This is a genomic window from Clostridium pascui (assembly GCF_016908015.1).
In the GTDB taxonomy this organism is placed as follows: domain Bacteria; phylum Bacillota; class Clostridia; order Clostridiales; family Clostridiaceae; genus Clostridium_AK; species Clostridium_AK pascui.
The window spans coordinates 461373-519043 of sequence record NZ_JAFBDB010000002.1; the positions used below are offsets into that span (position 1 = coordinate 461373).

The 57671-nt window shown below is 31.4% G+C and carries 45 protein-coding genes, 1 riboswitch and 1 other annotated feature (1 of these 47 only partly in view); of the genes, 33 read left to right on the plus strand and 12 right to left on the minus strand.

The window, feature by feature from the left end:
- Positions 1 to 488: 488 nt before the first annotated feature.
- From gltS (JOC70_RS07330) to JOC70_RS07345, 4 genes are all read right to left on the minus strand, one after another.
- Complete coding sequence (gltS, locus tag JOC70_RS07330) at positions 489 to 1679, minus strand: sodium/glutamate symporter (protein ID WP_204598235.1); 1191 nt, start codon at positions 1677 to 1679, stop codon at positions 489 to 491.
- Between the two features lie 793 nt (positions 1680 to 2472).
- Complete coding sequence (gene gltS, locus JOC70_RS07335) at positions 2473 to 3663, minus strand: sodium/glutamate symporter (RefSeq protein ID WP_204598236.1); 1191 nt, start codon at positions 3661 to 3663, stop codon at positions 2473 to 2475.
- Positions 3664 to 3898: 235 nt separating this feature from the next.
- Complete coding sequence (gene gltS, locus JOC70_RS07340) at positions 3899 to 5089, minus strand: sodium/glutamate symporter (protein ID WP_204598237.1); 1191 nt, start codon at positions 5087 to 5089, stop codon at positions 3899 to 3901.
- A 698-nt stretch (positions 5090 to 5787) separates the two neighbouring features.
- Entirely contained in the window at positions 5788 to 6819 is a 1032-nt protein-coding gene (locus JOC70_RS07345; RefSeq protein WP_204598238.1) for an ABC transporter substrate-binding protein, read from the minus strand.
- Between the two features lie 162 nt (positions 6820 to 6981).
- Here JOC70_RS07345 and JOC70_RS07350 point away from each other — a divergent pair, with 162 nt between their 5' ends.
- The 11 genes from JOC70_RS07350 to hutH all read left to right on the plus strand — a co-directional run bounded on the left by JOC70_RS07350 (position 6982) and on the right by hutH (position 24300).
- Positions 6982 to 8604 carry a transporter substrate-binding domain-containing protein gene (locus JOC70_RS07350; RefSeq protein WP_204598239.1) on the plus strand — a complete coding sequence of 541 codons (1623 nt, stop codon included), beginning with the start codon at positions 6982 to 6984 and terminating at the stop codon, positions 8602 to 8604.
- Complete coding sequence (locus tag JOC70_RS07355) at positions 8597 to 9940, plus strand: sigma 54-interacting transcriptional regulator (RefSeq protein WP_204598240.1); 1344 nt, start codon at positions 8597 to 8599, stop codon at positions 9938 to 9940. The genes JOC70_RS07350 and JOC70_RS07355 overlap by 8 nt, the downstream gene beginning before the upstream one ends.
- Before the next feature lie 233 nt (positions 9941 to 10173).
- A complete protein-coding gene (locus tag JOC70_RS07360) occupies positions 10174 to 12201 on the plus strand; it encodes a urocanate hydratase (RefSeq protein ID WP_204598241.1) in 2028 nt (675 codons plus the stop codon).
- A gap of 227 nt (positions 12202 to 12428) precedes the next feature.
- A complete protein-coding gene (gene ftcD, locus JOC70_RS07365; protein WP_204598242.1) occupies positions 12429 to 13334 on the plus strand; it encodes a glutamate formimidoyltransferase in 906 nt (301 codons plus the stop codon).
- An 8-nt stretch (positions 13335 to 13342) separates the two neighbouring features.
- A complete protein-coding gene (hutI, locus tag JOC70_RS07370) occupies positions 13343 to 14599 on the plus strand; it encodes an imidazolonepropionase (protein WP_204598243.1) in 1257 nt (418 codons plus the stop codon).
- Positions 14600 to 14776: 177 nt separating this feature from the next.
- Positions 14777 to 15376, plus strand: coding sequence for a trimeric intracellular cation channel family protein (locus JOC70_RS07375; protein ID WP_243429083.1), 600 nt, complete (start codon positions 14777 to 14779; stop codon positions 15374 to 15376).
- 97 nt (positions 15377 to 15473) lie between these two features.
- Entirely contained in the window at positions 15474 to 18536 is a 3063-nt protein-coding gene (locus JOC70_RS07380; RefSeq protein ID WP_204598245.1) for an ATP-binding protein, read from the plus strand.
- Positions 18537 to 18630: 94 nt separating this feature from the next.
- Entirely contained in the window at positions 18631 to 19947 is a 1317-nt protein-coding gene (locus JOC70_RS07385) for a YjiH family protein (RefSeq protein ID WP_204598246.1), read from the plus strand.
- A gap of 529 nt (positions 19948 to 20476) precedes the next feature.
- Entirely contained in the window at positions 20477 to 21304 is an 828-nt protein-coding gene (locus tag JOC70_RS07390) for a histidine racemase CntK family protein (RefSeq protein WP_481128507.1), read from the plus strand.
- Between the two features lie 22 nt (positions 21305 to 21326).
- Complete coding sequence (locus JOC70_RS07395; RefSeq protein ID WP_204598248.1) at positions 21327 to 22637, plus strand: Na+/H+ antiporter family protein; 1311 nt, start codon at positions 21327 to 21329, stop codon at positions 22635 to 22637.
- A 118-nt stretch (positions 22638 to 22755) separates the two neighbouring features.
- The gene (gene hutH / locus JOC70_RS07400; protein WP_204598249.1) at positions 22756 to 24300 is read left to right on the plus strand and encodes a histidine ammonia-lyase; all 1545 of its coding nucleotides are present in this window, start codon (positions 22756 to 22758) and stop codon (positions 24298 to 24300) included.
- A 156-nt stretch (positions 24301 to 24456) separates the two neighbouring features.
- On the opposite strand, the gene JOC70_RS07405 is transcribed toward hutH, so the two are convergent.
- Positions 24457 to 25746 (minus strand): amidohydrolase family protein, encoded by a 1290-nt coding sequence (locus tag JOC70_RS07405; RefSeq protein WP_204598250.1) that lies wholly within the window; start codon positions 25744 to 25746, stop codon positions 24457 to 24459.
- 287 nt (positions 25747 to 26033) lie between these two features.
- Between JOC70_RS07405 and gltS (JOC70_RS07410) the strand changes: the two genes are divergently transcribed.
- The 7 genes from gltS (JOC70_RS07410) (at position 26034) to JOC70_RS07440 (ending at position 36526) form a co-directional block, all read left to right on the plus strand.
- Positions 26034 to 27263, plus strand: coding sequence for a sodium/glutamate symporter (gene gltS, locus JOC70_RS07410; protein WP_204598251.1), 1230 nt, complete (start codon positions 26034 to 26036; stop codon positions 27261 to 27263).
- Between the two features lie 797 nt (positions 27264 to 28060).
- Positions 28061 to 28954, plus strand: a complete 894-nt coding sequence (ftcD, locus tag JOC70_RS07415) for a glutamate formimidoyltransferase (RefSeq protein ID WP_035307133.1) — start codon at positions 28061 to 28063, stop codon at positions 28952 to 28954.
- A 164-nt stretch (positions 28955 to 29118) separates the two neighbouring features.
- Entirely contained in the window at positions 29119 to 29634 is a 516-nt protein-coding gene (locus JOC70_RS07420) for a folate family ECF transporter S component (protein WP_204598252.1), read from the plus strand.
- A 55-nt stretch (positions 29635 to 29689) separates the two neighbouring features.
- A complete protein-coding gene (locus JOC70_RS07425) occupies positions 29690 to 31372 on the plus strand; it encodes a formate--tetrahydrofolate ligase (protein ID WP_204598253.1) in 1683 nt (560 codons plus the stop codon).
- A 17-nt stretch (positions 31373 to 31389) separates the two neighbouring features.
- Positions 31390 to 32007 (plus strand): cyclodeaminase/cyclohydrolase family protein, encoded by a 618-nt coding sequence (locus tag JOC70_RS07430; protein WP_204598254.1) that lies wholly within the window; start codon positions 31390 to 31392, stop codon positions 32005 to 32007.
- Positions 32008 to 32176: 169 nt separating this feature from the next.
- Positions 32177 to 32392, plus strand: a binding site (T-box leader).
- Positions 32393 to 32440: 48 nt separating this feature from the next.
- Positions 32441 to 35089 carry a valine--tRNA ligase gene (locus tag JOC70_RS07435; protein ID WP_204598255.1) on the plus strand — a complete coding sequence of 883 codons (2649 nt, stop codon included), beginning with the start codon at positions 32441 to 32443 and terminating at the stop codon, positions 35087 to 35089.
- Positions 35090 to 35227: 138 nt separating this feature from the next.
- On the plus strand, positions 35228 to 36526 hold the full coding sequence (locus JOC70_RS07440) for a bifunctional folylpolyglutamate synthase/dihydrofolate synthase (RefSeq protein ID WP_204598256.1): 1299 nt from the start codon (positions 35228 to 35230) through the stop codon (positions 36524 to 36526).
- Positions 36527 to 36629: 103 nt separating this feature from the next.
- Here the strand turns inward: JOC70_RS07440 and JOC70_RS07445 are convergent, their stop codons facing one another.
- Positions 36630 to 36884 (minus strand): TIGR03905 family TSCPD domain-containing protein, encoded by a 255-nt coding sequence (locus JOC70_RS07445; RefSeq protein WP_204598257.1) that lies wholly within the window; start codon positions 36882 to 36884, stop codon positions 36630 to 36632.
- A 161-nt stretch (positions 36885 to 37045) separates the two neighbouring features.
- Between JOC70_RS07445 and JOC70_RS07450 the strand changes: the two genes are divergently transcribed.
- Positions 37046 to 37927 carry a YncE family protein gene (locus tag JOC70_RS07450; RefSeq protein ID WP_204598258.1) on the plus strand — a complete coding sequence of 294 codons (882 nt, stop codon included), beginning with the start codon at positions 37046 to 37048 and terminating at the stop codon, positions 37925 to 37927.
- On the opposite strand, the gene JOC70_RS07455 is transcribed toward JOC70_RS07450, so the two are convergent.
- On the minus strand, positions 37924 to 38451 hold the full coding sequence (locus JOC70_RS07455) for a DUF4364 family protein (RefSeq protein WP_035307148.1): 528 nt from the start codon (positions 38449 to 38451) through the stop codon (positions 37924 to 37926). The two genes, JOC70_RS07450 and JOC70_RS07455, sit on opposite strands and share 4 nt — an antisense overlap.
- 131 nt (positions 38452 to 38582) lie before the next feature.
- On the minus strand, positions 38583 to 38813 hold the full coding sequence (locus tag JOC70_RS07460) for an alpha/beta-type small acid-soluble spore protein (RefSeq protein ID WP_204598259.1): 231 nt from the start codon (positions 38811 to 38813) through the stop codon (positions 38583 to 38585).
- A 191-nt stretch (positions 38814 to 39004) separates the two neighbouring features.
- Between JOC70_RS07460 and pdaB the strand changes: the two genes are divergently transcribed.
- The 3 genes from pdaB to JOC70_RS07475 all read left to right on the plus strand — a co-directional run bounded on the left by pdaB (position 39005) and on the right by JOC70_RS07475 (position 41122).
- Positions 39005 to 39760 carry a polysaccharide deacetylase family sporulation protein PdaB gene (gene pdaB, locus JOC70_RS07465; RefSeq protein WP_204598260.1) on the plus strand — a complete coding sequence of 252 codons (756 nt, stop codon included), beginning with the start codon at positions 39005 to 39007 and terminating at the stop codon, positions 39758 to 39760.
- Positions 39761 to 39851: 91 nt separating this feature from the next.
- Positions 39852 to 40352 (plus strand): hypothetical protein, encoded by a 501-nt coding sequence (locus JOC70_RS07470; RefSeq protein WP_204598261.1) that lies wholly within the window; start codon positions 39852 to 39854, stop codon positions 40350 to 40352.
- 80 nt (positions 40353 to 40432) lie between these two features.
- Complete coding sequence (locus JOC70_RS07475) at positions 40433 to 41122, plus strand: single-stranded DNA-binding protein (RefSeq protein WP_204598262.1); 690 nt, start codon at positions 40433 to 40435, stop codon at positions 41120 to 41122.
- Between the two features lie 491 nt (positions 41123 to 41613).
- Here the strand turns inward: JOC70_RS07475 and dapD are convergent, their stop codons facing one another.
- Positions 41614 to 42321, minus strand: a complete 708-nt coding sequence (dapD, locus tag JOC70_RS07480) for a 2,3,4,5-tetrahydropyridine-2,6-dicarboxylate N-acetyltransferase (RefSeq protein ID WP_204598263.1) — start codon at positions 42319 to 42321, stop codon at positions 41614 to 41616.
- A gap of 199 nt (positions 42322 to 42520) precedes the next feature.
- Between dapD and JOC70_RS07485 the strand changes: the two genes are divergently transcribed.
- Both JOC70_RS07485 and JOC70_RS07490 read left to right on the plus strand, forming a co-directional pair.
- The gene (locus JOC70_RS07485; RefSeq protein WP_204598264.1) at positions 42521 to 43612 is read left to right on the plus strand and encodes an amidase domain-containing protein; all 1092 of its coding nucleotides are present in this window, start codon (positions 42521 to 42523) and stop codon (positions 43610 to 43612) included.
- A 17-nt stretch (positions 43613 to 43629) separates the two neighbouring features.
- A complete protein-coding gene (locus JOC70_RS07490) occupies positions 43630 to 44799 on the plus strand; it encodes a pyridoxal phosphate-dependent aminotransferase (RefSeq protein ID WP_204598265.1) in 1170 nt (389 codons plus the stop codon).
- A gap of 412 nt (positions 44800 to 45211) precedes the next feature.
- On the opposite strand, the gene dapB is transcribed toward JOC70_RS07490, so the two are convergent.
- The 3 genes from dapB to JOC70_RS07505 are packed head-to-tail and all read right to left on the minus strand — an operon-like array spanning position 45212 to position 47886.
- Positions 45212 to 45961: a 4-hydroxy-tetrahydrodipicolinate reductase gene (gene dapB / locus JOC70_RS07495; protein WP_204598266.1), complete on the minus strand. Its 750-nt coding sequence runs from the start codon at positions 45959 to 45961 to the stop codon at positions 45212 to 45214.
- A 15-nt stretch (positions 45962 to 45976) separates the two neighbouring features.
- Entirely contained in the window at positions 45977 to 46861 is an 885-nt protein-coding gene (gene dapA, locus JOC70_RS07500) for a 4-hydroxy-tetrahydrodipicolinate synthase (RefSeq protein ID WP_204598267.1), read from the minus strand.
- Positions 46862 to 46896: 35 nt separating this feature from the next.
- Positions 46897 to 47886: an aspartate-semialdehyde dehydrogenase gene (locus JOC70_RS07505; protein WP_204598268.1), complete on the minus strand. Its 990-nt coding sequence runs from the start codon at positions 47884 to 47886 to the stop codon at positions 46897 to 46899.
- 581 nt (positions 47887 to 48467) lie between these two features.
- On the opposite strand from JOC70_RS07505, the gene JOC70_RS07510 reads away from it, so the two are divergent.
- The 9 genes from JOC70_RS07510 to cobT all read left to right on the plus strand — a co-directional run.
- Positions 48468 to 50126: an ABC transporter substrate-binding protein gene (locus JOC70_RS07510; RefSeq protein ID WP_204598269.1), complete on the plus strand. Its 1659-nt coding sequence runs from the start codon at positions 48468 to 48470 to the stop codon at positions 50124 to 50126.
- Positions 50127 to 50291: 165 nt separating this feature from the next.
- Positions 50292 to 51242 carry an ABC transporter permease gene (locus JOC70_RS07515; protein ID WP_204598270.1) on the plus strand — a complete coding sequence of 317 codons (951 nt, stop codon included), beginning with the start codon at positions 50292 to 50294 and terminating at the stop codon, positions 51240 to 51242.
- Positions 51243 to 51257: 15 nt separating this feature from the next.
- Entirely contained in the window at positions 51258 to 52175 is a 918-nt protein-coding gene (locus JOC70_RS07520; protein ID WP_204598271.1) for an ABC transporter permease, read from the plus strand.
- A 14-nt stretch (positions 52176 to 52189) separates the two neighbouring features.
- On the plus strand, positions 52190 to 53209 hold the full coding sequence (locus JOC70_RS07525) for an ABC transporter ATP-binding protein (RefSeq protein ID WP_035307177.1): 1020 nt from the start codon (positions 52190 to 52192) through the stop codon (positions 53207 to 53209).
- The gene (locus JOC70_RS07530; RefSeq protein ID WP_204598272.1) at positions 53210 to 54175 is read left to right on the plus strand and encodes an oligopeptide/dipeptide ABC transporter ATP-binding protein; all 966 of its coding nucleotides are present in this window, start codon (positions 53210 to 53212) and stop codon (positions 54173 to 54175) included.
- Between the two features lie 178 nt (positions 54176 to 54353).
- Positions 54354 to 54608, plus strand: coding sequence for an alpha/beta-type small acid-soluble spore protein (locus JOC70_RS07535; protein WP_035307183.1), 255 nt, complete (start codon positions 54354 to 54356; stop codon positions 54606 to 54608).
- Positions 54609 to 54678: 70 nt separating this feature from the next.
- A complete protein-coding gene (locus JOC70_RS07540; protein ID WP_204598273.1) occupies positions 54679 to 55416 on the plus strand; it encodes a class I SAM-dependent DNA methyltransferase in 738 nt (245 codons plus the stop codon).
- A gap of 19 nt (positions 55417 to 55435) precedes the next feature.
- Positions 55436 to 56326, plus strand: a complete 891-nt coding sequence (gene hslO, locus JOC70_RS07545; RefSeq protein WP_204598274.1) for an Hsp33 family molecular chaperone HslO — start codon at positions 55436 to 55438, stop codon at positions 56324 to 56326.
- 143 nt (positions 56327 to 56469) lie between these two features.
- Positions 56470 to 56644, plus strand: a riboswitch (cobalamin riboswitch).
- A gap of 273 nt (positions 56645 to 56917) precedes the next feature.
- Positions 56918 to 57671: the 5' portion of a nicotinate-nucleotide--dimethylbenzimidazole phosphoribosyltransferase gene (gene cobT, locus JOC70_RS07550; protein WP_204598275.1), read on the plus strand. It continues 323 nt past the right edge of the window; the window shows 754 of its 1077 coding nt (coding positions 1–754); its start codon is at positions 56918 to 56920; its stop codon lies off the right edge, out of view.

A 57671-nucleotide genomic window follows, 5' to 3' on the forward strand; every position in this document is an offset into this window, starting at 1 on the left:
AAATCATATATTTGATATCCTTAAGGAACATTTAATATACTAGCATAAATATTTTCATAATTCAACATTTTTTTATAAATAATTTTAATAATGCAATATTTTTCAGAAAATATTGAATGAAGATGGGACAAAATGTCGATAAAAATAAAATGTATATGATTACACAAACAATAATTTTTGGTGAAAATTATATTAAAATTAAATAATTGTTAATTTTGTAACCGACTTAAACTAGGAGGATGCGAGGGAATTGAATCGAGCAATCATAATAGAATAATACCAAGTGATAATTTATTAAATACATAAAATGTCATAATTCGTTAAAAATGAAGGGATGATTTTATAAACGGTCATATTTTAAAATATATACTAAGTACTAGAGGAGTGCGAAGAGTAAATAAATTATAAGCTTAGTGTGAAAAGTTTATAAAATAAAAAAAGCACTGAGGAACTTGTCCATCAGTGCTTTAATTTTAATGTTGATAATGTTATTTTAAGAAGTTTACGAATGCAGTGATTACGATTGCATTTGTAAAGTCGATTAAGAATGCTCCAACTATAGGTAATACGAAGAATGCTCTTGGAGCTGGTCCGAATCTGTCAACAACAGATTTCATGTTAGCCATTGCATTTGGAGTGGCTCCCATACCAAATCCACAGTGTCCAGCAGCCATAACAGCAGCATCGAAGTCTTTTCCCATCATATTAAATGTTAGATAGTAAGCAACTAACCACATCATAACAACTTGTGCTGTAAGTATTATAAGCATTGGTCCTGCAACTGCTGCAAGTTCCCAAAGTTTTAATCCAACTAATGCCATTGATAAGAATACGTTAAGTCCAATATTTCCAATCATATCAGTACATTTTGCATTTACACGGAATTTTCCAGTGCTTTCGCCTACGTTTAAGATGATAGCAGCTATAATCATTGAGTTAACATAGGATGGAAGAGTAATTCCAGCTTTCTTGAAGAATCCTTCAAGAACAGCACCGATTCCAATAGATACTAAAATAACTGCAAAAGCTTTGAATAATGAATCATAAGTTACTTCATCTTCAGCTTCAATAGTTCCAGCAGCTTCGTTTGAAGCATGAGCTGAAGCTGGCTTTAAACCTTTCTTTTCAATAAGCTTTTTACCAAGAGGTCCTCCGATTATAGAACCAGAAACAAGTCCGAATGTAGCAGATGCCATAGCAAATGTCATAGCGCCTTTGAGTCCCATGCTTTCAAATATTGGAGCGAAAGCACCACCAGTACCATGTCCACCTGTCATAGTAACAGAACCAGTTATAAGTCCAAGTAAAGGATTTTGTCCTAGTGCTGTAGCTAAAGCTACACCAAGGCCATCTTGAAGTATACATAATAGAGAAGCTAGTAACCAGAATATAACAACCTGAATACCACCTTTTTTAACAAGCTCTAAGCTTGCTGTAAAACCTATTGATGTAAAGAATACCATCATAAATGGTTTTTGTAATGTTGTATCTAAGCTTAAAGTTACAATACCGCTTTGCTTTAAAGCAAGATTTAAAAATGCGAATATAAGTCCTCCTACAACTGGGTCTGGAATACAGAACTTATAAAGTAACTGCCATTTTGATTTTACCCAGCCACCAAAGTAGTAAACTACTACTGCTAATGCAGTGGTCTGCATCATGTCTAATTTTAATTCCATAATAAGTCCACCTTTCTTATAAAAATTTAATTAAATTAGTGAAATATGAAAACGTTATGCTTGGTACACTTATTATTATACACAAAGTGATAAAAAAAGCAATCTAAAAAATTAAAAAAATGAATAAAAAATAAAAAAAAAATCATTTATCAAAAAAAAGTGAATAATATTTATCTTCTTGAATAAATATACCTTGATTTTTAACAAAAAATTTATAAAATTATAAGATTGTTATAAAAAATGTTAAAAAAATACAAATAATAATGCAAACAAAGATACAAAAATGTTGAAAAAAGCATTTTGGTGCTTTTGTATATTATATAATTATATATAAGTGATATCAATGGGTTGGTTATGAATTATTAAACAATATAATGCATTAAAATACTATATTTTAATGTTTTAAAGTGGATTTAAATATAAAATCAATATTAATGTATAATATGTTATAAATATTACCAAAATGATTAAATAATTATGAATAAGTCGTTTGTTGTTCTATTAGAATTAAGAAGAATAAGAAATGTATTCGATAAAGAATTTATTTTAAATGTGAAATAATACATACATGATATTTCATTTATCGACAAAAATATGGAAAATCAGAGATGGTATTTATATTAGTGATATATGATTGAATGATGCGTGTCTTTATGGTTTGCGAGAAAGGGTAGAAGAACAATATGATAAGTAAATACTAACCACCAATAATGAATAATATAAACATAATTTTCACTATTGATGATTAGTGTTCAACAACTTGAGCTAACTATACAAAAGTAATTGCAAGGTTCTATTTTGCAAAAAAGTTTGTGAAGGTTGTTATTATAAGAGCATTTGCAAAGTCTATTAAAAATGCTCCAACTATAGGTAGCACGAAAAATGCTCTAGGAGCTGGGCCAAATCTGTCTACAACAGATTTCATGTTTGCCATAGCTACAGGAGTTGCACCCATACCGAATCCACAGTGTCCTGCAGACATAACAGCGGCATCAAAGTCTCTACCAGTTAAATTAAATGTTACAAACATTGCAAATATAAATACTAGTATTGTTTGACATATAAGTATTACGACCATAGGACCCGCTACGGCTGCCAGTTCCCAAAGCTTTAAACCTATGAGAGCCATGGATAAAAAGACATTCAATCCTATGTTACCTAAAATATCCATACACCTACTGTTTACATTCCACTTGCCAGAAAGTTCACCGGTATTTAGTATTATTGCAGCAATTATCATAGAGTTAACATAAGACGGAAGTGTTAATCCTAAATTCTTGAAGAATTTTTCAAGTACTGCTCCTATGGCTATAGCTATAAGAAGAAGGGCAAAAGATCTAAACAATTCCTCGTAGGTAACTCTTTCTTCTATTTCATTTACTATGCTGCCTTTAGGTTTTTCTTCTTTTCTTGGTTCAAGTTTTTTTCTTTCTATTAATGATTTTGCTACAGGTCCACCTATTAGTGAACCAAATACAAGGCCCCAAGTAGCTGCAGCCATGGCAGCAGTCATTGCACCTTTGAGTCCCATGCTTTCATATAATGGGGCAAAGGCTGCCCCGGTCCCGTGTCCTCCTGTCATTGTAACAGAACCGCATATGAGTCCAAGTAGAGGGCTAGCGTTTAAAATTCCTGCAAGGGCTACGCCTAGAGCGTCTTGTAATACGGCAAGACCGGCGGCGCATCCCCAAAATATCAGAACTTGAACTCCGCCTTTTTTGATGAGTTCTAAGCTGGCTGTGAATCCTATAGAAGTAAAAAACACCATCATAAAAGGACTTTGGAGAGTGGTATCTAAATCAATTTTTAGTATATTGCTAAGTCTTAAAATTAAATTTAAAATGGAAAAGATAAGTCCTCCTACAACTGGAGCAGGAATACAAAATCTATAAAGTATAGTAAATTTTGTTCTTAACCATTCACCGAAGTAGTATATAACTACAGCTAATGCAGTGGTTTGCATCATATCAAGTTTTATGTTCATTAAACTCCATCCTTTCTTAATAATATTTAATCTTATAAAAGTTTTCCCTTAGAAAGGAATATTATACACAAGATATATGGAGTAAACCAAGTTGCAAGATAGAAATAAGAAACGTAAAAAAGAGAAAAGTAATAATTTTAAATTTTAAATGAAAAAACAAAAATGCCTGTTCGAAATGAACAGACATTTTTGTTTTTTCATAAATTCACTTTTAATATTTTATTAGAAAGGTATACTATTTGAAGATATTAGCAAATGTAGTTATAATTATTGCATTAGTGAAATCTATTAAGAAAGCACCAACTATAGGTAATGCAAAGAATGCTCTTGGAGCAGGTCCGAATCTTTCTACAACTGATTTCATATTTGCCATTGCGTTTGGAGTAGCACCCATACCAAATCCACAATGTCCAGCGCTCATTACTGCAGCGTCAAAGTCTTTTCCCATTACATTGAATGTTATATAATAAGCAAATAACCACATTACAATAACTTGAGCTATAAGTATTATAAGCATTGGTCCAGCAACTGCTGCAAGTTCCCAAAGTTTTAATGATATTAAGGCCATGGACAAGAAGATATTAAGTCCGATTGAACCGATTATTTCTGTACATTTTTGGTTAACGTGCCATTTACCATTTGATTCACCAACATTTAATATAATAGCAGCTATAATCATTGCGCTAACGTAAGCTGGAAGAGTTATCCCTAATTTCTTAAAGAAGTTTCCAAGTACTGCTCCGATTCCAAGAGCTACTAAAAGTAAAGCAAAGCTTTTAAATAATTCGTCATAAGATACAACTTCTTCAGCTGCAGCATTAACTTCTGCGTCAGAAACATATAGTTCTGGATGAGGTTTAAGATTTTTCTTTTCTATTAATTTTCTACCAAGTGGTCCTCCTATTAATGAACCGGATACAAGACCGAAAGTTGCAGCTGCCATAGCAAATGTTGTAGCACCTGCAAGTCCCATTTTTTCGAACTCTGGACCAAAGGCTCCACCTGTGCCGTGTCCGCCTGTCATTGTAACAGAACCAGTGATAAGTCCGAGTAAAGGATTTTGTCCTAATGCCTTAGCGATTGTTACACCAACTGCATCTTGAACGATACAAAGAACGGATGCTAATGCCCAAAATATAACAACTTGTATTCCGCCTTTTTTAACAAGTTGTAAACTTGCTGTAAATCCTATAGAAGTAAAGAAAACCATCATAAATGGACTTTGTAATGTGGTGTCTAAAGTTAATTTTAACGCACCACTTTGTCTTAAGAAAAGGTTTAATATTGAGAAGATAAGTCCGCCAACAACTGGATCTGGAATACAAAATTTGTAGAGTAATTTCCACTTAGATTTTACCCATCCGCCGAAGTAGTAAATTACTACCGCTAATGCAGTGGTTTGCATCATGTCCAATTTCATTTCCATAATAAGTCCACCATCCTTTTAAATAAATTTAAATAAAATAATAATGATAAAAATTAAACAACTTGTACTGAAAACGTTAACCTACAGTACAATTATTATTATACATCAAATTATAAAAAAATCAATCTAAAAAGTTAAAAAAATGAATGTTATTTTAAAAATTATTCATTTTTCAGTAAAAAATGAATAATATAAAATTGAAGTTATAATAATACAAAAAGTTATAAAAAAATTAATAATTTAATTATATTATGAAAAGAAATAACTATTTAAAATGATTGTTTTATACAAAATTTTACAAGATATAGTCGAAAAATAAATAATAAATCTATTGGTTTTATTGTTAAATATATTAATGATTATTGATTTGAAAGGTTGATAATAAATGGTTCTCAAAATAAAACTTATTTTGCATACTAATAAATTCTTTTAATTTATTTCAAAAAAATATATAAATATATGTATATGTGTTTATAAAACAATTATAATAAAATAAAAATATTAATAAAATGTTAAAAAATGATGGGTTAAGATGCGAAATTTGAAGTTTTTTACAAAAATTTAATAATATAAAAGATATTATTAAAAAGAAAAATGAAATATTATTTTTAATATATTTCATATATGTTCCATTATATTGAATTTAAGGGATATATATAAAAGCTGCTTTGTAATACAACAAAGCAGCTTTGAAAATACTATTTTACTTCGTTTAAAACTTTAGCTCCTATAGTGTTATTAACAATATCTTTGAATGGTGGTCTTTTAGGAATTAGATCTGATTTATAAGACTGTATTACATCCATTAATTTTGTCATAGATTCTTCCTTTAATATAGGATCTTCTGCAAAAGCATTTATACCTCTATAATTCTTTACAACAGATATGATTACATCCTTATCTGTTCCAGGGAAGAAAGATATTATAGATTCAGCTACTTTTTCGTCACTATTATTTTTAACCCATAGCTGTCCTTTATATAAAGCTTTTGTGAAGCTTTCCAGAAGAGCTTCATTTTTCTGTATATATGACTTGGTTGCAAAAAATGCAGTATATCCCATGTCTCCAACAGATTCTCCAATTGAAGCTACTATTTTACCTGAGTTATCTTTTTCAAGCATTGTGGCTGTAGGCTCAAATAAAGCTACATAATCTCCGGTACCTGCTTTAAAAGCTCCAGAAGTTGCAGTGAAAGCTAAGTTTGTAATGAGTTTAACATCCTTAGCAGGATCTAATCCATGATCTTTAAGGGCATATTCTAATGCCATTTCAGGTACGCCACCAGGTCTTCCGCCAATAATAGTTTTCCCTTTTAAGGATTCCCACTTGAAGTTATCTTCTTTAGTTCTTCCTACAAGGAAGGAACCATCTTTACGAGTTAAGTTAGCAAATATAACTGGAAAATCTTCTCTGTTTTGATTGTAAATGTAGATAACTTGCTCAGGACCGCAAAAACCTATATCAGCACTTCCGCTCAATACTTGCTGCATGGTTTTATCTGCACCTTGGCCTGTTGTAAGATTGATTTCTATGCCTTCTTCTTTAAAGAAGCCATTATTTACTGCAGCGTAAAATGGAGCATAGAAAACAGAACGAACAACTTCATTGACATTTACTTTTACTATTTTCTTTTCCTCGGTCTTAGTATTACCGCTGCAGGATACAAGTGCTGCTAGTAAAGTTACTATGACAATAATATAAGAAATAAGTTTAAGTTTTTTATGTTTCATAAAAACCTCCGATTAAACTTTTTTATATTCTTATAATATGTAAGATATGGTTAAGTGTGATAATATATAAAATAGCAAATAATAGTAATGATTTTGAAAGTTAAGCTTTTATAAGCTTGTTTTAATTAATACTAACTGTCTATATAAGAAAGGGGGATAACTGTGAGTGGAATTAGTAAAAAAAGATTAATACTTATTTTGATTATACCAATAATAGTCTCAGCGATATTCTATATCTATAAAAATAAACCCGATATAAAACAGCCACAAAATGTTGTGCTAGAAGTTGCAGGTGATATAAACTTTCCGCCATTTGAGTATTTAGATGAAAGTCATACATATGTAGGATTTAATGTGGATTTAATAAGAGCTGTGGCACTGAGAAGCGGAATGGAAGTTAAATTTACTCCTATGAAATGGGAAGATGCCTGTGAAAAGCTTAAGCAGGGAGAAGTAGATATAATAGAAGGAATGAAGCGAACTACTGAAAGGGATAAGCTATATGATTTTTCTGAAGAAATACTTACAAATTCCCAAAGTATTTTTGTGTTAAATGAAAATAATTACTTAAATAAATATGAGGATTTGGTTCAGCATACAGTAGCTATACAAAAGGGGGATGTAGCTGTTAATAATTTACAAAACATGGAAGGGGTAAAGATAATATTTACAAAGGATCAAGAAGATGCTTTTAAGAAGCTTTTAAGTAAAGAAGTAGATGCTTTTATAGGTAATACATTAACCGGCGTGTATTATGCAAATAAGCTAAGTATCAATAACAAGCTGAAAATTGTGGGTGGTCCTTTGAATTCTACAGCATATAGCATTGCAGTAAGAAAAGGAGACAAGGCAACTTTAGAACTCTTGAACAAGGGCATAAAAGAAATAAAAGAAAATGGCACTTATGATATGATTTATACAAAATGGTTTGGACAATCTTTTAAGTACTCTAATTGGTATGTAAGGAATACACTTAAATATTCATTAATAGCCATGTGCATTTTTCTTATAGTGCTTTTTTTAATGTATATGTGGAATGATAAGCTTAAAGAAGAAGTAGAAAAGAAAACTAAAAGTTTAGAAATGGCTAATGAATCTTTAAGAAAAAAAGATAGGATGGAATCTCTAGGAATCTTAATGGCAGGTATAGCACATGAAATAAGAAATCCTTTAACTTCTATTAAAACTTATGCAGAATTGCTTCCTAAAAAATATGATAATCCTAAATTTAGAGAAATGATAAGTAAAGATATACCTTATGAAATAGAAAGACTTAATAATTTAATAAATGAGCTTTTAGAGTATTCTAAACCTAAAAAGGCATTTAAAGAAAATACAAATTTATATGAAGTCGTAGAAAAAATACTAGCTCTCACAGCTAATAAAATACAAAAAGAAAATGTAAAAATAAATATAGAGATACCTAACAATATATTTATATATGCAGACAAGAATCATCTTAAGCAAATAATTATAAACTTAATACTAAACGGCATAGAATCACTTAATAAAGACAAAAAAATAATAAATATAAGTACTATGGAGAGCTTGGGGAAGATTTATTTAATGATAGAGGATAATGGTTGCGGTATGGATAAGGATGAGTTAAATAAAATATATGATCCATTTTATACTACAAAGGCATCAGGAACAGGATTAGGGCTTTTTGTATGCTATCAGCTTATGGAAGAAAACAGTGGAAGGATACATGTATCGAGTGCAAAGGGTGAGGGAACTTCATTTATATTAGAATTTAAAAGTTTAGGAGATGGTGAAAGTGTTTAAGGTATTGGTTATTGATGATGAAAGCTCTATATGTACAGCGTTAAGCTTTGCCCTAGAAGATGATTACGAGGTTTTCACAGCAAATAATGAAGAAACTGCGTTAGCTATTATAAATGAAGTTGATATAAATATTATACTTTTAGATTTAAGATTAGGGGATGAAAATGGAATAGAGATTTTGAAAAAAATAAAGATTGTAAACAAAGAAATAATGGTAATTATGATGACTGCATTCGGAACTATAGAGTCTTCTGTGGAAGCTATTAAAAATGGAGCGTTTTACTATATTACAAAACCTATTAATATGGAAGAGCTTGATATTCTTATGAAAAAGGCTGAGGAATACATAGGATTAAATAGTAAAATAAAATACTTAAGTGATAAGGTAGATAAAAATTATAATATAATAGGAAGCTCCTCTAAAATGAAGGAAGTTTTCAATCTAATAGATAGAGTTAAAGATGTAAACATAAATGTATTTATAACAGGAGAAAGCGGCACTGGAAAAGAACTTGTTGCAAGGGCGATTCATTTTAATGGAAAAAGAAAGGACAAGCCTTTCAATGTAATAAATTGCTCGGCAATACCAGATAATCTTTTAGAAAGTGAGCTCTTTGGATATAAAAAAGGTGCTTTCACAGGTGCAGCGGAGGATAGAAAAGGAATAATAGAACTTTCAAGTGAAGGTACATTATTTCTAGATGAAATAGGTGATATGGATATAAACTTGCAAACTAAGCTTTTAAGAGTAATTCAAGATAAAGAAATAAGACCTGTTGGTTCTAATAAAATTATAAAAGTGGACGTTAGATTTATATCTGCTACAAATAAAAATTTAAAGGAAGAGGTCAAAAGAGGTAATTTTAGACAAGACTTATTTTATAGATTAAACGTAATAAATATACAAATTCCTCCGCTAAGAGAAAGGATGGAAGATATGCCTGAAATCATAGAATATTTTATAAAAAAATATAGTAATCAGTTTGAAAAGAGAATAAATGGCATAACAGCAGGAGCGCTACAAGCTTTAGAAGGGTATAAATTTAATGGGAATGTACGTGAACTCCAAAATATATTAGAAAGAGCTGTGGTGTTAACAAGAAACGAGTATATAGATAAAGAAGATTTACCTCCTGAAATTTTCGAATCAGAAAATATACTCCTATTAAAAGATCATCTTATACCAATTTATGTGGGGGAGGATATGAAGACTATAGAAAAAAAGGTTATAGAATATAACTTAAAGAAATTCAAACAAAATAGAAAAAATACTGCTGAAGCTTTGGGGATCAGCGAAAGAAACTTAAGGTATAAGATTAAGGAATACGAGCTATGATAGTTGCTAACCTAGTAACCAGTGGCCAGTGGTTACTAGGTTAACATATTGGTTACTAAAAAATGCTTTGCATTTTTACCGTCTATAAACGGGAACGTCAAAAAAGTCGAATTTTAAGTTAGAAATTTCTGAATTTATAAAATACATAGACGTTTTAACGACGAAGCTGATATATAATAAGAGTGTAAGATAAATACGCAATATAAATATTTAACATATAGGGGGATTTAAAAATGATAGGAAATTTTGATATTTCAGAAGCTATGGAAATTAAACTTGATGATTATTTACCAGAAATGCCTAAGTTTGTTCAAGGAATAAGAAGAGCTCCAAATAGAGGTTTTCACCTTACACAGGCACAAACAGAGGTAGCGCTTAAAAATGCACTTCGTTATATACCAGAAAAGTATCATGCAGAGTTGATTCCGGAATTTTTAGAAGAGCTTACTACAAAAGGAAGAATTTATGGATATAGATTCCGTCCAGAAGGAAGACTTTACGGAAAGCCAATTGATGAATATAAGGGAAATTGTATAGAAGGTAAAGCTTTTCAGGTAATGATAGACAACAATTTAGATTTTGATATTGCACTTTATCCTTATGAATTAGTTACATACGGAGAAACAGGTAGCGTATGTCAAAACTGGATGCAGTACAGATTAATTAAAAAATACTTAGAAGTGATGACTCAAGATCAAACTTTAGTTCTAGAATCAGGACATCCTCTAGGATTATTCAAATCTAAGCCAGATGCACCAAGAGTAATAATTACAAATGCACTTATGATAGGTATGTTTGACAACTTAAAGGATTGGGAAATCGCTGAAGAAATGGGAGTTGCAAACTATGGACAAATGACAGCAGGTGGATGGATGTATATAGGACCACAGGGTATTGTTCATGGAACATTTAACACTATATTAAATGCAGGAAGGACAAAACTTGGAATTCCAAATGATGGAGATTTAAGAGGAAGAATATTTGTAACTTCAGGACTTGGTGGAATGAGTGGTGCTCAAGGTAAAGCAGGAGAAATAGCAAATGGTGTTGCTATAGTTGCCGAAGTTGATAAATCAAGAGTAGATACAAGACTTGAACAGGGCTGGATTAAAAAATGGTCATCAAACTTAGAAGAAGTTTGGGCAATGGCTGAAGAAGCTAAAGCTAAAAAAGAAGCTATGTCTATAGCTTACCATGGTAATATAGTAGATTTACTTCAATATGCAGTAGACCATAATATTCACATAGATTTACTTTCAGACCAAACATCTTGCCATAATGTTTATGAAGGTGGATATTGCCCAGCAGGTATTACATTTGAAGAAAGAACAAGACTTTTAGCAGAAGACCCAGCTAAGTTCAGAGAATTAGTAGACAAGACTTTAAAACAGCATTTTGAAGTTATCAAGACTTTAACTGAAAGAGGAGTATATTTCTTTGACTATGGTAACTCCTTTATGAAGGCTATATATGATGCTGGAGTTAAAGAAATCTCTAAAAATGGAATAGACGAAAAAGATGGATTTATTTGGCCATCCTATGTTGAAGATATCATGGGACCACATTTATTTGATTATGGATATGGACCATTTAGATGGGTATGCTTAAGCGGAAAACATGAAGATTTAAGAAAAACAGATCATGCAGCTATGGAATGCATAGATCCAGAAAGAAGATATCAAGATAGAGATAACTATAACTGGATAAAGGATGCTGAAAAGAATGCATTGGTTGTAGGAACTGAAGCTAGAATATTATATCAAGATGCTATGGGAAGAGTAAATATTGCCCTTAAGTTTAATGATATGGTTAGAAAAGGTGAAGTTGGTCCTATAATGCTTGGAAGAGACCATCATGACGTTTCAGGTACAGATTCACCATTTAGAGAAACTTCAAATATTAAAGATGGAAGTAACGTAATGGCTGATATGGCTGTACAGTGCTATGCTGGTAATGCTGCAAGAGGAATGAGCTTAATAGCTCTTCATAATGGTGGAGGAGTTGGAATTGGTAAATCTGTAAACGGTGGATTTGGATTAGTTCTTGACGGAAGCCACAGAGTAGATGAAATAATAAAATCAGCTATGGCATGGGATGTTATGGGCGGAGTTGCTAGACGTTCATGGGCTAGAAATGAGCATTCTGTAGAAACTGTTGTTGAATACAATAAGATGAATAAAGGAACTGATCACATAACAATACCATATATTGCAGATGAAAACATGGTGAAAGAAGCAGTAGGAAAAGTATTTAATAAATAATTTGGTTTTTAATAGTATACTGATTTCAGTAAACTAGGAGTAGAGGATATAAATTAGGGATTAGGCTAAGGTGCTAGGAGATAGGAAATGAGAAGATTTTGATTATACAAAGTATCTCAAAACCTAGTACCTAGTGTCTAACCCCTAAAGTCTTTATCCTAGTTTTTGTATATATAGATAATATATATTCTAAAGGTTGACAATTAAAACTTGTAAGTGGAGGATTTATGGGGAATGGGGATAAGATAGTAACTTGTGCCCCTAACTTTAGTGAAGGCACAGATATAAAGAAAATAGATAAAATTATTGATGAATTTAGAGGAATAGAAGGTATAAAGCTTTTAGATTATAGTTATAATAAAAAATTTAATAGATCATCAGCAGTTATAATGGGAAATCCTAAGGATGTTAAAAATGCAATGATGAATGCAATGGGGATAGCATTGGAACTTATAGATATGGAAAAGCATACTGGGGATCATCCAAGAGTTGGAGCTGTTGATGTGATACCTTTTATACCATTAAAGAACATGAGCATGTTAGAAGCTATAGTTATTTCGAAAGAGTTTGGAAAAGAAGCATCTTTAAACTATAATATACCAATATTTTTATATGAAAAATCTGCCTCAAGTCCTAATAGAGTAGATTTATGTAATATAAGGATGGGGGGATATGAAGGGATAAAAAACAAACTTAAAAGACCAGAATGGAAGCCAGATTTTGGACCAGATAAGCCTCATCCTACAGGAGGAATCAGTATAGTAGGGGCTAGAATGCCTTTGGTGTGCTTTAATATAAAATTCAACACATCGAATTATGCACTTATAAAAAAAATAGGTAAAAGCATTCGAGGCTCTGAAAGAGGGTTTAAATGTTGTAGGGCATTGGCAGTAAAACCAAGCAACGATGAGGCTGTGGTGCTTGCTGTGGTTTTAACGGATTATAATAAAACAGGACTTTATACAGTTTTTGAAATGGTTAAAAGAGAAAGTGAGAAATTTGGGGTAAATATTATAGGAACGGAAATAAGTGGACTTGTATCTATGGAAGCTTTAGTAAACAGCGCAGTGTACTATTTGCAATTAGAGGATTTTTCTATGGAACAAGTAATAGAATATAAATTAATGGAGTAGGTGATTTTATGTTAAAAGGAAATTTAATAATAATAAATTCAGCAGAAATAGTAACGCCTTTAGGAAATAAAGCAAGTTTTGGTAAAGAGATGGGTAATTTGAATGTAATAAAAAATGGAGCAGTTGTAATAAAAAATGGAATTATTGAGAAGGTAGGAACTACAGAAGAAATATTAAAGTTATATAATCAAGAAGATTTTCAGGTTATAGATGCAGAAGGAAAAGCTGTATTACCTGGATTTGTAGATTCCCATACTCATTTTGTATTTGGGGGATATAGAGCAGAGGAGTTTTCATGGAGACTTAGCGGGGTAAGCTACATGGAAATCATGAATAGAGGAGGAGGCATAGTTAACAGCGTAAGAGGAACAAGAGATGCTTCTGAAGAAGAGTTATATAAACTGGGGAAAGAAAGGCTAAATTCTATGCTATCCTTTGGAGTAACTACTGTAGAAGGAAAAAGCGGATATGGATTAGACTTAGAAACAGAATTGAAACAACTTAAAGTAATGGATAGATTAAATGAAGATCATCCTGTAGATATATGCAAAACTTTTTTAGGTGCTCATGCAGTACCAGATGAATATAAGGGAAGAACTCAAGAATATATTAATTTCATGATTGAAGAAGTGCTGCCAAAAGTTGCAAAGGAAAACTTAGCAGATTTTTGTGATGTGTTTTGTGAAAAAGGAGTATTTTCAGTGGAGGAATCCAGAGAAATACTTTTAAAAGCTAAGGAATTAGGCATGAAATTAAAACTTCATGCAGATGAAATAGTACAGCTTGGAGGAGCAGAGCTTGCTGCAGAACTTAATGCGGTGTCAGCAGATCATCTTTTACATGCATCGGATAAGGGAATAGAGGATATGGCAAGGGCAGGGGTTGTAAGTACTCTTCTTCCAACTACAGCATTTTGTTTAAAAGAGCCATATGCCAGAGGAAGATTTATGATAGACAAGGGATGTGCTGTGGCACTTGCTACAGATTTTAATCCAGGTAGTGGATTTACAAATTCTATACCACTTATGTTTGCATTAGCTACAATATATATGAATATGAGTATTGAAGAAGCAATAACAGCAATGACTTTAAATGGTGCTGCGGCTATAGGTAGAGCGGACAGCATAGGAAGTATTGAAGAGGGTAAAAAAGCAGATTTAGTGATATTAAAATATCCTTCTTATAAATTCTTGCCATATCATACTGGAGTAAATATAGTAGAAAAGACTATTAAAGATGGCATGGTGGTAATGATTAACCAGTAAGCTGAATTGGCTATTAACTAATGATTAGGCAATAAGAGGAAGTTTGTTGAAGGCAAACTTCCTTTTATAATATATACTAGTAACGGGTAAGCTCTTAGTGTTTAATTTTGCTCTGAATTTTGTTACAATATAATATGTAAACGAAGTCAAAGAATGGGGGAGAAAAATTTGAACCTTATGAGTGCTTTTGAGTTTATAGGAACTGTAGCTTTTGCCTTTTCAGGAGCTATAATTGGAATACGAAAGGAAATGGATATATTTGGGGCTATAATACTTGCAATAACTACAGCTATAGGAGGAGGGATTTTTAGAGATATAATAGTAGGAATACTGCCACCTACATCTTTTGTAAATCCAACGAATTGCTTTATAAGCATAGCTACTGCAATAATAGTTTTTGTTTTTTATAATAAGCTAAATAAACTTTCGCACCTTGTGCAAATTTCTGATGCTATAGGACTTGGAGCCTTTACTGCTATAGGAGGGAACGTAGCACTACATACACTTCCTACAAATTTCATGATAGTATCTTTAGGACTTTTTACAGGAGTTGGAGGAGGAATACTTCGAGATGTGTTTGCTAAAGAAATTCCATTTGTATTCAAAAAGGAAATATATGCAGTAGCTTCCATACTAGGAGGCATAAGTTTTATATTTACATATAAAAGCTTGGGGATAGATAGAGCTTCATACATATGTTTTTTTGCAACATTTGTAGTTAGAATTATTTCAATAAAAAGAGGATTACATTTACCAGTGGCTAAGGTTAAGCAATAAGAATTAAGTTGTATTAAAACTTTAATTTAGTGATGAGAGGTTGGAGATTAAAATCTCTCCAATACCTGAGAATTAGAAAGATGATTGGGGGGTAAAAATGAGTAAAATATATGGGAAGTTATTTGGTACACCAAAAGTTATAAAGGATGAACAAGAAGTACTATTTCCTTATGGAAAGGTAAAAGCCCTTTTTTATTATTTACTTATAAATAAACAGGCTAGCCGTGAAGAATTAGCTGGAATGCTTTGGGCGGAGGAAGATGAAGATATAGCAAAGAAGAATTTAAGAAATGCTATATATAAGATAAAGAAAGCATTTGATGAAGAAGTTATAATTTCCCCTAAAAAGTCTATGATTTTATTAAATCCAGAGATGGAAATAAAAACAGATGTGGATGAGTTTCTAAGTGATAAGAAAGATATTAAGGAATATGAAGGGGAGCTTTTACAAGGTTTTTTTGTGAAAAATGCAGAAGAATTTGAAAGCTGGCTAGATAAAACAAGAGAACATTATAAGAGTATATATGTATCGTCTTTATATGAAGAAATAGCTTCTAAAATTAAAAATGGAGATTTAAAAAATAGTTTAATAGAAAAATATTCGAAAATTTTAATAAGAATAGATGAATTTGATGAAAAAGCATATAGAACTCTTATGAGTTATTATAAAGAAAATAGCAGCTATAGTAAGGCGCTAGAACTTTATAATAAGCTTACAGAAATCTTAGATAAAGAACTTGGGATTACCCCTGATGAAGAAACCACAGCTATTTTTGATTCAATACTGGATAAAATGAATTCTACAGATAAAGAGAACATTAAAGCAGCTAAGAATTTTTTTTATGGAAGATGTAATGAGCTTAGAATACTGGAAAATAATTATAACAACTTTATTAAAGGAACATCTAATGCGCGCTCGATTATAATAAAAGGAGAAGCGGGAATAGGTAAATCTCGACTAAAAGAAAGATTTTTAGAAGGATTAAATACAAAAGAAGTATTCTTATTTGAAACCAACTGTTATCAATTAGAAAAAGAATACATACTAAAGCCATGGAACAGTATAATTTATCAAGTATCAAGTGTTCTAAAAGCTAATAATATTAGTATTCCTACCATGTGGGAGGATATTATAGCAAATGTTTTTCCTGAGTTTGGAGAAAAAAAAGCTGCATCAAATATAAAATTACTTGAAAACTTAGATAGTTTAAAATGCGAAATGATAGCAGAAGCATTATTAGATATTTTAAAAAAAATAACAGTAAAGAAAAAAATAATAATGATTTTTGATGACATACAATGGATGGATAATTTAAGTTTGCTTATTCTGAGTAGTATAATACTTCATGCAAATAAAAACGATATAATGTTTATAGGGACTTGTAGAAATGAATATGATGAAAACATAGATAACTTTATAACTACAATGAAAAGATATGAAAAAATACATTGTGTAAATCTTGAGAGATTTAATTTGAAAGAAGTTGAAAGTTTTGTGAGCAAGGCATTACCTCAAAAAAACTTTTCAAAGGAAGTATTTAAAAAGGTATATGATGAAACAGAAGGAAATGCCTTTTTTATAACTGAATATTTAAATATATTAAAGTCTAAAGGTGATACTAATATAATGTCTGTTAAAATGCAGGATGTACTACAAAGTAGATTTTTATATATTTCTGAAGAAGGAAAAAAAATATTAAATATAGCATCTCTTTTCTTTGATGAAGCACCTTTAGAAATAATAAAAAATGTAACTCAAAAGGATGAACTAGAAATAATTGATATAATAGAAGAGCTTACAAATAGGTTTATTTTAAAGGAAGTAATCACAGAAAATGGGACAAGTTTTAAGTTTACCCATCAAAAGCTTAGGGAATTTGTTTATCTAAAGCAATCGGAGGGTAGAAAGAGAATTTTGCATAGTAAGATAGCTAGTATATTAGAAAAACAGCTTAAAAATGATAAGAGTGATATAAACACTTATCACAAACTTATATACCATTTTAGTAGCGGAGATAATGAGCTGGAAGCATTAAGGTATAGGATAAAAAGTTTAAGTTATTATTTGAACTTTAGTCATGAACTCTTTCCGATATTATTTAATCAAGAAAGTAATGCTTATAAGTATGCTTATTTTAGTAAACAGCAAACAGAAAAACATCTTAAGGATTTAGAAAAGTCTTTAAAGGAAGTAAAGAAAAGAGAAGCTCCAGGAGATGAATTAAAGAAAATTGAAATTTCATATCTCCATATTAGAGGAAGATATCTTATAAGAGAAGGAAATTATGATGAGGGCACTATATTTATAAAAGAAATGATAGAAAAATCTGTAGAAATAAAGGATAATGATTATGCATTAGAAGGTTATAAGCAAATGATATATTATTGCATACAAACCAATGATACAGAAACTATGGTAAATTATATAGATTTAGCTTTGAACCTAGCAGTGGAATGCAATTATCATAAGGAAATAGGAATACTTTTAAGATTAAAAGGCCTTTATAATATAATGTGCGGAAAATATGATGAAGCAGAGAAGCTTTTGAATGAGTCTATAAATATATTTAACGTTACAAGGCAAGTTGCAGATAAATATGCTTTAAATATTGCAGCGGCATATAATTATATTGGAGAAATTAGACGATATAATATGAAGTTTTCTGAGGCTCTTTCTTATTTTGATAAAGCATTATCTATATGTGAAAATAAAAATGCGCTTGTGAGTTTATCTATATTTAATATAAATGCAGGACTTTCAGCCTTTGACATGGGGGATTATGACAGAGCAAAAGAACATTTTGAAAAGGCATATAATATTTTTGGTCAATTGGACTCTATATGGAAAAGATCTATAGTAGAAGCTTTTTTATCTCTATTAAATGTAAAGGAAGGAAACTATACAGAAGCTCTAGAGTATTTAAAAAATGCAGATATGTATTCGGGGAGGCTTAAAAATCCTCAAGAGTTTGGAATAGTATATAGGGTAAAAGCTGAAATTAAGGCTCATATGATTTTAAATGAAACTTTAAATAAAGTTTTTAGCAAGTATTTAGATAAAGAGGTATCTTATTATTGTGATGAGGCAATTAAATATTTAAAAGAAGCAGGGGATAAATATAGCATTGAGGTTATAGAAGTTATAAAAAGAGGAAACTAAACTAGTGCCACCCACGTGGGTGGCACTAGTCATATATTTGAAACCTATAAAATATATTATAGTATAAAGTTTAATAGTTTATAGGAGGAATTGTATGCAAACAGTTAAAGGCACAAATACACCTACTAATACTACTAATACATTTCGCTTTCTGGTATACAGCCTTATAGGAATATTTATGTTCTTTGTTCCTATAAAGATTAAAGGGAGTTCTACTATTCCAATTGATCACATGGTAAACTTTCTTAAGGCGGCATCCCCGAACCTTGTCAATATTTATGCACTTATAGTTATAATTCTTGGAGGGTTGTATCCCTTTATAAAAAAGACATGGAATAAGGATAAAGTAACCTTAGTATTTTCTATTCTTAAACTTGTAGGAATTATAGTTGGAGTTATGATATTCTTTAAACTTGGCCCAGCTTGGATGTTTGAAGCTGATATGGCACCATTTTTGTTTAATAAATTAGTTATCCCAGTAGGTGTAATAGTTCCTATAGGTTCAGCGTTTCTTGCATTCTTGGTTGGCTATGGACTTATGGAGTTTACGGGAGCTTTGGTGCAACCTATAATGAGACCTATCTGGAAAACTCCAGGAAGGTCTGCTATAGATGCGGTTGCATCTTTTGTAGGAAGCTATTCATTGGCTCTTTTAATTACAAATAGAGTATATAAGGAGGGGAAATATACCGTAAAAGAAGCTGCAATAATTGCCACTGGTTTTTCAACAGTTTCTGCTACCTTTATGATAATAATATGCAAAACATTGAATATAATGAATATATGGAATACGTATTTTTGGGTTACTTTAATTGTTACATTTATAGTAACTGCAATAACTGCAAGAATATACCCGTTAAGTAAAAAACCAGACACTTATTATACTGGAGAAGGAGATCCTGAGCCTATTGCACAGGGAAATAGGATTAAATATGCTTGGAATGAAGCTATGAAATCATCAGCTCAAGCGGTACCACTAGGCAAGAATATAAAAGATAACTTAAGAGATGGACTTATAATGGCAATGGGAATACTTCCTTCAATATTATCTGTAGGATTTTTGGGGCTTGTTCTTGCAAAGTATACTCCAATATTTGACATATTGGGTTATATATTTTATCCATTTACTTTAGTATTAAAAATCCCAGAACCACTTTTAGCAGCTAAGGCATCTTCAGTTGAAATAGCAGAGATGTTTTTACCTGCAATGCTCGTAGTTAAGGCTCCGCTTGTAACTAAGTTTGTAATAGCTGTGGTATCAGTTTCTTCTATATTGTTCTTCTCGGCTTCAATACCATGTATTTTATCTACTGATATTCCAATTAGCTTAAAAGATATAATTATAATTTGGATTGAAAGAACTATATTTACATTAATATTAGCTGCACCAATTGCATTATTAATACTATGAATAAGTGCCACTCATGTGGCAAGTGGCAAGTGAACAACACTTGCCACTTGCCATGTGGGTGGCACTTATTAATGTGATTTTATTAGTTTATTGTGGTAAAATGATAAAATGGTAATGAATTAAAAAAATGCTTTGCTAGTAAGTTAATGGTTTAATAAATCACTGAATTATTTCATTGTGTTGAAAATTTGAAATATTTTATTTATTTTTGGTTGACAAAGAGGATGATTTAGCTTGATAAATTGAGAAATTAATAAAGACATTTGACGTTTTATTGACGATAAAGTTCCCTAAAATAAGGACATATAATAGGAAAACAAAGTTAGGCTATGAAAATATAAGGAACCAATTTCCATATTATAGCAGATGTTATATAATTAAGGATAATGAAAGTGTAAAGTCACAATAATATTTTTATTTTTTAAAAAATTCACAATAGACTATTATTTGACGAAGATTATGATATAATAAATTTGTAGAACATGAGGTTAAGATTTGAAGGGAGGGGACAGGCATAAAGCTAAATTTTATAAAAATAAGTCCAGTAGAAAATATGACGGTGTTTATAAAAGACAGCCTGCCTAGAAAAATACATAAGGATGTAGCAAAGGAAATAATGCAGTATGGCAATGTCTATGCAGAACAAGTTGGATTTATTGAAACACCAGTTACAGAAGAAGGCAAGAAAAGGGAAACTTTAAGACTTCAAATGATGGGTGGAGAATTTTGTGGAAATGCAGCTAGATCCTTAGCAGCCTATATGGTATATAGCTCTTATCCAGGTTTAAATAAGTTTCAAGATAAATACTTGGTAGAATTAGAGGTATCTGGAGCAAAGGATATGGTTTTATGTGAAGTATCACCTACCCAAAAATCTAATGAATTTTATTCTAAAATTAATATGCCTTTACCACTAGGTATAGATGAAATTACATTTAATTATGAAAACGGTTCATTAAATATAAGCAAAGTAGAGCTTCCTGGTATAACTCACTTCATAGTATACAGTGATGGCATAAAGAATAAGGAAAGTTTTTTTGAAGAATTTAAATCTAAGTCTAACTTAGACAAGCTAGATGCTTTTGGAATAATGTTTTATGAACCTCATAAAAACTTTTTAGAGCCGCTAGTATATGTAAGAGAAACTGAAAGCTTATTTTGGGAAAGAAGTTGTGTGTCAGGTACTACAGCACTAGCGTATGCATTATCTTATGATAAAAAGGAAAATTTAAATATAGAAGTGAATGAGCCAGGTGGCAAACTTTTAGTTCACGTAAACTGGCATGAAGAAAAAATAAAAAGTATAAGATTGGATGGAAAAGTCACCATCGTAGCCGAGGGGACTTTACACATATAAAATTAAAAAAGGGGGAATTATTATGCTATTATTAAATCCAGTTATAATATCAGTTATTATAATGGCAGCACTGTGCCTATTAAAACTCAATGTTATGCTAGCAATACTTATAGCTGCAGTAGTTGCAGGACTAGCGGCTGGAATGCCAATAGGAGAAACCATGTCAACATTAATAGGAGGTATGGGTGGAAACTCAGAAACAGCACTAAGTTATATTTTACTTGGAGCATTAGCTGTTGCAATTAATAAGACAGGTCTTGCTACAATACTTGCAAAGAAAATTGCAAAGATAGTTAAGGGAAAAGCCATAGTGTTTACACTACTTATTGCATTTGTGGCTTGTTTCTCACAAAATCTTATCCCAGTACACATTGCATTTATACCAATTTTAATACCGCCACTAATTCCTATAATGAATAAGATGAAAATAGATAGAAGAGCAGTAGCTTGTGCATTGACCTTTGGTCTTAAGGCACCATATGTAACATTACCAGTAGGATTTGGACTTATATTCCACAACATTATAAGAGACCAAATGATACAAAATGGAGTTAATGTAACTACTAGTGATGTTGCAGGAGTAATGTGGATAGGCGGATTAAGCATGGTTGTAGGTTTATTCCTTGCAGTATTCATATTCTATAGAAAACCAAGAGAATATAGAGAAATGATGATGAATGAGGCTGATGAAGCAGCAGCAGCAATGGATGAAAAGATGACAAGCAAACACTGGTTAGCATTACTTGGAGCAGTAGCTGCATTTATAGTTCAGCTTAAGACAGGATCTCTTCCACTTGGAGCATTAGCAGGTTTAATAATTATGGTATTAACAAGATCTATAGTATGGAAAGATGTAGATTCACTTATGGATGGCGGAATGAAACTTATGGGATTCATAGCTTTCGTAATGCTTGTAGCAGCAGGATATGGTAACGTTTTAAGAGAAACAGGAGCTGTAGAAGCACTAGTTAATGTTACAGCAGGTATGGTTGGAGGAAAATTTGGTGGAGCGTTCTTGATGCTCTTAGTTGGATTAGTTGTGACTATGGGAATAGGAACATCCTTTGGAACTATTCCAATTATAGCAGCTATATACTGTCCACTTGGATTAAAGCTTGGAATGAGTCCAGCTTCAATCATACTTTTATTAGGTGTAGCAGGAGCACTTGGAGATGCAGGATCACCAGCTTCTGATAGTACACTTGGACCTACATCTGGATTATCTGTAGATGGACAGCATGATCATATTTGGGATACTTGTGTACCAACATTTATATTTTATGATATACCACTATTCATAGCAGGATTAATTGGTGCTACGATGTTAGGATAATAAATTATAAATTAGGTTGAAATTCAGCTTTAGCTGAATTTCTTCCATAATTATGACAATATGGACAACAATAGTTTGAAATTAACATAAATACATAACTGAAAGGGAGGAACTTAAAATGAGAGAAATAAGAGAAGTAATATTAAATGGAAATGACTTAACTTTAGAGGAAGTAGTAGCTGTAGCAAGATATGGTGCTAAAGTTTCTTTAAGTGAGGAAGCTAAAAATAGTGTATTAGAATCAAGAAAGATTATTGATGATATAGTTGAAAATGAAAGAGTAGTGTATGGAGTAACTACAGGATTTGGTGAGTTTTGTAATGTAAGTATATCAAAAGAAGATTGTAAAACATTACAAGAAAATCTTATTCGTTCACATGCTTGTGGGTATGGACCAGCATTCTCTACAGATATAGTGAGAACTATAATGCTAACAAGAGCAAATGCATTAGCGAAGGGATATTCAGGAATAAGAATAGGAACATTAAATACATTAATATCAATGCTAAATGCAGGAGTACATCCACAAATACCTGAAAAGGGATCTCTTGGAGCATCAGGAGATTTAGCACCACTTGCTCATATGGTTTTACCAATGCTTGGACTTGGTGAAGCTGAATATAAGGGAGAAGTAATGACAGGCTCTGAGGCTATGGAGAAAGCAGGTGTTCAAGTTATTGAATTAGATGCTAAAGAAGGACTAGCTTTAATAAATGGAACTCAAGTTTTAACATCAACAGGAGCATTAGCAACATATGATGCAATTGAACTTTTAAAAGTTAGTGATATAGTAGCAGCTCTTTCAATGGAAGCATTAAGAGGTATTACAGATGCGTTTGACCCTAGAACTCATGTAATAAGAGCTCACGAAGGACAAATGGCTACAGCAAGAAATATATTAAAATTAGTTGAAGGAAGTACTTATGTAACAAGACAAGGAGAACTTAGGGTTCAAGATGCTTACTCCATAAGATGTGTACCTCAAATACATGGAGCTAGCAAGGATACTATTGATTATGTTCAGAAAAAAGTTGAAATAGAAATTAACTCCGTTACAGACAATCCAATAATAACAAGAGAAGGGGATGTAATTTCTGGAGGTAACTTCCACGGGGAGCCAATGGCACAGCCTTTTGACTTCTTAGGAATTGGAGCAGCAGAAATTGCAAACGTATCAGAAAGAAGAATTGAAAGACTTATTAACCATCAGTTAAATGATCTACCAGCATTCCTTGCAAAACATGGTGGATTAAACTCTGGATTTATGATAACTCAGTATGCAGCAGCAGCTTTAGTATCAGAAAATAAAGTTCTTGCTCACCCTGCATCAGTAGACTCCATTCCATCTTCAGCTAATCAAGAGGACTTAGTAAGCATGGGAACAATAGCTGCAAGAAAGGCAAGAGATATAATCGACAATGCTAAGAGAGTAGTAGCAACAGAAATGATGGCAGCATGCCAAGCTATAGATTTTAGAAAAGATAAAGGATTTGAATTGGGAAAAGGAACTAAAGAAGCATACAAAGTAGTAAGACAAGCTTTAAACTTCATAGAATTTGATACTGATATACAAATGTATAAAGAATTAGATAAAGCTACAGAATTAATAAGCAGCGGAAAGTTATTAGCAGCAGTTGAAAAGGTAGTTGAATTAGAGCACTAAAAGAAGAGCCATCTCACCATTAATAGTGAGATGGCTTTTTATCATATAACAATAACTAAGGCATACCTAAATTTTACTTTATAAAAACAGAAGTATGCATGGATTTATATAAAATCTATGCATACTTCTGTTTTTTATAGAAGACTCTATTATGTTTTAATCAACAAATAATTTAGATAATAAATTCTTAAGAGGGGCCTCAATGTCCTTGTCCATATTCATAGTAAGTAGATCTCCATCTTTAACTACAATCTTCGAACTTACAAATACATCACATACTAATCCGTCTTTATTAGTTATTTTTATATCACAAAAATGTCCGTTATCAAGTGTTCCAATATATCCTTGATTAAATTTAAATGGTGTCTTACCTAAAGCATTAATTGTTTCCGGATTAACATCTATAAACTTACTTTTTAAAAAGTTACGTTCACCAGTTACGGATAAATCGTCGTTACTAGCTTCTCCATCTGTTCCTAGGTATAGTGGAATGTTCATTTCTAAGAATTTCTCTAAATTAGCTTCTCCGGCTTTTACCCTTTCATTCATTCTTGGATTTAACACAACGTTCATGTTATACTTTTCAATAACTTCGTATTCTTCATCATCGAGCCATATGCAATCGGATAAAATTACATGTTCAAGACTTTTAACTTCTTTATTTTTAAGCAAAGATTCTAAAAATTTTAGTGGACGCATACCGTATAACTCAAGAGATAAATCTACATCTCCTTTATCTTCCGATAGGTGAAACTGAATATACTTTCCATTCTCAAAAGCTAAGTTAATTCCTTTTACTATAGCTTCTTTTGTAGAAGCATGTATGCTATGAAGTGAAGGAGCAACTATTATATCCTTGTGGCACATTTCTCCAAATAACATATAAAAATTCATTTCTGCTTCATCTGGCGTTTCAAAGTAGCTCTTTTGAGAATACTTTTTTGCTTCATAGGCATTTTCAGTTAGTATATCATAGTTCATTCTACCAAAATAAAGTCTAATACCTGTATCTTTTGCTGCTCTTAATACTTCTTTATCTAAACTGTTACCTTTATTGCCATGGCAATAAAATGATACCATAACAGATGTAACCCCTAGTGTAAGCATGCGAGAAAATGCCCTCAAACATCCGTAATATATATGTTCAGGTTGTAACTTTACGCTGTATTTATATATTGTATTGCGACACCAAGTTCCTAGATCCCAAGATTTATCTACAATATCTGTGTATATGGATTGTTCAGGATGAGAATGAGCATTAAAATCTCCAGCTTCTATTATATATTCATTTGAATAATCATACACCTTTCCTGGAAATTCACCTTCAAAAATTTCATTTAACTTAATTTCATCAATTAAACCTGTATTTAGATTTGAAATAATATAACCTGGATGCACCTCCTTATCTTTTTTAATATTTCCTTTAATAAGAATTCTTTCTTCCATAGTTACCCTCTTTTCTATTTATATTAGTTATTATCAGTATTCTGCAAAAAAACTAGTATTCCTTTTAAAAATGCCAATGGTTTTTAAAAACTTACAATTGATTAGTTTTTAGTTTGTATATGTAGTAAATAGCAAGTAAAAATAGGCAAAATTTGCAGTGCGGCAAATTTTGCAGTGTACACAAAGTGAAAATATTGAGAAAAGATAGAAAATTGAGTCAAGTTTATTTGGCATGGATTTTGCTTTTATAAATTAGTGAAATAATAAATATGTTAGGAGGTATTTTTATGAAAATTGAAATGGTAAAAGGTATCTTGACATTCAAGATGGACATGATTGCTACATTAACCATTGCACTACTGTTATTATTTTTAGGGTATTATTTAAGAAAGAAGGTTAAATTCTTTGAAAGATTTTGTATTCCAGCACCAGTTATTGGTGGCCTAACATTTTCACTATTAGCTTTAGTTTTAAAACAAGCTAATGTAATTACAATTAGTATGGATACAACTTTTCAGTCACCATTTATGATTGCATTCTTTACAACCGTAGGACTAGGTGGAAGTTTTGCATTAGTTAAAAAAGGAGGAAAACCTTTAATAATTTACTGGATACTTTGTAGTATACTTGCAGTTGCTCAAAATGCTATAGGAGTTATCTCAGCTAAAGTGGTAGGAATTCATCCATTACTTGGAGTAATGATGGGCGCTGTATCTATGGAAGGAGGTCATGGTGCAGCAGCAGCTTTTGGACCTACAGCAGAATCTTTAGGAGTTGCAGGAGCAACTACTGTAGCAGTAGCAGCAGCAACCTTTGGCCTTATATCTGGAGGACTTATTGGTGGACCTATAGCAAGATATCTTATAGACAAATATAAGTTAAAACCTACAGAAGTAGAAGAATTTTCAGGAGAATCATATAGAGAAGCAGCAGGTATAGCTTCAGCTTCAAATGTTACTTCTCATGGATTCTTAGTTCAATTAGCAGTAATTACAGTTTGTATGACTATAGGGGCTGTAGTATGTGCATTCATAGCTAAAACAGGAACAGTACTTCCAGGATATGTAGGTGCAATGTTTACAGCAGTTGCATTTAGAAATTTAAATGATAAGTTCAAATTTATGAAACTTGATCACTATATTATAGATTTAGTAGGAGATGTTTCTCTTGGAATATTCTTATCAATGGCTCTAATGTCACTAAAGTTATGGGAACTTTCAAATCTTGCAGGACCAATGCTTATAGTTGTAATTATACAAGTGATATTTATAACTTTATATACAATATTTGTAGTATTTAGAGCATTAGGGAAAGATTTTGATGCAGCGGTTATGGCATCAGGAATGGCAGGACACGGTCTTGGAGCGACTCCAAATGCTATAGCAAACATGGGAGCTGTTACAGAAAAATACGGCCCATCCACTAAGGCATTCTTAATAGTACCTTTAGTTGGAGCGTTTTTAATAGACCTAGTAGGAATACCAAATATCGTATGGTTCATTAACTTCTTTAAATAAATCATATTTTGCATAATGTTGAATCTCCTGTATGGGATCTGCATCTAGGAAAGCGGTTCGCTGTGCAAAGAAGCTCTAATATTTCTAAATTCAAATCACCTAAACTTTTTAAACTCACTATCGTTCAGACAGTAAAAAGTTCTTGACGGTGATTTGAATTCATAAATAAAGAGCTTCTAATCGCTTATTCAATGCTTTCTACAATGCAAATCCCACACTATATGTTCAACATTAAGAAAATCATCTAAACCTGATAAAGGAGGAAATTTAGTAAACTGAATTTCTGCAACTATACTAATTTATGGGAATTTACGCTAAGTGAAATTCCTTCCTTCAGCAGTTTACATGAATACATTTTTAATGCTCACAGAGTATAGAATTTTCAGCGAAGAAGAGATTGAATAAACTTTAGAACAGCTTTATTTATAAATTTAAAATACCGTTAAGAGACTCCCGTTATTTGAGTGATAGCGAGTTTAGGAGTCTTAGGAATTTTAAATTTATAAATATTAGCTGCCCTTAGCGAAATGAACGTCTTCCTAAATGCAAATCCTATACGGTAGGTTCAACATAAAAATGTTTCGCATTTTTTATCGTCTATAAAATAATACAAAAATTTTAAATTGTTTGAATATATTATAAAAATTAGACGTTTTATTGATGAAACAGTGATATAATTTAAGTGTAAGGTAAATAAAACCACGACAGCACAGCTCTTAGATACATATTATAAATCATTAAAGAGCTACACTATAAAAATAAAATAACATTTTTCATAAATTAAGGAGGAGTTACTTATGGCAAAATTAGTTGAATGTGTACCAAATTTTAGTGAGGGAAGAGATAAGGAACTTGTAGAAAAGATAGTTGATGAAGCAAGAAAAGTAAAAGAGGTTAAGCTTTTAGATTATTCATCAGATGAAGATCATAATAGAACGGTTGTAACTTTAATTGGATCACCAGAAAAGATAAAAGAAGCTGTTGTAAATATGGCTAAAGTAGCAACTGGATTAATAGATATGACAACTCATCATGGCGCACATCCTAGAATGGGAGCAGTAGACGTTGTACCATTTACTCCAGTAGCAGATATAACTATGGAAGAGTGCATAGAAATAGCGAAGGAAGTTGGAAAAGAAATTGGAAGTTTGGGAGTCCCAGTGTACTTATATGAAGATGCAGCAACAAAACCAGAAAGAAAGAATCTTGCAGATGTGAGAAAAGGACAATATGAAGCATTCTTTGAAAAGATTGTAAAGCCAGAATGGAAACCAGACTTTGGTCCACAGGAAATGAATGCAAAGAGTGGATGTACAGCAGTAGGCGCTAGAGTGTCATTAGTAGCATTTAATGTAAACTTAGGAACTGATAGACTTGAAGTTGCAGATGCTATAGCTAAAAAAGTTAGATTCATAGGCGGCGGTCTTAGATTTGTAAAAGCTATAGGGTTAAAATTAGAAGAAAGAAATCAAGTTCAAGTGTCTATGAACTTAGTTAACTATGAAAAAACAGCAGTGTATAGAGCATTTGAAATGATTAAGATAGAAGCAAAGAGATATGGAGTTCCAGTGGTAGGCAGCGAAGTTATAGGAACAGTTCCTATGAAAGCATTACTTGATGCTGCAGAATATTATTTACAAATTGAAAACTTTGATATTAACCAAATACTCGAAAAGAGATTGTTAGAATAAGTTCCACGTTCACCTTGCATGATTTACAGAAATCTGTGATTTCATTGTAAATCAGCACATCTCAATTTGGTTGAGATGTTTCTTTTAAAACTACAAGCGTCTATAAATATTATAAGGGTTCGTAGACGCTTGTAATATACATAGGGCATTAAGGGGGGGAAGAGTTGAATACTAAAAAAGTAGTATACACAGCACTATTTATATCTATGGGAATTATAATAAGTAGGTTTTTTTCAATAACAACTCCAATAATTAGAGTAGGATTTGGATTTATCCCAACTATGCTTTCTGGGGTGCTATTTACTCCACTGTTCGCAGGAATTGTAGATGCAGCAATTGATTTGATTGGAGCCACAGTTTTTCCTACAGGAGCTGTATTTTTAGGATTTACGCTAAGCGCCTTTATATCAGGTATAATATATGGACTTTTCTTTTATAAGAAAAATATAGGATATAAAAACATTATTTTAGCTACAGTTTTAAAAACTATTATAGTAGATGTAGGATTGAACACTATATGGTTAAGTATGATTACTGGGAAAGCATTTATGATAATTATAGCACCACGACTTGTAAAGGATTTAATAATGCTTCCGATTCAGGTAATAGTATTTACAAGTGTATTATACTACTTGAGAAATAGTTCCATGGTTAGTAAAATTAATAATGTAGTTCAATAAACAATTAACATATATTTTTATAATATAAATTTAAAGAAGATGGGGTGTAAATATTATGACAAATAAAGTACCAAGTGATATTGAAATAGCACAAAGCGCAAAAATGAAGAAAATTGCTGAGGTAGCAGAAGAATACGGCATATTAGATGATGAGTTAGAACTTTATGGGAAATACAAAGCAAAAATTTCATTAGATATTTTTAATAGATTAAAAGATAAGAAAGACGGAAAATTAGTTCTTGTTACAGCTATAACTCCAACTCCAGCAGGAGAAGGAAAATCAACTACAACAATAGGACTTGGACAAGCTCTTAATAAAATAGGTAAAAAGGCAATTATTGCTCTAAGAGAGCCATCCTTAGGACCTGTATTTGGAGTAAAAGGGGGAGCAGCTGGCGGTGGATATGCACAAGTTGTTCCTATGGAAGATATAAATCTTCACTTTACAGGAGATATGCATGCTATAACTACAGCAAACAATTTACTTTCCGCTGCAATAGATAATCATATAAATCATGGAAATGCTCTTAACATAGATATAAGACAGATAGTTTGGAAAAGAGTTTTAGACATGAATGATAGATCTTTAAGAAATGTAGTAGTAGGTTTAGGTGGAAAAGTAAATGGTTATCCAAGGGAAGATTCATTCATGATAACTGTTGCTTCAGAGGTTATGGCAGTACTTTGCTTAGCATCCGACCTTATGGATTTAAAAGAAAGACTTGGAAGCATGATTGTAGCTTACAACGGAGAAGGTCAGCCAGTAACAGCTAAGGACTTAAATGTTCATGGTGCTATGGCATTAGTATTAAAAGATGCTATAAAACCAAACATTGTTCAAACACTTGAAAATACTCCAGCACTTATTCATGGAGGACCTTTTGCAAATATAGCTCATGGATGTAACAGTATAATTGCTACAAAACTTGGATTAAAGCTTGGAGACTATCTTGTTACAGAAGCAGGATTTGGTGCAGACCTTGGTGGAGAAAAGTTCTTAGATATAAAATGTAGATATGGAAACTTAAAACCATCTGCAGTAGTATTAGTTGCAACTATAAGAGCATTAAAGATGCATGGTGGAGTTAAGAAGACAGAACTTGGAGCTGAAAATGTAGAAGCATTAATTAACGGATTTGCAAACCTTCAGAAACAAGTAGAAAACATTAAAAAGTTCGGATTACCAGTACTTGTAGCTGTTAACAAATTTGCAAATGATACTGAAGCTGAAATACAAGCATTAACAAATCAATGTAAGGAACATGGAATAGAAGTTTCACTTAATGAAGTGTGGGAAAAAGGCGGCCAAGGCGGAGTTGAAATGGCTGAAAAGCTAGTTAAAATCATTGAAGCTGAAGAAAGTAATTATGCTCCACTTTATGAAATTGAAGCATCAATTCCAGAAAAATTAAACACTATTGTAAAAGAAATTTATGGTGGAGACGGAGTAGAAATAGATTCAGCTGCTATGAAGCAAATTAAGAAATTAGAAGAAATAGGTCTTGACAAACTTCCAATATGTATGGCAAAAACTCAGTATTCTTTCTCAGACGATCCAAGTTTAGTTGGTGCTCCAAAAGGATTTAAGATAAACGTTAAAGACGTAAGAGTATCAGCAGGAGCAGGATTTATAGTTTGCCAAACAAGTAATATAATGATTATGCCAGGACTTCCAAAAGTACCAGCTGCAAATAAAATGGATATAGATGAAAACGGAGTTATATCAGGATTATTTTAAAATTGGAGGAAAATAACATGCTAAGAGAGTTAACAGTTAAAGATTTTATAGATGAAACAGCTTCAGAATCACCAGCACCAGGTGGCGGAAGTATAGCTGCATTAAGCGCAGCTTCCGCTGCAGCTTTGATTACTATGGTAGCTAATCTTACATTGGGCAAGAAGGGCTATGAAGAAGTACAAGGTGAAATGGAAGAAATAAAGAAGGTAGCTGGGGAATACAAAGATAAATTTGTAAATTATATTGATGAGGATTCAGATGCATTTAATAAAATAATGGCAGCTTTTAAAATGCCAAAAGAAACTGATGAAGAAAAAAAAGCAAGAACAGCAGCAGTTCAAAGTGCATTTAAGGGAGCGGCTACAGTACCTTTAAATGTAGCAAAGGATGCATTTAAGTTACTAGACTTAGCTAAAGTTGTAATAGAAAAAGGAAACCAAAATGCAGTAACAGATGGAGCAGTAGCTGCAATGTCTTCAAGAACAGCAGTGCTTTCAGCATTATATAATGTAAAAATAAATTTAGGTTCTATAAAAGACGAAGAATTTGTAAATGAAGCTAAAAAGGAAATAGAAGAGTTAGAATCTAAGGTAAATGAAATAGAACAAAGCCTTCTTTCTAAAGTAGTACTTTAGTTAAATTAATAAAAAGCAATTAATACTTAAGAGCTATGAAAGGGAAATTTAAGTAAAACTTAAATTTCCCTCTTCAATTATTATTAATCAACTATTAAATCAATTAATTGTTGACAGTTTTAGGATTTAAGCTATAATAAAGATTATAAATTAAATAACAATTTGATATTAAAATGCTTTGAAAAAGAGGAGTAAAGGTTAATAATTCTAAGAGAGGAAAGTTCATAGGCTGAAAGACTTTCTGTACAAATGACCTTGAAGGTAGCTTTGGAGCTTCTTTGCTGAAATATTAGTAGGCAAAGACGGGTTTAATCATCCGTTAATAATATGAGAGCTTGAGTTTTACTCAAGAAAAAAGGTGGTAACGCGCGCTGTCGTCCTTTTAAGGATAGCAGGGTGCTTTTTTAATTTAAAAAAGCGGGAGGTAATACATATGAACGAAAACATAAACATAGCTACAACCTATAATCCTAAGGAGTTTGAAGAGAGAATTTATAAGAACTGGGAAGAAAATAAGTACTTTACTCCAGAGGTGGATAAAAACAAGAAGCCTTATACAATAATGATGCCGCCACCAAATATTACAGGAAAACTTCATTTAGGGCATGCATTAGATAACAGTATTCAGGATTTTTTAATAAGAGCTAAGAGAATGCAAGGATATAGTACATTATGGCTTCCAGGAGAAGACCATGCAAGTATTGCTACAGAAGTTAAGGTAGAAAATGAGCTTCTTAAGCAGGGACTTAAGAAAAAGGAAATGGGAAGAGAAGCCTTCTTAGAAAAAGTATGGGAATGGAGCCATGAGTACAGAGATAGAATAAAGGGACAGCTTAAAAAACTAGGGGTATCTGCTGACTTTACAAGAGAAGCATTTACTATGGATGAAAATTTAAATAAAGCTGTTAGAACAGTATTTGTTAAACTCTATGAACAAGGATTAGTTTATAGAGGTAATAGAATAGTTAACTGGTGTCCTAAATGTATGACAGCTATTTCAGATGCAGAAATAGAATATAGTGAGCATGAAGGTCATTTTTGGCATATCAAATATCCTGTAAAAGGAGAAGATAGATTTATAGAAATAGCGACTACAAGACCAGAAACTATGCTTGGAGATACTGCTGTAGCTGTTAATCCAAAGGATGAAAGATATGCTGACTTAGTGGGAAAAACTCTTATACTTCCACTTGTTAATAGAGAAATTCCTATTGTTGCTGATGATTATGTAGATATGGAATTTGGAACAGGTGCAGTTAAAATAACACCAGCCCATGACCCAAATGATTATCATGTTGGAAAGAGACATAACCTTCCAGAAATAATTGTTATGAATGAAAATGGAACAATAAACGGAATTGGTGGAAAATACGCTGGTATGGATAGATATGAAGCAAGAAAGGCCATAGTAGCAGATTTAGAAAAAGAAGGATTCTTAGTAAATATAAAAGATCATGCCCATAATGTAGGGTGTCATGATAGATGTAACACTGTAATAGAACCTATGATTTCAAAACAGTGGTATGTAAAAATGGAATCACTTGCAAAGCCAGCTATTGATGCAGTAAGAGAAAAAAGAGTTAATTTTGTACCTGAAAGATTTGATAAAACATATTTCAACTGGATGGAAAACATTCAGGATTGGTGTATATCAAGACAGCTTTGGTGGGGACATAGAATTCCAGTATGGTACTGTGAAGACTGCGGTGAGATGATAGTATCTGCAGAAGAACCAACTGCTTGTCATAAATGCAATAGTTCTAAGCTTAAACAGGATAATGATGTATTAGATACTTGGTTTAGCTCAGCTCTTTGGCCTTTCTCAACTCTTGGATGGCCAGATAAAACAGAAGACTTAGAATACTTCTATCCAACAAGCGTACTCGTTACAGGATATGATATTATATTCTTCTGGGTAGCAAGAATGATTTTCTCTGGACTTAATAGCATGAATGATATCCCATTTGAAACTGTGCTTATTCATGGTATAGTAAGAGATTCAAATGGTAAAAAGATGTCAAAGTCTCTTGGAAATGGGGTTGACCCATTAGATGTAATTGATAAGTACGGTGCAGATGCCTTAAGATTTATGCTTGTAACAGGAAACGCTCCAGGTAATGATATAAGATTTTATGAAGAAAAAGTTGAAGCAGCAAGAAACTTTGCAAATAAGATATGGAATGCTTCAAGATTCGTTATGATGAACTTAGATAAAGATCTTATGGATAAATATAAAAACGTTAAGGATTATACTATAGCAGATAAGTGGATATTATCAAGAGTAAATACTTTAGTACGCGAAGTTACTGAAAACATAGATAAATATGAATTGGGTATAGCATCACAAAAGGTTTATGACTTTATGTGGAGTGAATTCTGTGATTGGTATATAGAACTTGTTAAACCTGTATTATATGGAGAAGATGAAAAGGCTAAGGGTATAACTTATAATGTATTATTTGATGTATTAACTACAGGGCTTAAGCTTTTACATCCAATTATGCCATTTATAACAGAAGAAATTTATACTCATGTTCAAAGTGAAGAGAATACTATAACTACTTCCAAGTGGCCTGAATATAGAGAAGAGTTAAATGATAAAAAATCAGAAGAAAATATGAATTACATAATTGAAGCTATTAAAGCTTTAAGAAATGTAAGATTAGAAATGAATGTACCACCTTCAAGAAAGGCTAAGGTTGCAATATTTGCAGTGGAAGGAAAAGAGGCATTTAATGAGGGAACAGTATACTTTGAAAAGCTTGCTTCAGCTAGTGAAGTTAGTTTCTTGAACTCTAAAGATGAAGCGCCAGAAAATGCTGTTGCAGCAGTGACTAAAGGTGCTGAAATGTATATGCCACTTCTAGACCTTGTAGACTTGGAAAAAGAACTTGAAAGATTAAACAAGGAAAAGGAAAAGCTTGAAAAAGAAATAGAACGTGTAGAAAAGAAACTTTCAAATGAAAGCTTTGTAAAGAAAGCCCCAGAATCAGTAGTAGCTGAAGAAAAAGCTAAAGGTGATAAGTACAAAGAAATGCTTACATCTGTACTTGAAAGAATACAAAGCTTAAGTAATCAGTAATTAATATACTTAGTAACCAGTGGCCAGTAAAATATAGTGTTGATTTTTAAATCCCTATAACTGGATGCTGGTTACTAGCATACTGTCTATTAAAAATCAAGAATAGGGATTAGTGATTAAAAAATGGGGGGATTTTAGATGAATTATAGTGAAGCTATAGAATATATTGAAAGTACGGCTAAGTTTGGTAAAAATAAAGGGCTTGAGAGAACTAACAAAATATTAGAACTTTTAGGAAATCCTCATAAAGATTTAAAGTGTATTCACATAGCAGGAACTAATGGGAAAGGTTCTACTACAGCAATGCTTACTCAAATACTTATGGAATCTGGATATAAGGTTGGAATGTATACTTCACCATTTATAGAAGAATTTGAAGAAAGAATACAAATAAATAATAATAATATTCCTAAAGAAAAATTGTGTGAAGTGGTAGAAAGGGTAAAGATAGCAGTACATAAAACTTGTGAACTAGGATATGATGAGCCTACAGAATTTGAAATAATAACTGCAGTAATGTTTGTATATTTTCGAGAGGAAAAAGTTGACTATGCAGTAATTGAAGTAGGACTTGGAGGAAGAATAGACGCTACAAATGTAGTAAATCCTTTGATAAGCATAATAACTTCAATAAGCTATGATCATGTGAAAATTCTGGGAAATACATTAGAAGAAATTGCATATGAAAAGGCAGGTATAATAAAAGAAAAGACTCCTGTAATATTATATCCTGTGGAAGAAGAGGCGAAACTTTCTATTGAAAAAGTAGCCAAGCAAAAACAGAGTTCTATAATATATGTAAAACGAGAAGATTCAATGCTGAAAGAAAAGCTTTACAATGTACCTTATCAAGAAATTACAGTTAACACTAGTAGGAATACTTATGAAATACAGTTATCACTTTTAGGAACTCATCAGTTATTAAATTGTTCTGTAGTTATAAATGCAGCAGAAGAATTACAAAATATAGGGGTTAATATTAAAAAAGAACATATTATAGAAGGGTTAAAAAAGGTAAAATGGGCTGGAAGACTTGAAATGTTAAAGGCAAAACCTATGGTGGTAATAGACGGAGCTCATAATATTGATGGGATTAAAAGTCTTAAAAATAGTATAAATACTTATTTTAAATACAATAAGTTCATACTGATTATGGGCATACTTTCGGATAAACAAGTAGATGATATGGTAAAGGTAATTACACCAGAAGCTTCAAATATTATAACTGTGACACCACCAAGCTATAGAGCAGAAAATTCTTCTGGGCTTGTAGAAATAATAAAAAAATATAATCCTAATTGTGAAGCCATAGAAAACTATAAAGAGGCCTACGAAAAGGCTTTAGACTATGCAAATGAAGATGATTTAATACTTATATGTGGATCACTTTATATGGTAGGAGAAATGAGAAAAACTATAAGAGTGATTAATAGTTGATATTAAGTAGTAAAGAGTTTTAGTAGAAAATTATTGATATGAATTTGTAAAGTATAAAAACCTCCCACAAAAGTGGAAGGTTTTTTATTTTAACTGTTAACTATTAACTATTAACTGAACTTAGTGCGTCTTCCAATGCCTTTGAAAGCTGGTCTGGGCAAGATGTAGGCTTTTCTTTACAATGAATTCCTTTTAATCTTTCTATTGCTTCATTAACATCCATTCCTTCAATTAAGCTTGCAAGTCCTTGTAAGTTACCATTACATCCTCCAAGGAAACGCACATTTGTTACTTTGTTATCAACTATATCAAAATCAATTTTGCTAGCACAAACACCTTTTGTAGTATATGAATACATTAAATTTTCCTCCTTTAAAAGTATATAAGAATTATAACTTATTCAAATTTAATAGACAAGTACTAATGTTTTAGACATATATCAATTTATTTGCGATGTTTCATTTAACTATGCCCAATTTTTATGTACTTACATATTATATCTGTGAGGGGGGAAAAAACATGAGTCATTTATTCATATGCAACACATCTTCTGATTGTATATCTAGAATAAATCTATCTACATTTAAAGAAGAGAACAAAATAACATTAAATAATGGGTATTATAAAATTGGACCCCATGGAATATGCAGATATAAAGATAAGCTAATAACTGCAAACAGCTATTCAAATAGTATTTCTATAGTAGATATTACAAAGAATATTGAAATACAAAATTCTTTTATAGGAATGCACTGTAATGATGTAATTACAGTAGAGGATTATGCGTATATCGTATGTGGAGAACTAAATACTATAGTGGTGTTTGATTTGGCACAAAATAAGATTGTAGAGGAAATACCCTGTGGCAATTTACCTCATAGTATTCAATTCAATGAAAAAAATAACTTGTTCGTAGTATCAAATATGGGAAATGATACTTTAACCTTAATTAGTGGAGAAAAAAAGGGATGTATAAAAAATATAAAGGTTGGATCTTACCCAACAAAAGCCTTATTTACGAAAGATGGGGAATATATTGTAGTATGTGAAAGTAATTTAGGCTCAGATCAAAAAGGAAGCATAAGCATTTTATCGACCAAAAATCTTAGAGTATTATATAGAATATCTGTAGGAAATTCACCAGTAGATATGGTCATAGACGATAATATTTGCTATGTTTCGAATTTTGGAGATGGAACGTTGAGTTTCATAGATATAAATTACTATGAGGAAACAAGTAGAATAAAAATAGGAGGAATGCCTAGGGGAATAGCAAAAGAAGGAAATGAACTTTATGTAGGGGATAACTATAATAATATTCTTATAAAAATTGATTTAGAAAGTGGAAATAAAAAAAATATACCAATAGGAGGAGAGCCTACTGGTATGATTTTAATTTAATCGTCTAAAAGTATCTGTAATATTCTCTCATATTTTTTAGAAGAATCATTCTTCCATTTTGTGCATAATTCTCGAGCTAAATTATTGCTGTCTACAGTTATCTTTAAATCAATTAAATTTATATTACCCTCAATAGCTTTTAAGCTTACAACAAATTTATTTTTATTTTCAATTGTATAGTCAGAAGATGCAGAAACCTCTCTTTTTATATTTTCATGTTGATTTTCTAAATATATGTCTATTGTTTCAAGTTTAACTTTAGAAATCCTGTTTATAAAAAGAGATAGTACTTTTTCACCCTTTTCCGTAATTAAAAGTCTATGTTTATTTTCATCTTCAAGTATTTGCAAAAAGTTATTTTGAACAAGTTCCGAAATATATTGTTGAAGAGTAAAATAATTCATAAAATTATTTTCGAGTATCATTTGGGTAATTTGATTATTGGAAATAGGGGCGTTTATTTTTAGAAATATATATAGCAGCAGGAGTTTGTTTTCTGCGAGTTCTAAAGTATCTTCAAACATTAATAATCCTCCTAATAACCTTATATTGATTGTTAAACTTATCAATTATTATATCACAACTTATTAAGTATTAACAATTAAGTATTAACTAAAAAAAGTCGGCTATTATAGCCGACTTTTATATAAAGTTATTATTTACTACCATTTGCAAGTTGTTCTTCAGCCATTGAGATTAGTCTTTTAACCATTTGCCCACCAACTCTTCCGCAATTCTTTGAAGTTACTTCTCCCCAGTAATCTTCGGAGCCTTGATGAACTCCAAGCTCCATTGATTCTGCTATTTCATATTTCATATCATCTAATGCTTTATGAGATTCAGGTACAAGTTGAGTTCTTCCACTTCCTGATTGTCCTAATGCCATAATAAGTTACCTCCTTTTATAAATAATTATGTATTAGTCATTTATAGTATTTGTTCATATTAAATATAAATACTGTAGTGTTTCAGGAAATAAAGGCTTAATAAGGTAAGCTAATTAAATTTCACTAGAATATTTCACTTAAATTTTACATATAAAAAATAAGAAGGAAATTATATGGAGGGTAGTGTAAATTGAAGAGTAAAATTTACAAAAAGGTCTTATTTGCAGTATTGCTATTAGCAGTAAGTACCATATCAAGTATATTTTTAAATGTTAGCAAAGGAGTATTTATTCAGGATAAAAATATTCCCATATATTCAGTAGATACACAAGAAAAGAAGGTAAGTATAACCTTTGATGTGAATTGGGGAAATGATAATACTATTGAAATATTAGATATTTTAGATAAGTATAATGTAAAAGCTACCTTTTTTATAATAGGAAATTGGGCAGAGGATTTTCCAGAGCTTACTAAGGAAATATACAAAAGAGGACATGAAATTGGAAATCATTCAGATACTCATCCGGATTTTACTCAAGTTTCAAAGGATAGGATAATAAAGGAAATAAGTGTAGCAGATGCAAAAATAATGAAGATTACAGGACAAGGAACTAAATTGTTTAGATGCCCATCAGGTTCTTATAATGATAATGCACTTAATGCAGTAAAATCTGCAGGATATAATTGCATACAATGGGATGTAGATAGTATAGATTGGAAAGCAGAAGGAGCAGATATAGAATATGAAAGGGTTATGAAAAAAGTTAATGCTGGCTCTATAATACTATTCCATAGTGATGCAAAATTTACTCCATATAATTTACCAAGAATAATAGAGAATTTAAAGGCTAATGGATATAGTTTTGTTAAGGTTGGAGATTTAATATATAAGGAAAATTATAAAATTAATTTGGAAGGTAAGCAGATATTAATTGATGGTAAATAATTACTGTATTATAATGGAATTATATAATGCATAAAATATCAACCTTTGCTAAAAATACATATAGAAGAAAATTGAAGCAGGGGTTGATAATATGAGAAGAATAGCAATAATAGGAGAAAATACAAATTTAATTTATATTATAAAAAAGGAGTTGTTGCAGTTAGATATTAAATATGAATTAGTCCAGTTAGAAGACGCTGAAATTTCAGTAGATTATGTAATTATAAACGAGGATACTGATTATAATTTGAAAAATATTAGGGGTTTGTATTATCTTGTAAATATGGACTCGAAATTTAAAAAAAATTTAAATATTAGTGGAAATATAATCACTTATGGATTTGGAAGTAAAAATACAGTTACACTTTCAAGTGCAGAAAAAGATGAGAAATATTTAGTATACTGCCTTCAAAGATATATAGAGAATATGTCTAAAAATACAGTAGAGCCTTGTGAACTTCCTATAAAAAGGGGTTTTAACAATAACAATGAACTTTATGGGTATATGATAGCAGCAACTATAGCACTATTAGAAGCTGTAGATATAAGAAAATTAAATTTTATATTTAATAATGAAGAAATATTTAGTTGAATAGTAATATTATTGACGTTTTAAGAATATTTATAAGTAAGAAAATATTCTTATATACTAAGGGAGAGAGAGGGGTTATCATGGACAATTTATTACAAAACAACAAAATATATTTAGAAGGAAAGGTATGCTCAGAGCTGGAATTTAGTCACGAAATGTATGGAGAAGGATTTTATACATTTAACGTTGAGGTTCCAAGACTTAGCGATGCTAAGGATGTTTTATTTATAACAGTATCAGAAAGACTTATGGTAGGAATGGAAATAAAAATTGGAGCTGAGTTAATAATAGAAGGTCAGCTGAGATCATATAATAAATTTATAGATGGAAGCAATAGACTCGTATTAACTGTTTTTGCAAGAAATATAGTTCCTTGCATAGAAAAAAGTAAAAATCCTAATTTAATAGTTTTAAATGGATTTATATGTAAGCAGCCTGTTTATAGGACAACTCCTTTTGGAAGGGAAATAGCAGATTTATTATTAGCTGTAAACAGAGCCTATAATAAGTCAGATTATATTCCAACTATAGCATGGGGGAGGAATTCTAGATATTGCAAAGATTTAGAAGTTGGAGATAATATAAGAGTTTGGGGAAGACTTCAAAGTAGAGAATATCAAAAGAAAGTATCAGAAGATGAATCAATAAAAAAGGTAGCTTATGAAGTTTCTATATCTAAAATGGAAAAAGTAAATAAGGATGGAGAAACTGAAGAAATCCAAGAAGAAAATGAAGAAGGAACTGAAGAAATTTATGAAATAGAAGAATAGAATTTTACATTTTAAGATAATATTGAAACTCCAGTATGGGATTTGCATTTAATGAAACATCTCAGCAAACTGAGATGTGCTAATTTATAACGAAATCATAGATTTCTATAAATTATACAACCGTTCATTTCACAAAAAAAGCTCTAATATTTATGATTTTAAAATACCTAAGTCTTCTAAACTCGTTTCACTCAGACAGTAGAAGACTCTATACGGTATTTTAAAATCATAAATAAAGAGCTTTTAATACTTATTCAATGCTTTCTATAATGCAAATCTCATACTATATATTCAACATTAAAAATATCACATAAAGTGCTGAAGGAGGGAATTTCGTTTTGGGGAAATTCCTTTAGAAATTATATAATTACTGAAATTTATCAGTTTCAATTTCATCTATAAGTATTAACTAGAAAATAAACTAATACTTCAATAATAGGATAGAGATTAGTGACTAGCTAGTAGTGATTAATAAAAATGCTTTGTATTTTCTATCTTAGGTCGTCTAAAATTTCGGTTTTACCTTTAGTTTTTTCGTCTATGTTTTTAATTATTCTTGCAGGAGTTCCAGCTACAACTACTCCTTCAGGAACATCTTCAACAACTACAGAACCTGCAGCAACTACTGAGTTTTTCCCAATATGTACACCCTCAAGGATTACTGCATTAGCTCCAATAAGTACATTATCTTCTATAATACAAGGTTCCTTACTAGGGGGTTCAAGTACTCCGGCTACAACTGCACCAGCACCTAAATGAACTCTTTTTCCAAGTTTTCCACGAGCGCCAACCACAGCATTCATATCTACCATGGTTTCTTCGCCTATCTCAGCCCCTATATTTATTACAGCTCCCATCATTATAACTGCATTCTTACCTATACTTACTCTATCTCTTATAATAGCACCTGGTTCAATCCTAGCTTCTATATTGGAGATATCAAGCATTGGAATAGCGGAATTTCTTACCTGATTTTCTAGCCTGTATTTTGTTATTTTATTTTTATTTAAATTTAAAAATTCAAATATTTCCTCTTTTTCTCCAAATAATATGTAAAAACTATTTGAACCATAGATTTCAATATTTTGGCTATTTGTTTCAGATAAATCCCCATCTACATAAACTTTAAAAGGAGTAGATTTTTTTGCCTCTTTTATATATTTAGCTATTTCGTATGGATTGGTAAAATCATAATTCATAATAAAGCCTCCTTTGACAAATTTTTAAATGATAATAGTATTATTATAATATAATACATAAATTTATTATATTATAGTATAATTTTAATAATTAATAAATAATCTATATTAATTTAAACAAACCTTAATAATATAAGTTTTGTATAATAACTATTATTAATAATAATAATTAAATAATACTTGTATAAAGGGAGTTTTTATGGGAAAATCGGATATCTTTAAGACAATTGAAAATTACTTTGATATTAAGTACAAAAGTATAGGAGAATTGAAATTAAGAGAAGATATAGGAGAGTTCTTTTTATCAAATGATGAAAGATATAAAAAATACTATGCATTTGAAATAGCAGCTTTAGAAGTGCATATGAATCATAGAAAGTTACAAAAGTATGATCTTAGATTTTCTAAGTATAACTATTATCTTGACTATATAAGCTTAAATACTAATGATAACAAAGCTATAGTGGTATTAGATGAAAATCATGATGTTTATTTTAAATCTTCATCTAATATAAAATCTCAAATGAGCAATTTAAGACACAAAATTTATTTAGAAAAATTTAAAGATAAATGGTATATAATAAAAGATATTTACAAGGATTATTACAAAAATATTATAATGAATTATAATAAGTATACTTCTTTAGAAGAAGCAAAAGAAATTCTATTAAAACAAAATTATAATAATTATCTTCAATCTCAAAATGCAAGAAGTGTTAGCTTCAGAGATGAAACGGCGTTAGCACAAAATAAAGTTGGTAATGAAAAGTTATATAATTATAATAGGATAGCTGCAGTAAACTATGCAAGAATGTGGGCACTTAAGTTAAATCCTAAATGGGGAAACTATGAATCAAAAGGATATGGTGGAGATTGTACTAATTTTACTTCTCAATGCATATACGCAGGAGGAATTCCTTTTGATTTCTACGGAACTTCTGAGTTTGTTAAGTGGTATTGGTATTCAAATAACAAGAGGGTAGCGCCTTGGACTGGGGCTAAGCAGTTTAATTATTATGTTCAATACAATAAAGGCTATGGGTTAAAGGCACACTTTGCTGACTTAGCAGATATGATGCCTGGAGATATAGTACAGTTAGGAGGGAATTATCCCCAAACCTATCATAGTATGATTGTTTCAGATTATGTATACAATTCGAATGGATATGTAGAAGATTATTTAATATGCCAACATTCAACTTCTGTTGGTGGAAGATTAAAGGATTATCCGTTATCATCAAAACCACCTGTTCAAAAAGTTTATATTTCTATTGACGGGTACTATAAGTAAATAAAGGGGGCTTAACTATGGAAAAATTTAATTTAGAAGAACAATATGTGTCAAGTTATGTGAAAAATATTGAGATTTCAGGTATAAGAAAGTTTTTTAACAAGGTTAGTGAATATTCAGGGGTTATATCATTAACATTAGGTCAACCGGATTTCCCAGTACCTGAAAGGGTAAAAGCAGCTATGATAAAGGCTATAGAGGATAATAAAACCACATATACTTCGAATATGGGAATATTGGAATTACGTGACGAAATATCAAATTATTTAAGTAAGCTTCATATAAATTATACTCCAGAAGAAATTTGCATAACGGCAGGTGGAAGTGAAGCTATATTTGATACTTTTACAGCAATATTAAATCCTGGCGATAAGATATTAGTTCCAACGCCTGGATATCCTGCGTATGAAAGTTGTGCCAGGCTTTTGGGTGCTTCGTCTATACCTTATAATTTAAATGATGATTTTACATTAAATATAGATGAAATAAGAAAAGTTGTAGAAAAGGAAAAACCAAAGGTAATAGTAATATCCTTTCCATCAAATCCAACAGGAGGCATATTAACTAAGGAAGATGCAGAGAATTTATATTCTATAATTAAAGATAATGAAATTTTAGCAATAACAGATGAGATATATAGTTCTTTATGCTTTGATAAATACTATTCAGTAGCTCAGTTTAAAGATATAAAACATAAAGTGATATTTATAAGTGGATTTTCTAAAATGTTTTCAATGACTGGGCTTAGAATTGGATATGTATGTGCTGAAGAACAGTATATGAAACATATATTGAAAGTACATCAATATAATATGAGCTGTGCACCATCTATATCTCAATGGGCAGCGCTAGAGGGTCTTAAAAATTGTCTTGAAGATGTAGAATGCATGAAAAATGAATTTATAAAGAGAAGAGATTATGTATATGAAAGACTTAAAAGTATGAATTTTAAGGTAAACTTACCAAAGGGAGCTTTTTATATATTTCCATCTATTGAAAAGTTTAATGTGAAAAGTGAAGAGTTTTGTGAAAAACTTTTAGTTGAAGCAAAGGTTGCAGCAGTGCCAGGTTCTGCTTTTGGAGCAGGGGGAGAGGGCTATTTTAGAATATCTTATGCATACAGCATGGAACAATTAGAAGAAGCGCTTGATAGAATGGAAGAGTGGCTTAAAAATGTGATGTTTTAAGATAATGTTGAAACTTTAGTATGAGATTTGTATCTAGGAATGCTGTTCATTTCGCAAAGAATCTCTAATATTTTTCATTTTAAAATCCCTAAACTTTCTAAACTCTCTGTCGCTCAGACAATAGAAAGTTCTTAACGGTATTTTAAAGTCAAAAATAAAGAGCTTCTAACGCTTGTTCAATACTTTCTACGATGCAAATCTCATACTATAATTCAACAATTAAAAATATAGCCTAAACCTACTGTGAGAAGAAATCTAGTAAGTTGAATTTCTGTAATTTATAACTAAGGAGGGAATTTCATAAAGATGAAATTCCCTCCTCAATTATAAATTATTCACTATTGAAAAGTAACTAAGATACATTATTAGTTACTTTATATAACAAAAACTCTAGATTATGAACTAGTAATTCTTATTTTAACACGTCATCCATATCATACATTCCTGGAGCTTTTTTATACATATATTCTGAGGCTCTTAAGGCGCCTACAGCAAATACTTCTCTTGATATAGCAGAGTGTCTTATCTCAATTATTTCACCACTACCTGCAAAAACTACATCATGATCTCCAACGATAGAACCACCTCTGACTGCATGAATTCCTATTTCTTTTTTCTCTCTTTTGGCAATTCCTTCTCTTCCATAAACAAATTCAGTTTCTTCTTGTATGCTGTCTTTTATGGAGTTTGCAAGTAATAATGCAGTTCCGCTAGGGGAATCTAATTTTTGATTATGGTGTTTTTCTATTATTTCTATATCAAAGTCTTTAAAAAGCTTTGAGGAAATTTGCTTTAGTATATTGTTCACTATATTTATTCCAATAGACATATTTGCAGATTTAAATACAGGTATTTTTTCAGAAGCTTTTTTTATTTCTTCAAGTTGTTCTTGTGTATATCCTGTAGTGCAAAGTACTAAAGGAAGATTTTTTGGTATACAAAAACTCAATAAGCTATCTAAAGATTTGACGGAAGAAAAATCTAAAACTACGTCAAATTCTACATCACAATCTTCTAATTTTGAAAAAATGGGATAAGATGAATTTACAGAGGTATTTATATCTACTCCTGCAACTATTTCTAAATTATTAAATGATAAGGAAGTATGAGATATCATTTGGCCCATTCTTCCATTACATCCATTTAACAGTATTTTAACCATTATATCCTCCTAGGGCTATTTTAATAATCCATAAGCCTTCAATTCATTTTTTAATACAGCAAGGTTATTTTCGTTCATAGAGCAAAGAGGAAGTCTTAAATCACCTACAGACAAACCTAATACATTCATTGCTGTTTTTACAGGTATAGGATTGGTTTCAATAAATAAAGCATTTGTCAAAGCTAAAGTATCCAATTGAATTTTTAAAGCTTCTTCAAGTTTTCCTTCCATATAATACTTACACATATCATGCATTTCTTTTGGAAGTATATTTGCAACTACAGATATTACTCCAATGCCTCCTAAAGACATTATAGGAATTATTTGATCATCATTTCCTGAATATATATCCATCTTGTCTCTTAAAAGAGCTTTTATTTCAGCTATTTGACTGATGTTACCACTAGCTTCTTTAATTGCAACCACATTTTTGCACTCAGTGCATATATTTACTAAAGTAGAAGGTGCTATATTCATCCCAGTTCTAGCTGGTACATTATAAAGCACAATAGGAGTATTTACATTTTTATCTATTTCTTTAAAGTGTTCTAAAAGTCCCTTTTGAGTAGTCTTATTATAGTAAGGGGTAATTAAAAGAAGAGCATCTACTCCAATACTTTCTGCCCACTTACTATATTCTATAGTGGCTTTAGTATTATTACTACCGGTACCTGCAATCACAGGAATTCTTCCATCAACTTTATCTACAGTAAACTTAATAGTTTCCTTTCTTTCAGTTTCACTCATGGTAGAAGCTTCACCTGTAGTACCACATATTATTATTGCATCAGTATTATTTGAAATATGCCATTCTATAAGTTCTTCAAGCTTATTAAAATCAACACCATTTTCATCGAAAGGAGTAATTATGGCTACTCCAGATCCTTTGAATATACTCATAATTTACCTCCAAAAATCTGAATTAATAACTTAAATTATTCACTAATCATATACTCTGCAATTTGAATTGCATTTAATGCAGCGCCTTTCCTTATATTGTCAGCAACTACCCATAAATTTAATCCAGAATCTAAGCTGAAATCTCTTCTTATTCTTCCTACATATACTTCGTCTTTTCCTGATGAATTTAGGGGCATAGGGTATACTAAGTTTGCCACATCATCTTCAAGTATGATTCCTTTAGAAGTTTTAAATAGTTCAAATACTTCTTTAATATCAAAGTCTTTTGATAGTTCAACGTTTATACTTTCACTATGACTATTTAAAACAGGCACCCTAACAGTAGTAGCGGTTATTTTTAAATTATCATCATGAAGTATCTTTCTTGTTTCGTTTACCATTTTAATTTCTTCTTTTGTATATCCATCTTCTAAAAATGAATCAATGTGAGGAAGAAGATTACCTGCTATAGCATAAGGGAACTTTTTAGGAGTCTCTCCCTTATAGCCTTCCATTAAATCATTATATCCATTCATACCTGCACCAGATACAGCCTGATAAGTGGAATAAACTATTCTCTTAATTCCATAGGCATCATATAGAGGTTTTAAAGCTACTACCGCTTGTATAGTAGAACAATTAGGGTTAGCAATAATGCCTTTATGCTTTTTAATATCCTCTGGATTTACTTCAGGTACTACAAGTGGTACATTAGGATCCATTCTCCAAGCACTGCTGTTATCTATAACCACAGCTCCATAATTTGCGAAAATAGGAGCAAAGCTTTTGCTCGTATCTCCACCAGCTGAAAATAATGCAAAGTCAATTTTTTTATTCTTTATATTATCTTCCTTTAACTCTTCCACTGTATATTCTTTTCCTTCGAAGGAAAGTTTTTTTCCTGCAGATCTAGCAGAAGCAAATAAATACAACTCTGCTATAGGAAAATGTCTCTCTGCAAGTATTTCTAAAAATTTTCTGCCAACCATTCCAGTACAACCAACTACTGCAACATTATAATTCATAAAAGTCCCTCCCTAAAAATAATTACATCTCAATTATATTCAGATGCTTATATTATTATATTATATAATGAATAAACATATAAATGAAATACTCTGTATAATTTTTTATCAATAATATTAAAAGCAATAAATAAGAAGATTGCTAAATAAAAAAGAATAACATCATTCATTAGTAAGAAAACTTTGATGAATTTATATTCATTGAAATGAATTAATATAAGGGGTTTGTGATTGTCGTAGGAAGCCATCTGATTGACACTAGGAAAAAACTGTGATACTATATTTAAAATAATGTAATAAAAACGTAACAAATAAAAGAACAAAGATGTAATTATTGCAAGACTTATATTTTTATCTTGTATTTATATAAAAATATGACTTGGTCAGTACATAAAGTTAAATTGAGAATATTTGGAATAAAGTAAAGTTTATAAATGATTATTTTAGTAATTAATTGAAATATTTAATTTATAGGAGATCATAGATTTTTACAATCTATAGAAAACATCTTAAAGTAAAGGTTAACAATATAATTTTTTAATTATACAAAACTATAAGTAATTATAAAGGGGGAGTTTATAGTGAAAAGAAACAAGATACTAGCACTTATCTTAACTGCTGCGCTTACACTTACAACATTTGTTGGATGCGGTGGTGGAGACAAAAAGTCAGCAGGCGGAGAAGGTAAGCCAAAGGTTATGACTTTTGAGCTTGCAGATATTAAAACTTTAGATCCTGGCCGAGCATCAGATACGGCATCATTTACAGCAGTAGGTGCTGCCTTTGAAGGACTTGCAAGAACTAATAATGGAAAAGTTGAAAAAGCTGGAGCTGAAAGCTGGGAAGTTTCAGCAGATAAGAAAACGTACACTTTTAAACTAAGAGATTATAATTGGTCAGATGGAAAGCCGGTTACAGCTAAGGATTATGTGTATGGATGGACAAGAATATTAGATCCGAATACCAAATCAGTATATGTTGATTTCTTAAACGGCGTTAAGAATGCAAAGAACTTCACAGCAGGAAAAGCTAAAGCAGAAGATCTTGGACTAAAGGCTAAAGATGACAAGACTTTTGTGGTAGAACTTGAAAGACCAATACCATTTTTTGAGGAAATGATAGCATTCCCATTACTTGCACCTGTTAGAGAAGATATAGCAAAAGCTCAAGGGGATAAATATGGTACAGATCCAACTAAGATGGTTTACTGTGGACCATATACAATTACTGCATGGCAAAAGGGTGCTAAATTAACATTAAAGAAAAATGATAAGTATTATGATAAAGATGCTGTTAAAACAGATGAAGTTAACTTATCAGTTATAAAAGAAATGCAAACAAGATACCAGATGCTTATGAATAAAGAAATAGATGCAGTAGCTGTTACTGGTGAATATATTGAAAAACTTAAAAATGATGTAAAGGCAGGTAAAGTTTCTGGTATAGAGCAAGCAGATCCAGTTTCTTTCTATATGATATTTAACCAAACTGGAAAGAATAAGCTTTTAACAAATCCTAAGATTAGACTAGCTTTCTCACTTGCTATAGATAGAGAAACTTATGTTAACAAGATTTATAAGAGAGGATTTGTTTCTGAAGGGCTTGTACCAACAATAGTTAAGTGTGGAGATGTAGTATATAGAGATAAAGTTCAAGAACCATTAAAGGAATTACTAGATCAGAAGAAAGATCCTAAAGCATTATTTGTAGAAGGATTAAAGGAACTTGGGTTAGACCCAAATCCATCAAAACACACTGTAAAATATCTTCCACAGGACAGCAGTGCCTTTGATAAGCAGTCAGCTGAGTTCTTCCAAAATCAATGGCAGTCAAAAATAGGTGTTAATGTACAGCTTGATTCAGCAGCAAGCTTTGCGGATTCTGTAAAGAAAGCACATGATGGTAACTTTGAAATTGCTATGTCTGGATGGGGTGCGGATTACAATGATCCAGATTCATTTATAGGAATATTCACAAAGGGCCACGGAAATAACTATGGAAAATATAGTAGTGATAAATATGAAGAATTATATAAAAAGATTTTAAATGAAACTGATAATACTAAGAGATTAGAATTATTTACACAAGCTGAAAAATTACTTGTTAATGAAGAGGCAGGTATAGCTCCTATATTCTATAAAGATAGAAGAAACTTCTTTCAAAATAATGTAAAAGGACTTCAACATCCAGCATTTGGAGCAACATATGAATTAAAATGGGTTTATTCTGAAGGGAAATAATGTAAATAAAAGTATGAATACTACAATGGGGTTTGTATGGCCTTGTTGTAGTATTTGTATGTTGAGGATAAAATGTCATATTATGGAGCTGAAAAAAACATATGGAATTTGGAGGTTCCAGTGATCATATAAATTATAACTGGAAATGAAGGAAGGAGGATATAAATGATAAAATATATATTAAAAAGATTAGGATATATGTTAATAACTTTATGGGTAATAACTACAATAACGTTCTTTTTAATGAATTCTATCCCTGGGGACCCTGTAATGGTTCAAGCTCAAAAGCTTCCACCAGAGACTCAGGAAATAATAAAGGAAAAGTATGGACTTAATAAACCCCTTACTACTAGGTATGTTATTTATTTAAAAAATTTAACACAAGGAGAACTAGGTGATTCCTTTATAACTCCTGGATATAGTGTGCAGCAAATAATTAAGGACAAGTTCCCTAATTCATTAAAGCTTGGATTACAGGCAATAACTTTAGGATTAACTATAGGTATAATACTTGGTATAATAGCTGCATTTAGAAGAAATACAAAGGTGGACTACTCAGTAATATTCCTTGCAATACTTGGAGTTTCTATACCAAGCTTTGTTTTGGCTGCGTTACTTCAAAAGGCAGTAGGTGGGAAATTGGGCTTACCTAGTGCAGGATGGTTTGCGGCTGGAGAATATTTAAGTGGATTTAAATACACTATACTTCCAACTATAGCATTATCTTTTTCAAGCTTAGCAACTTATGCAAGATATATGAGAACTTCTGTTTTAGATGTTGTGGGGCAAGATTACATATTAACAGCAGAATCTAAGGGTGTATCTAAAGTGGCTATAGCATGGAAACATGTTATAAGAAATGCAATATTACCTGTTATTACTATACTTGGACCACAGGTAGCAGCAGTTATTACAGGTTCCATAGTAATAGAGAGAATATTTAGCATTCCTGGGCTTGGAAACTCGATGATAGATGCTATTATGACTAATGATTATAACGTAATTATGGGACTTACAATTTTCTATTCTGCTCTATATATAATTTCACTGTTAATAGTTGATATATTATATACAATAATAGATCCAAGAATAAGACTTACTGGTGGGAAAAGATAGGAGGTCAAAGGTGTAATGGTAAATTTAAATAAAGAAAAGTTTAAGGTTTTGGGCTATGATGCAGAAAATGCTAATGTTATAGTAAGACCTAATTTGACCTACTGGCAGGACGCATGGAGAAGATTAAAACAAAATAAGGTTGCTATGTTTTCTATGGTGTTATTGGGAATTATAATGCTTATGTGTATAATCGGTCCATTGATATCACCACATGATTATTCTGTTCAAAATACAGACAAAATGAATCTTTCACCAAACAGTGAATATTGGTTTGGAACAGATAATTTAGGAAGAGATTTATTTTCAAGACTTTGGATTGGTGGTAGAGTTTCTATCACTATAGGTATAATAGGAACGATAATTGAAGTAGTTATAGGTTGTATATATGGAGGTATTAGTGGATACTTTGGAGGAAAAGTAGATGATATAATGATGAGAATTGTAGAAATACTTATAAGTATACCGTATATGCTAATAGTTATAATACTATCCATATTTATGGGCAAAGGTATGATGTCTCTTTTAATTGCACTATGCATTACCGGTTGGACAAGTATGGCTCGTATGGTTAGAGGACAGGTTATGCAGCTTAAGCAATCAGAGTATGTACTTGCAGCTCAGGCATTGGGAGCAGACCCTAAAAGAGTAATACTTAAACATTTAATACCAAACACTATTGGAGTAATAATTGTTTATATGACTTTTGATATTCCATCATTTATATTTGCTGAGGCATTTTTAAGTTTCATAGGACTGGGAATACAGCCTCCTGAAACTAGCTGGGGCGCAATGACTTCTTTCGGACAAGCAGTTATGGATTTTTATCCATATCAATTAATTTTCCCAGCACTAGCTATTTCATTAACAATGTTAGCATTTAACTTACTTGGTGATGGATTAAGAGATGCTCTAGATCCTAAACTTCGTCAGTAAAGGAGGAGATAATTATGTCACATTTGCTTGAAGTTAAAGATTTGAAAGTTACATTTCACACTTATGCAGGTGAAGTGCAATCCGTTAGAGGAGTATCTTTTCATGTAGATAAGGGAGAGACCTTAGCTATAGTTGGAGAATCTGGTTGTGGTAAGTCAGTAACTTCTAAATCCATAATGAGATTAATACCTACTCCTCCAGGAGATATAAAAGAAGGTTCACAAATACTATTTGATGGAAAAGATGTTTTAAAGATGTCTGATAAAGAGCTTAGGGATTTAAGAGGAGAAGATATTAGTATGATTTTCCAGGATGCTATGACATCCTTAAATCCTACAATGAAAATAGGAGATCAAATAGCTGAAAACTTAATTATTCATAGAGGAATGAATAAAAAAGAAGCATTAGATGAAGCTGTAAAAATGCTTAAATTAGTTAATATACCAAATGCAGATAAAAGAGTAAGTCAATATCCACATGAATTTTCAGGTGGTATGAGACAAAGAGCAATGATTGCTATGGCACTTGCTTGTAATCCAAAAGTTCTAATAGCTGATGAACCTACTACTGCGCTAGATGTTACAATTCAGGCTCAGATAATGGATCTTATAAGAGAACTTCAGGATAAGCTTGGTACAGCGGTTATACTTATAACTCATGACTTAGGGGTAGTTGCTGGTGTAGCAACTAAAATTCAGGTTATGTATGCAGGTATGATAATTGAAAGAGGTACTAGAGAAGAATTATTTTATAATTCAAAGCATCCGTATACTTGGGCGCTTTTACAATCAGTACCAAGACTTGATACAAAACATAAAAATGAGTTATATTCCATACCAGGAACTCCTCCAGATTTATTAAAACCTCCAGTAGGATGTCCTTTTGCATCAAGATGTGCTTATTGTATGGAAATTTGTAATGAAGAAATGCCTGAAGTAACAAAACTTTCAGAAACTCATGAAGTACAATGTTGGTTACAGCATCCTCTTGCACCAAAGGTTGAGACTCCAAAATTTGAGGGAGGTGCAATATAGGTGGAAAAAGAAGTTTTAATTCAGGTTAAAAATCTTAAAAAATATTTTAAAGTTGGGAAAAATGCTACTTTAAAGGCTGTAGATGATGTAAGTTTTAATATAAAAAAGGGAGAAACCTTAGGATTAGTTGGAGAATCAGGTTGTGGTAAAACAACTTGTGGAAGAACAGTACTTGGCTTATATGGAGCTACAGATGGAGAAGTTTTATTTGAAGGCACCGATATACACAAGTTAAAGGGTAAAGCGAAAAAAGAATATACTAAAAATGCACAAATAATTTTCCAGGATCCTTATGCATCACTAGATCCAAGAATGACAGTAGGAGATATCATTGCAGAAGGAATAGATATACATGGCATTCATAAGGGAAAAGAAAGAACTAATAGAATATATGAGCTTTTACAATTAGTAGGTTTAAATAAGGAACATGCATCGAGATTTCCTCATGAGTTTTCAGGAGGACAAAGACAGAGAATAGGTATAGCAAGAGCATTGGCTGTTGAACCAAAGTTTATTGTGTGTGATGAGCCAATTTCAGCACTTGACGTTTCTATTCAAGCTCAGGTTGTAAATTTACTTATAAAATTACAAAATGAACTTGGACTTACTTACTTATTTATTGCTCATGATCTTTCAATGGTAAAGCATATATCTGATAGAGTTGGAGTTATGTACCTTGGCACTATGGTAGAGCTTGCTTCAAGTGAACACTTATATGCGAAGCCATTACATCCATATACTCAAGCGCTTTTATCTGCTATTCCAATTCCTGATCCAGAAGTTGAACAAAGCAGAAGTAGAATAATGCTTGAAGGAGACGTTCCAAGTCCTATAAATCCAAAACCAGGATGCAGATTTGCACCAAGATGTAAATATGCAAAGCCTGTATGCAGTGAAGTTTCACCTGTATTTAAAGAGGTTGAAAAAGATCACTTTGTAGCATGCCATCTATTTGAAGATAAATAGTATTTAATAATGCCCTGAAATCAGTGTAATGGCTGGTTTTGGGGTTTTATTTTGGATTTTTGGCTTAATTATTTTCTTAAATAGAGATTGGATTTTGATTTGAAAAATTGAATAAATATATCCTCATCTGTAAAAACTATTAAATAACGTAATTAATTTTTTTACGGAGGGGATTATTATGGGAAAAACACCACTTAAAAAGGTTATTAAGGCTAAATTAAAATCAAATAGAGAACTTACTGAAGCGGAAAAGCTTAGAGAACAAATTAAATACGAAATTGCTGATGAATTGGGTTTGATAGATAAGGTAGAGAAATATGGATGGAGCAGCTTAACGTCAGAGGAAACTGGAAGAATAGGTGGAATAATGACTAGAAGAAAAAAGCAAATGAATATTCCTAAAAATATTGACTTGCAAAAAAATAATTTATAATATAAATTTATAAGGAAACATCTCATTGAAATGAGATGTGCTGATTTATATTGGATAAAGGGGAACGGTTATGGAGTGTTACAAAGAATTTGCTCATATTTATGACAATCTCATCAAAGGTGATGTGGATTATTTAAAATGGGCAAATATTATATTGGATTTATGTAATGAGTTTAATGTGTCCAAAAGGGAGTATTTAGACTTGGCTTGTGGAACTGGAAATTTAACAGAACATATAGCAAAGAGTTTCTTAAATACTTGGGCAGTTGATTTATCAGATGATATGCTTACTGAAGCTGAAAATAAGCTTAGAGATAAGGGGATAAAGGGAAAGTTTGTATGTCAAGATATAAGTGAATTGGAGCTAAATAAGCAATTTGATCTTATAACATGCTGCTTAGATTCTACTAATTATTTAATAGAAAACGAAGAAATATTTAATTATTTTAAGGGTGTACATAAGCATTTAAAGGATGAAGGTATTTTTATATTTGATATAAATTCATATCATAAACTTTCTAATATATTAGGAAATAATATATTTACTTATGATGAAGAAAACGTGTATTATACTTGGGAAAATGTTTTTGAAGATAATATAGTGGACATGTACTTGACTTTCTTTTTAAAGGAAGGAGAGCTTTATAGAAGATTTGATGAACATCATACAGAAAGAGCATACACTGAGACGGAACTAGAAGAACTTATTATTAAAGCTGGATTTAAAATGGCAAAGGTACTAGATAATTATGAGCATGAGGATATATCTTCTACAAGTGAAAGAATAGTGTATGTACTCACAAAATAGGAAATCAGGAGGAAATAAAATGAGTGATAAATTAGTTAGAGCTATTGCAAGTAATGGTGACATAAGAATTATTGCAGCTATTACTACAGAACTTGTGAATGAAGGAGTAAAAATTCATGAATGTGCTCCTACAGCAGCAGCTGCATTAGGAAGAATGCTTACCGCAGGAACATTAATGGGTGCAATGTTAAAATCAGAGAAGGATTCTTTAACTATTCAAATGTCTGGAGGCGGAGAGGCAAAGGGTGTTCTTGTTACTGCTTATCCTGATGCAAGCGTGAAGGGATATATAGGAAATCCTAAGGTGGATTTACCTGCTAATAGTAAAGGAAAGCTTGATGTTGGAGGAGCTATAGGCATAAATGGCAAGGTTACCGTTATAAAAGATATGGGACTTAGAGAGCCTTATGTTGGTCAGATACCTATTTATTCAGGAGAAGTAGGGGATGATCTTGCGTATTATTTTACTGTTTCCGAGCAGACTCCTTCTGCTGTTGGACTTGGAGTTCTTGTAGATACTGACTTAAGTGTTAAGGCCGCAGGTGGGTTTATTATTCAAATGATGCCGGGAGCAAATGAATTAGCGGCTGATTTAGTCACTTATAGGCTTCAGGATATGAAATCTGTAACTGATTATATAGTACAAGGAATGAGTATTGAAGAAATACTTCAGTTTATATTTGAAGATATGGATTTAAAAATATTAGATAATATGACTCCAAAATATCAGTGTGATTGTACAAGAGACAAGGTAGAAAGAGTATTTATGAGCATAGGAGAAAAAGAACTCACTGAATTATATAATGAAAAGAAAACTGAGGAATTAAAGTGTCACTTTTGCAATACAAGTTATAAATTTACTAATGAACAAATAGGAGAAATTTTAAAAAAGTCAGGAAGCAAGAATTAAGCATGAGTTAATAACCATTAAAATACATTGTAATTAACAAAGAGATGTACTATAATTTTATTATGAAATATCTCAATAGCTTGAAATGAGTTCATTTATAATGAAATTATAAATTTCTATAAATCATGCATAGTTAGTAAAAATTTAATATGATTATTTTAGGTGCTGATATAGTTTAAAAGAGAAAGTGGTAAGAAGCCACTGCAGCCCCCGCTACTGTAAGAGTTGACAAATCCCGTTTATCCACTAGATATTTCTAGGAAGGAGGGAGGAGGAAGAAACTTAAGCCAGGAGAACTGCCTGAAATACATTGCTACAATGCTTCGGAGGGAAGATATAAGCTTACTTTGTATATGTATTCCCTTGCTTTTGCAAGGGATTTTATTTTTTAATGATATAACATACTTAAGTTATTTAAACCATTATATTAATAAGTATTACATATTTAAAATAAGAATTTCCCTGTTGATTTAGGGTGATTCTTATTTGTTTTTGTATTTAAAATCCATTAAGATTTGAGGTCTTGAAAATAAGTGCTATTAGTATTATAAAAAGTAATTTATTATTTTTAAATTTTAGGAGGAATGGGAAATGGAATTATTAAAAGAAACATTGCAAAGTATTTTACCAGCTAATGATGAGGCAATAAAAGATGCTTGGAAAAGAATGGATAGCCTTAGTAAACCTATAGGAAGTTTAGGTCAATTAGAAGAAATAGCTGTAAAGATATCAGGTATAACTGGGAAAGTTAAAAATAAAATAAATAAAAAAGTAACTATAGTTATGAGTGCTGATAATGGAGTATTAGCAGAAGGAGTTAGTGCGTGCCCTCAGGAGCTTACAGCTATTATTACAGATAATTATACTAAAGGTATTACAGGCATAGGAGTTTTATCTAATTATACTAAAGCAGATGTGTGCGTAGTAGATATAGGCGTAAATGCAAACTTTAATAATCCTAACATAATAAATAAAAAAATAGCTTACGGAACTAAAAATATGGCAAAGGAAGCCGCTATGTCAAGGGAAGAAGCTATAAAAGCCATTGAAGTAGGAATAGAGATAGTAGATAAGTACGTAAGTGAGGGGTATGATTTATTTGGTACTGGAGAGGCAGGAATGGGTAATACTGCTACTAGTGCAGCAGTTATAAGTGTGCTTTCTGGAATAGATTCTGACTTAATAGTAGGTAAAGGTGCTGGACTTACAGAAGAACAATTTATAAACAAAAAAAATGTAATAAAAAAGGCTATTGGATTGAATAATCCTGATAAAAGTGATGCCATAGATGTTTTAGCAAAAGTAGGCGGCTTTGATATAGCTGGATTATGCGGTTGTTTTTTAT

What these genes read in the sequence shown, in the direction of transcription:
- gltS (WP_204598235.1), bottom strand. Translation starts at nt 1,679, where the DNA reads ATGGAATTAAAATTAGACATGATGCAGACCACTGCATTAGCAGTAGTA.
- gltS (WP_204598236.1), bottom strand. Translation starts at nt 3,663, where the DNA reads ATGAACATAAAACTTGATATGATGCAAACCACTGCATTAGCTGTAGTT.
- gltS (WP_204598237.1), bottom strand. Translation starts at nt 5,089, where the DNA reads ATGGAAATGAAATTGGACATGATGCAAACCACTGCATTAGCGGTAGTA.
- JOC70_RS07345 (WP_204598238.1), bottom strand. Translation starts at nt 6,819, where the DNA reads ATGAAACATAAAAAACTTAAACTTATTTCTTATATTATTGTCATAGTA.
- JOC70_RS07360 (WP_204598241.1), top strand. Translation starts at nt 10,174, where the DNA reads ATGATAGGAAATTTTGATATTTCAGAAGCTATGGAAATTAAACTTGAT.
- ftcD (WP_204598242.1), top strand. Translation starts at nt 12,429, where the DNA reads ATGGGGAATGGGGATAAGATAGTAACTTGTGCCCCTAACTTTAGTGAA.
- hutI (WP_204598243.1), top strand. Translation starts at nt 13,343, where the DNA reads ATGTTAAAAGGAAATTTAATAATAATAAATTCAGCAGAAATAGTAACG.
- JOC70_RS07375 (WP_243429083.1), top strand. Translation starts at nt 14,777, where the DNA reads ATGAGTGCTTTTGAGTTTATAGGAACTGTAGCTTTTGCCTTTTCAGGA.
- JOC70_RS07380 (WP_204598245.1), top strand. Translation starts at nt 15,474, where the DNA reads ATGAGTAAAATATATGGGAAGTTATTTGGTACACCAAAAGTTATAAAG.
- JOC70_RS07385 (WP_204598246.1), top strand. Translation starts at nt 18,631, where the DNA reads ATGCAAACAGTTAAAGGCACAAATACACCTACTAATACTACTAATACA.
- JOC70_RS07395 (WP_204598248.1), top strand. Translation starts at nt 21,327, where the DNA reads ATGCTATTATTAAATCCAGTTATAATATCAGTTATTATAATGGCAGCA.
- hutH (WP_204598249.1), top strand. Translation starts at nt 22,756, where the DNA reads ATGAGAGAAATAAGAGAAGTAATATTAAATGGAAATGACTTAACTTTA.
- JOC70_RS07405 (WP_204598250.1), bottom strand. Translation starts at nt 25,746, where the DNA reads ATGGAAGAAAGAATTCTTATTAAAGGAAATATTAAAAAAGATAAGGAG.
- gltS (WP_204598251.1), top strand. Translation starts at nt 26,034, where the DNA reads ATGAAAATTGAAATGGTAAAAGGTATCTTGACATTCAAGATGGACATG.
- ftcD (WP_035307133.1), top strand. Translation starts at nt 28,061, where the DNA reads ATGGCAAAATTAGTTGAATGTGTACCAAATTTTAGTGAGGGAAGAGAT.
- JOC70_RS07425 (WP_204598253.1), top strand. Translation starts at nt 29,690, where the DNA reads ATGACAAATAAAGTACCAAGTGATATTGAAATAGCACAAAGCGCAAAA.
- JOC70_RS07430 (WP_204598254.1), top strand. Translation starts at nt 31,390, where the DNA reads ATGCTAAGAGAGTTAACAGTTAAAGATTTTATAGATGAAACAGCTTCA.
- JOC70_RS07435 (WP_204598255.1), top strand. Translation starts at nt 32,441, where the DNA reads ATGAACGAAAACATAAACATAGCTACAACCTATAATCCTAAGGAGTTT.
- JOC70_RS07440 (WP_204598256.1), top strand. Translation starts at nt 35,228, where the DNA reads ATGAATTATAGTGAAGCTATAGAATATATTGAAAGTACGGCTAAGTTT.
- JOC70_RS07445 (WP_204598257.1), bottom strand. Translation starts at nt 36,884, where the DNA reads ATGTATTCATATACTACAAAAGGTGTTTGTGCTAGCAAAATTGATTTT.
- JOC70_RS07450 (WP_204598258.1), top strand. Translation starts at nt 37,046, where the DNA reads ATGAGTCATTTATTCATATGCAACACATCTTCTGATTGTATATCTAGA.
- JOC70_RS07455 (WP_035307148.1), bottom strand. Translation starts at nt 38,451, where the DNA reads ATGTTTGAAGATACTTTAGAACTCGCAGAAAACAAACTCCTGCTGCTA.
- JOC70_RS07460 (WP_204598259.1), bottom strand. Translation starts at nt 38,813, where the DNA reads ATGGCATTAGGACAATCAGGAAGTGGAAGAACTCAACTTGTACCTGAA.
- JOC70_RS07470 (WP_204598261.1), top strand. Translation starts at nt 39,852, where the DNA reads ATGAGAAGAATAGCAATAATAGGAGAAAATACAAATTTAATTTATATT.
- JOC70_RS07475 (WP_204598262.1), top strand. Translation starts at nt 40,433, where the DNA reads ATGGACAATTTATTACAAAACAACAAAATATATTTAGAAGGAAAGGTA.
- dapD (WP_204598263.1), bottom strand. Translation starts at nt 42,321, where the DNA reads ATGAATTATGATTTTACCAATCCATACGAAATAGCTAAATATATAAAA.
- JOC70_RS07485 (WP_204598264.1), top strand. Translation starts at nt 42,521, where the DNA reads ATGGGAAAATCGGATATCTTTAAGACAATTGAAAATTACTTTGATATT.
- JOC70_RS07490 (WP_204598265.1), top strand. Translation starts at nt 43,630, where the DNA reads ATGGAAAAATTTAATTTAGAAGAACAATATGTGTCAAGTTATGTGAAA.
- dapB (WP_204598266.1), bottom strand. Translation starts at nt 45,961, where the DNA reads ATGGTTAAAATACTGTTAAATGGATGTAATGGAAGAATGGGCCAAATG.
- dapA (WP_204598267.1), bottom strand. Translation starts at nt 46,861, where the DNA reads ATGAGTATATTCAAAGGATCTGGAGTAGCCATAATTACTCCTTTCGAT.
- JOC70_RS07505 (WP_204598268.1), bottom strand. Translation starts at nt 47,886, where the DNA reads ATGAATTATAATGTTGCAGTAGTTGGTTGTACTGGAATGGTTGGCAGA.
- JOC70_RS07515 (WP_204598270.1), top strand. Translation starts at nt 50,292, where the DNA reads ATGATAAAATATATATTAAAAAGATTAGGATATATGTTAATAACTTTA.
- JOC70_RS07520 (WP_204598271.1), top strand. Translation starts at nt 51,258, where the DNA reads ATGGTAAATTTAAATAAAGAAAAGTTTAAGGTTTTGGGCTATGATGCA.
- JOC70_RS07525 (WP_035307177.1), top strand. Translation starts at nt 52,190, where the DNA reads ATGTCACATTTGCTTGAAGTTAAAGATTTGAAAGTTACATTTCACACT.
- JOC70_RS07535 (WP_035307183.1), top strand. Translation starts at nt 54,354, where the DNA reads ATGGGAAAAACACCACTTAAAAAGGTTATTAAGGCTAAATTAAAATCA.
- JOC70_RS07540 (WP_204598273.1), top strand. Translation starts at nt 54,679, where the DNA reads ATGGAGTGTTACAAAGAATTTGCTCATATTTATGACAATCTCATCAAA.
- hslO (WP_204598274.1), top strand. Translation starts at nt 55,436, where the DNA reads ATGAGTGATAAATTAGTTAGAGCTATTGCAAGTAATGGTGACATAAGA.